The sequence below is a fragment of the Flavobacterium sp. 40-81 genome (assembly GCF_001898245.1).
GTDB lineage: Bacteria > Bacteroidota > Bacteroidia > Flavobacteriales > Flavobacteriaceae > Flavobacterium > Flavobacterium inviolabile.
Map to the genome: position 1 here is coordinate 57672 of NZ_MKTM01000021.1, position 57501 is coordinate 115172.

The following is a 57501-nucleotide window of genomic DNA, read 5'->3' on the forward strand; positions in this document are numbered from 1 at the left end:
TTAATTCATTAAACCGAAAAAAATAAAGTTCCCAATTATTCGAAATGGTTTTTAAATCATTAACAATAATATCTCTCTTTTTTAGGAAAAACGCTATATGAATTTCTGTATTTTGTATAAAACGGACTGATTCTTCCACCTTTATGTTCTGTTTTTATGCTCAGATCTTCTATAATTCCTCCCTGCCGCACGAAGTATTATAAATCAAACATTTTAAGAGCAACAATATTATATAATTTTTTCATTATAATAGTCTAAAGATAATTTTTTGAGAAAGTGATAAAAATGCCACACGATACAATCGTACGGCAGCGAAGGGGAGTTTTATTGAATGTAACAAAGCAAAATTCAAATGAAGTTCCAGAAGTGCGATTTATAATCCTGTCTATCATGAACGACAAAAAAAGCCCTGATAAGGTTATCAAGGCTTTTATAAAGCTGTAGGCTGTGAGGTATCAGTGAGGTATCACAGTCGAACACCTAATGCCGCTTTTGCTGTATTTTGATAGGGGTTGGGTGATGGATATATATAACCGTATTGTTTAGTATTATTATGGCTTACTTATTTATAACGTTCCGCGACTTGGTGATGTGACTGATTTTCAGTACTAAAGTTCAATCGAAAAACAAAATTTGAACTTTGTACAAATTGTTCCATAGAAACATTTCAGCTGCCATATTGCCAAACCGATGTTACCTGCTGTGTTGTTTTGGGTTACACATTTTCTATTATAAATCTAACGATTTTGTCTTTACGTTGCTGTATAAGTTCTTTTGTCCAAGTTGCACTTTCAACCGTCGTCATTTTCTGTATTTCACGTTGTTGTTCCAAATGATTGTAACTATTGCGTTTTTCAGCAAATGGTTTGTTACCAACGGAACAATTATGTGATTTAGAAAGCAACAAATAATTTCCTAAACAATTGATGTATTCATTTATAAATTCCTCGTCATAGCTATCATAACCTGTTTCAGGATTTTCAGTTTTCGGTGCAATGTGTTCCAATTCTGGTTTTTCAATTTTGTCAAAGCGAGTAGGTGAGTAACCGCTTTTCCCTTGTCCTTCCAAATGGTTTTCGTATTTCCAAAGTAAATATTTTGCAGTTGTATGATTTATTCCGCCTTGAATGGAACGCTCCAATTCTTTGTTTCCCCAATATGACCACCACCAATCTTGCGTAGTTTTCATCCAATCAATTCTAACATTTATTGATGTGATGTCTGGATTTTCAGAAGTAAATTTTAGATAAACGTCATTTAGTCGTGATGTGATTTCGGCTCTTGTCCCGATTAGTCTGTGTCGCAAAACCATTGTCTCCAGCTTGTTACAAAGCAAATTAATTTGATTTATTGGTAAACCAAATTTGTAAGCTTTGATTATAAACGGCATTGCGATACCAATTCCACCAAGTGTTACAAGCGAATGAATTTCTAAATTTTCTCTTTCGTCTTTGCTGAAAAAAGTTGTTAAATGCTCAAAACTTATTGCAAGCGATTGAGTAAACGATTTGATAAATGGAATTGGATTTGCTTCCGATAATAACTTATTTATTTTGTCGATTGCATTTGTTTCCCAAAGAGAATTGAAATGAACACGAAGTGTGTAAACCAAAACATCGTCTTCGTTAATTATGTATTCAATTGAAGAAATAGATTTATAAATTTCTTCAAATCGGTCTTTGATTTCTTTTATTAGACTTTCTTTTTCTTCGCCACCATAAAGATGAACGTTGAACATAAATTGAGCTTTGATAATTTCCAAATTTGAAGGTTTCTTACCTCTGTTGTTTTGGAAAATAAACATTTGAATTGCTTCCGATGCGTCTTTTACTGGATGTGTTGTGCAAGATGCGTTCTGAACCGTGTCCAACATTTTCAATAAATAAATTTCGTCTTTATCAGAAAGTTGTGAAGTAAAAAAATCAAACACAATTGCAATACGTTTTGCAGAAACGGTTTTTATACCATTTCTGTCTTTTTTACTTTGGTCGATTACACAATCTTTAAAAAATCTGTCGTCATAATCAACTGTTTCAAAACGATAAGTTGAGTTTCGTTTGATGATGTCTTCAAATGTTTCTTGTTCGGTTTCACTTAAAGTTCGGATTTGTTTTAATCTACTAAATAATGCTGACAAAAAAATAACGATTGTTGTCATTCGTTGTTGTCCGTCAATTATTCCAAATTTTTTGTCGTCTTTTTCTTCAAATAGAAAATGTCCGAAATAATATTTTGATTTGGTTGAACTTTTATTGTAGTTTTCCAAGTCAGATAAAAACATGTTAGTCTGTTTTGGTAAATTTGTTTTTTCAAGTTCAGTATCCCAAGAATATGCTCTTTGGTATGTCGGCACAAAAATTTTGTTGCCTGCCAACATTTGTTTTATAGTTGTAGATGCTTCCATTAAATAAATTTCGGATTAAAAATATCAAAGGTAGTTTCGCCACCTTTGATAAAAGATTTTACATTGCTGGTTGATGCTTTTTTTTTCAGACTTTTTGAGCAAGAAAAGGACGTTAAACTTGATAAAATTGAAGATTTATAACCACAATATTTACAAGTGTATTGAGATTTTTCACTTCCGTCATACAAAGCGTGTTTTTTTCCTTCTGGATTTTTGAGCAAGAAAGAGAAGTTAAAGATAATATTCTTGAAGATTTGTAACCACACCATTTACAGTAATAATTTGCCATTTAATTTTGGTTTTTCATTTGTGCTTACTCTATTCGGTTTTCAACTTTCCCTATTAGTTTTGCTCAGTCGGTCAAACTGTGTCGTTGTGGACAGTCGCTCTTAACATAGCAGGTAACGTCTTGTGGCTTTGCGACTGTTGTGGAAATTGAAGCTGAGTTCTCTCGGCTGGATAAAACGAAATTATGGAAAACCAAACGAACTTTTACAACAAAAACACCAGTTGCGCAAAACCGCTGTTAGCAGCAGGACTTATTTTTTTTCACGCTGTAAAGAAACTATATTATCTTTATCTAATGAATACACAACTCTTCTATGAAGTGAATCTTGGGAATAAAAAATAATATAATTATCATCTATTAGTTCGAAACTTTTACAGTTTTTTTGAGTTAGACTTGGTTCAACTCTTTTTATAGAGGTTTCAATTTTTAAAAGTACTTTATCAATGCTTAATTTTTCTTTTGGCTGAATAAATCCAATACAAAAAATTCCAATAAGCATAATACTTGCGCCTATATTTGAGTGACGAACTGCCCATATTCTTGACGTATCAGTATTTATAGCAGGAATTGCTAACCCAATTCCAAAAAAAGAAAAAATCAATGATATTAAAAGAACTAAAGGACTTATTAAATTTTGGAATGATAAATTATAGTCTTGGAATACCAGATACGATATCAATGCTGCTAATACAGTTGAAGTAATTGTAATAATTGTTTTGTTGAAATCAATAACGGCCGTGTAGGCTTCTTTAATGTTTGCCATATTACATGTCTTTTTCGGGAATGAAACAAAATCTTATTAAAATTCGAGATAATACATTCCAGATTTCCCACGAACTGATGTAAGCTTCTTGTTGGAAAATCAGTCGTTTCTGACGTATTACAATATCTAAAGCTTCAGGAATTCGTGCCATTGCTAAATTTTGCATTGATTCAGAAGCTGTCTTTAATCTCCAGTATTCTGATTGGTCCTCCTGAATATTTTCTATCAATTCGATGATAAATTTTTTTGCTTTTGGACTTAATTGAACATAAATATTACGTTCGACCATTTTAGACTGCCAATTATCGATTTCGTAATTAATCTGTTTAATTATCTGATTCTCATCCATGGTTTTTATCAAGTTATGGGTTTAGTATTGCCGCTAACATTGTTTTATACGAAACTTTCTCCTTATTTATTTCGTAAAAAGCTATATAGCTGTATTTCGTAAACCCGAAAGAAAATAATTTATATGCAATAAAGCAATACGTGTTTTTACCTAATTTATAGCCAAAGGAATTTTAAAGTATTGAAATAGTAATTTCTAATTGATAAATAAAAACATAGCTTTATTTATATGAGGAAGAATAAAGCTAATTGAATGAGGTGATATAGTTTTTATATACAAAAAAATCCGGTAAATTTTAAATTTACCGGATTTCGCGGAGAAAGAGGGAATTGTACTCCTTCTCTAATACGTTTATATATAAGGATTATATATTTTTTTCCTAATTTAGGGTCTCGCTTTTGCCCCTCATTTTTGAGTCGCAAATTTTGAAATCTTACAGAACAAATATAATGAAATAAAATTACAATCAAAAAAGGTTGAAAATTAGATGTTCAATTATTGGAATGGGTATTAAGTTTTATTTTATTTTGAAAATAATGCAAATTTGAAATGTACATGAAAAACCTCAATAAACTTCATGAAGTAACCTTAAAAATAAAATCAATTATTTACAATATTAATTTAAAAGAGAATGATGTTCGTAAAGCTTACTTTGAAAATCTTTATTCAATAATTAATGAATTCTATCACGGAAAGATATTTTATAAAGTTTGCCAAGAAATAAAAAATGGCACAATAAAATTTGACCCTAGTGTAATTGAGCTAAAACCTCATATTACAAGAATCTATGAAATCGCCGATCATAAACTACTTTCTGATGCCTATCATAATGAATTAAATCGAAAATTATTTGTAGATTCATTTACAAACTTTGAAACAACAGTTTCATTTTGTTTTGAAGAAATTATTGATGATATAAATTTGAATAAAATAATTAAGGGCTTAAATAATAAAGTTATTAGGATATGTAATGATTTACCTGATGAAAAGAAAGAAACACTATTGGGTGAACTCCAAAAAAATACATTCATACCCTTATCTCGGAAATTTAGATTTCTTTCTAAGTACAAAGACACCTGCTATTCCTCAGATCCTAAACAAGATTTAGAGTTCATAGAATTCTGTTCAAAACTTAGGAACTGTATTTCACACTCTGCAGGATATTATAAAGGAAAAGATTTTGAGTATGAATTTGAAAACATAAAGTTTATATTTAAAAATGATACTTTTCTAGAAATGGTAGGAGAAAATGATTATGTTTTTTTGAAAATAAATGAGAAATTAACCAATATTATTTATGCACTTATGAATTGTCTGAAAGAAATTGATTTTATTAAATATCCAGATGACGGATTTTGAAGTAATATTAAAGAAGAATTTAAAAATACAATATAACTAAAAGAAGAAACATGAAGATTGCAATCTTAGGTTGGGGTTCATTAATTTGGAATCCTGAAAATTTAAATTATGATACTGATTTTAACTGGTCTGCAAATGGTCCTATTTTACCAATAGAATTTTCAAGAGTTTCAAAAGATGGCAGACTTACATTAGTCATCACTAATCAAGGTGTAGCAGCAGTTCAAACTTTATATTCAATTTCGAATAGCAAAGACTTAGACGAAGCTATTCAAAATTTACGTGAGAGAGAAAATACAATTGCTAAAAATATTGGTTTTTATAATAAAATAGTAAATCAATTTTTTCCAAATGATTTTAACTATAAGCAAAACATTTTAGATTGGATAAATAAAGAAGAAATTGACGCGGTTATATGGACAAATCTTACTGAAAATTGGAAGGATAAAATTGATAATAGGATTGAGTATTTAAAAAGTTTAACAGGAGAATCTCAAATCTTAACTAAAAATTATATTATCAAAGCACCGAAGCAAATTAGAACAAAGTTACGTCAAGAAATAGAAAATGAATTAGGCTGGATGTAGTCTTATATTTCTCATATCTATAAGCTTAAATTAATGAAAAATAGTATAAAAAAAGACGTTCATACAGGAACTCAACCTATTCGAGTATTAAAACATAATCTTACTACGCGTTTAGTAGAGAGAAATCAAGAATATATAAAATCATTACATTCCGATTTCAAACTCAATAAAAAAATTAATTATCATAGTGCAAATTTACCTTTAATCGAAGGACAACTTCCATTTATTGATGAGAATGGAACAATAAATATTCATGAAACCTTTTTGTCATATACTTGGATTATATGTTATTATTTTTTAGTACTTCATGAAGAAGGTTTTGCAATTCCAGACCAAATAAAAAGAAATATTTCAACTCACAAGCTACCAAATAACCAACTGTTAACAGAAGCTGAAATATTATTTGATTATGCTAAACTGTTAATCAGTGTCTTTGAGCCTTGGGATATAGAAAACAATCCGAATCCAGAATATTATGATGAAGAAACTGAAGAGGGATGGTATATATTACGAAATAATGATCTTTTTGTAGAAGTCCTTAATTTTATACTTTATCATGAAACAGCTCATGCTGAATTAGAACATATCAAAAAAATAAAATCTCAAAATCTTACTTACGAAGAAAGGAAACCACTTGAAATTGAAGCTGATTCAAGAGCAATTGAATTAATTTTAAATAATTGTAGAAACAGAAATGTTTTAGAATTGGCTATTATTATAGGTTTAGCTTCAATCTTATTTTTTAAGAATAATTTAAATGGAGGTAAAAAACACCCGAATGTGGATCAACGATTAGAAAATGCAATATCACTTTTTGAACCTGCAGAAGATAGTCCAATATGGACTATGCTTTCTTTATTCTTAAAAGTATGGGATAAACAATTTAATTTAAATTTGAAGAATCAACCAATTTATGATACATACAAGGAATTATTTTATGATTTATTGAACCAAGTTAAATAAAATTTAAGATAAGTATTCAGTGCAAACTATAACACTAATGAATTAATATATCTGATCAAATGAACTATAACCTAAAAGAAATTTCACACTTTGACTTTTTTGAGATACTAGAAAAAAATAATAGAGAAATTGTGGCATTATTAAATTCTGAAGACTCAAATTTGAATGAATTTATTGTGAAAGCTAATGATTTAATTCTAAAAACTGAGACACATGTTAATCAACATATAATTCCAAGTAGCGATGAGATATTAGACTTATTTGATAAACAATATAATTCAATTTTTGATCGTGATTATTCAATATACGGTATTGATAAAGAGCCAGAAATTAAAAAAGAGATAGAAAGACTTGATAGATTTAGAAAAAGTTTAAAGTTAGTAATAGGTTATTTATCAATTATTGAAACCTTGTTTGATAGTCAAAATTTAGTATTGATAGAAACAATATCTGATAAAAATGATTTTATACTATCCAAATTGAATAGTTTATTTGGAGACGAGATGTATTCAATAGAAAGAATACTCGGATTTAATAATATCAAATTTCGGGATAATGAGTCTAGGGAAATTGCAGAAGATCTTCATAGACGTGGCTATGTAATATTAAAAGATCGATATGGAAATTCAGATAAAGTCAAAATCTCAGTTAAAGGTGCAACATATGTTGAAAGAAAAAATAAGCAAAATAAGAGTAATAAAAACAAAACTGAATTAGATAAAAAACTTGACAACATTCTCGATCATTTAACAAAATTGGGATATGGGCAAGAGATAATTTTTAATGAAATTGACGAGATGAGGGAATTACAATATAATCTAACTAAAAAAACTTGGTCTCAATTACTAAAAGGAAAATTGTTAGACTTGGCATTGGATAAGATCATAAGTAATGAAACTGCAACATCTGTATACGAATATCTAATAAATAATAATTTTCAATTACTAAAATAGCTATTGTGGATATGGAATCAGATATCAATTATTCCCTTGTTTTTAATTTCGCTGAAGTAAAAAAAATATTAAAGTTATATATGCAACAACGGAAAAGAAACTTCATGCGAAACTTGAAAAATATTTTTTTGAAAAATAACATTTAAACCTTCATTTTAAATCAATAACATGAAACGATCCAACTTTGATGACTTACATCTTCCTAAAGTAAACCTTAATGAAAACCTTGAAACAATTTCCAGCAATTATTTCAGGCCGCTTTTAGATGTAAACAAATTTGAGGTACGTTCGGAAACTGTTAGAGATAAGGGAATTGACTTTCATGTTGAGCTTAAAAAAGAGCAACCTGACGGCGGTTCGGTGTATACCAATTTTAGATTTGCCGTTCAATTGAAAGCAACAAATTCTATTGAAGCAAATAGTGATGGTAGTTATAGCATACAAATTGAATCATCCAATATCAATTATTTACTTAATAATGGGATGCCATCCTTTTATGTTTTTTACCATAAACCAACACATGCGTTTTATTATGAAAGCGTCAATAATTTTGTTTTAGACCTGCAAAAAAAAAATACTGACTGGGGCAAACAAGAAAAGCATTCACTTAGATTTTTCAAAATGCTTGATGATGTAGCATTAACAGAGATATACCAAGAAACTTTTGACAAAGGAATTTTATTCAGCCAACTGAACCAACACCTTAAATTCGCTACTGCAAATGGAATACCTGGTGGGGTTATCATCGATGCAGATAATGAAATTTACAGTATAGCTGAAAATATTGCTTACATCGATCAATTCGGGCACGAATTAATTAATGGACAACATTTTAATTTTATCATTGAGATTGAACAAAGAACTCATCCGAGACTTGAAGCAACGCCACGATATAATCTAATATGTGGGATAGCTTATTTCCAACATGGGAACCTGTTTAAAGCAATGGAGTTATTAAAACTTGCGCAGCAAAAATCAGAGAGTTTTGAGCCAGACATACAAGCAATGTTAACCTACACTTTGCTTAATGCCAAATTTCTGCTAGGAATTATAAACAAACAGGATTTTGAAGTGGAAACCAGAAAAATTACTGAAAATGAAAATACTGGAACTTTTTTTGAAATTGAAAAGGCATTTAATATACTATCAAGTAATGAAATTAAATCTAGTATAGGCATCCAAACTTTTTACGCAAAGATTGATGACGTTATCAAAAAAGATAAAAATAACAATCATTTGCGTATTACGGCTTACGCCAAAATACTAGAAGCTGAAGCTGTAATCCTATTTCATGATCTAACAATAAATTTCACTTATTTTATTGGACGACTAAAAGAACCATTGCAATCTCAAACTTATGTTGAATGGCTGAAACTTGAAGAAGCTTACCTGCAACGTTTAGAAGATCTGATAAGTTTTGCATTGAAAAACAAATATTTTCTAGGAGTGAGTAATCTTCTTTCAAGCAAGATTATGTGGAACTACAAAAAAATTTTTCACAGTCATCTATTAAACAATTGGAAAGACAGATCTTTTGATATTGAAAAACCCCTGAGTGTAGAAGACCAAGAAACTTTAATAAAAAGCTGTAAAAAACTTGATAAAATATTAGGCACTTATGAAATGCTAGAACATCGAGAAAACATGATTTCCTGCTTAAACAATAAGTATGAAATACAACATTTTTTAGGACAAAATGTTGAAGTTGAACTTACCAAAACCAAAATACTTGAAATTATTGAAGACCATGATTTTGTAGGACTAAAAGCCCGACATAATGAATTGATTACTGGAATGACACCGCATGAAAAGTTTATAAAAGATTACACCTCACATGTCAATCGTATCCAAGATATAGCTATTAAATGTGGATTAGATGTTTACAGCGATTTATCAAAAGAAATATTAGATCTTGTAGGCAAAAAGCCAGAATGGTCAATTGATAGTTTTTTTGAGTTTCAATTTCCTGAAACAGCAAATAATTAATTTTAAAATTTACATATCAACATCATCGAAAATACTTCTTTCAATTTCCTCTTGCTCCTCAGTTTCACCACTTAAATTTTCCATTTCAGAACTTGATTCTTCACTTGTGTTGTCGTTTATCCATTCTTCAATTTCAATAAGTTCCCTATTAACTTCAAAAACTATTGATGCATCCTCGGAAAACTCGTATTCAATAGCTTCTAGATTTTCCTTGAGTGATGACATATGATAACTTGCATCTTCATCTCTATCGTATCTAGATTTCCAAATTTCTTTTAGCTTTGAGATTTTTGGAATTAACTCATTTTTTATCCGTTGCAAAAGCTCATTGTACTCGTTCTCTTGAAATATTTCTTTAATATCCTCATCGCTTAACACATATAGATTTTCACCACTAAGTGCATATTCAGAAATATATGAAACAAAAGTTTTTCGATTTTCTTCTGGGAGCAAACCTATTGAATGCAGGCGTAATGCTAAATTTACTTCAGGAGAATATTCTAAGTTTATACTTGGTTTAGAAACTTGAATTAAAATTTCTGGATTGTCTTGAACAAAAAGTTTTAGGAAGTTGACAGAGCATCTTCTAGCCAAAAAATTAAATAAATTTCTTTTAGCACCCCATTCAGATAAAAATTCAGTCTTATATTTTTTTGTTGATTTATATGAATTTAATTTCTCTAAAATTAAATTGAATAGTTTTTTAGGTATAATAATTGCATTTTTTATACTCATATCTCCACAAGTAATATGGTCAAGCAGTTGATCTACAGAACTGCCGTGAAGGTATATTTCAATCATATCAGGTGAATCAACAATATATTTTGCAAATGCATCACCAATGGTTGGATGTTTATATTTCCAAAGAGATTCATCATCAATATTAATATTTTGAACCATATTACCTTTCATGACTTCAAGAGCATTAATGCATCCGCTAAGTGAACTGCCAATTTTTGAGATTGCGTTATTTTCAATTTCATTAAGTTCTAAGGGGGATTTTAATTTCTCATTATTCATATAAATTAATGCTAAAGCGGCTCGATTATCTTTGTCCAATTCACTAATTAATTCAATTAAAAAACTTTCCTGCTTTTGAATAAAAATATCTAAATAAAATTCAGATAGATAAAGGTTTTTTGTAAAAAAAGGATCGGATAACCTTCTTGCCATTTCTGGAATAAATCTTTTATGATTCGCTACATATTCCAAATATGGTTTAATCTCTTTCTTGTAACTGAGTGATTGTTTACCCATTTTTAGATGGTTATACAGTATTTGACGTTTTTCGGTTAAGGTTAGTTTTTGAACATCAATAACTACTTGACTTTCGTGTAGTAATGGAAACGCTCCTTTCTTTAAATCCTTTTTGGCATCATTAAAAATATAATCACGGGAGGTCATAACTATTTTTGCTCCTTTATCTAACATAGCTACAATCTTTGGCATAGCTTGATTCCAACGATTACTTAACGTTGATTCATATTGAGTTACACCAAATGCATCATCAATCCAAAAAAATTGCATCGGATTATTTGGATTCCAATGATGAACAACCTGTTCTGCAGTCTCTAATTTCATAGTTGGTGCTTGCCACTGATCTAATGAACCCATTGCAAGCAATGATGCTATGGTAGTTTTACCTGCTGCAGCTTCACCAATAAGAAGCACAAAATTGTGCTTTTCAATAGCGTTTGCAGCATTTTTAAAAGAGGAAGTAATAACAACTTTTGAAAGTTCATCTTTAAGATATTCTAATAATGCTTTGCCTTGTTCATAAACACGATCATCTAATATCTCGCTCAAGTCACCAAGACCATAAACTCTTGGAACTAACCTACGTAAATTAGGATTGTCCCTGATCTGATTATTAATCCAGGATGATCCAAATATTAAAACTTGCTTTACACCAATATCTTTTAATGCTTGTTGAATTTTTGCAGCCATCGGAGCCGATATACCTGCGTTAGTCATAAGTATATAAATGTCGCAAAGGTCACTTTCAACAAGCTTTTGCGCTTTTCCAATTTCGTCGTGTATGTCTGCAAATTTTAGATTCTCATTTTGACGTGTCTTGAATTTACACTGGATCACAAACTCTCCATTATAAGTTTCTCCGGAAATGTTATTCCAATTCCCTGAAAAACATCCATCTCGTCCACCGTCAGCGGATTCTAAAAATGTCATTGAAGTTTGTCCTAAAACTTCACGAGCTATAGAATTACATAATTCTTGAAAACCAAACCATCCTAAACGATGCAAATCATACATAAATCCACTTTTTAAAATAACTACCTTCGTCGATCTCTAATTTCTTTAGTGAAAGCTTCTAATACTGTGATGTCAGCTAAAAATTCTGCGGAATTTGGCATCTCTTCAATTAATGTTCCAGCACTGTCATGCCCTAAAAAATAAGTAGAACATTTACCCATATTTTCATCCACTTTGTTATAATCTTCTGTTGTCAAATCGACAATTTTTGCCAAACGTTGAGTTTGGATTTCACGTCCGAATCTTTGTACTGTACCATTTAAAAAAACTTCCTCTACAAACCTTTCCCATGTCTCACGAAGCATACCATACAAAGGTTTGACGCGAGCTCTATAAATCTCTTCGGTTTCTGTTCTCTCAATTTTTTCAATTTTTTGATATTCATTTTTTAGAATCCCTATTCGTTTGTTTACAGGCAAAGCATCCCATGGTGGATTTGTTGCAATAATTCCTGTTTCTTCTTTCTTTCTCGTGAGACTTTTTATATCAAGAGAATAGGATAGATTTTCTGAATGCTCTTGCAACATTAATAGAAAAGTAATATCATGAGTGAATACTACAACTTGTCTTATATTAGATTCTTCGACAATCCTTTTAGCAATTTTGTTTCTCCATTTATGATCAAGAGAAGATACCGGATCATCGAATACAATAGCACTATTATGTTCAGATAATGAGAGTTCAGATAAGAAAGTAGCTAATGCTATACAGCGATGTTCACCTTCACTAAGGATATCCTTTAGCGCTATACCGATGCTATTGGGTTCATTCAGTTTTAAATAATGATATTGTTTCCCTTTTGTACCCTTTGTCTCTGTTTCTATTTTAATATTTTTGAAACCTAATTTTTTAAGCTCTTCTTGAAAATTGTCCTTTAAGTTTTGGGTTATATAGGTTGTAGCTAATAAATTACTTTGAGTCGTTACTGTTCTTGTATTACATTGTCCAGCACACTGATTTAATAAAGCCACTTTTTTTTGCCTGTAGATTTCTCGTGCTAGCTTTGGCATAAAATCAAACATCTTTTTTTGGCTGTTTAATTCAAGTAATTCTTTTTCAAGTGGCTTAAGTTCATCTGTAATAGATTGTGTAGCTAACTTAGTGTTTTCTAGCTGAAGGTTAGTGATAATCCCATCAATTATATTTTTAGAATTATTACTTATCTCTGGTGCGATTAATTCATGGATATCCTTTTTCGCAGCTAGATGATTTGAAAGAAGAGTTCTCTGTGCTGAAAGACTTTCTAAATATGAAGTTTGTCCTGTTCGGTAATCTGCTACCAAAATTTCTAATTCTGCAATTGTTGGTTCCTGATCATCAAAAACAAAAGACAACCCATTTAATAGTTCAGATAGATTCTCATGCTCTTCAACGGCTTTGTCATGCTCTTGTTGTATGTCATGTTTGACAAATTCTTCAAAATTTGTAAACCGTTTTTTTGCCTCGGGACTTAAATCCTGCAAGCATAGTGGGCAATTTGAATTGCCATCAGTGTCAGGAAATAAATCCCCTTCTTTATTTTCATTATAAAATTTGCGTGCGCTTTCCCAAAGTTGTTTCCATGAATTTCCACCAATACCAGTTAGTGGCAAGTTGGCAAAAACTGTTTCAGAAGATGCCTTTAGTGTGTCGAAGGTTGTAGAAAAATCATCACATGTTTTTTTTACAAGTGTTAAGGCCTCCAAAGTTATAAGGTTTTTTTCAAGTGTTTCAAACTTATTTCTGAGAATTTTAAAACGGCTAATTTTCCCGTTATTTGTCACTATTGTTTTCTGTGGATCTGTTGCTTTTAGGTTGGAAATGATTTTATTTAGTTCTGTTACTCTGTCAGCCTTTGTTTTATCCCATTGCGACTGAGCTCTTAATTGGTCTAGGGTTGTATTATGTGTAAGATTTTGTAAAAATAATTTTGCTGTAGATTCTTCATCAACTTGCACAAGGGAATAATCAAATTTTGATAAGTTAAGAGTTTGTACTTCTGATAATAACTCTGTCTCAATCTGTTTAAGTACAGTAGCAAATTTTTCGATAAATGATAGCCCTTGTGGAATAAATGCAATCTCGTCCTCACCATCGATGTAATGATTTGCACTAAAAGAATCAAATACATCCACACCTTTTAACTTTGTGTCGCTAATAGACGAATTTACTAATGCGACAGAAGTAAAAATTGTACCATCTGTGGTAAACTCAACTTCTGCTTTTTTATCTGTGCCACGGCTAGTTGCATCGTATAGATTATCATTTATAGTTGGTTTTTGTCCTCTTGTATTACATGTATGTTTTAGTACAGTTACAAAACTTGATTTACCGGCTCCGTTATCGCCATAAACAGCCGTTAAACCAGATGGTGCAAATTCAAGCACACTTGTTTTTGATAATGCATTTATGTTATTAATATTGTGAATTTTTGAAAGCACAATATTTGTGTTATTAGAAGCGTGGGCAGCAAAAGCTCTTAGCGTAGCAAAATCAACAGGGACAAATGTTACTTTAGATAACCCAAATTCAAATTTACAAATCTCTTTTAAATCTGCTATATCGGAGGGTGTTAAGTCATTATTTCTAATTAATTTATCTATTGCTACTTGCCAAAATTGGGGCTTTTTTTCGACCCAATCAATTATCTCATTTAATATTGCCATCAGTTTTATATTATTAAAAATGTATACGAAGATAGTTTATTTGAAAAAATACATCCTCAAAAATTATCTATAAAAAAGATGCTAAAAGCATCTTTTATTTTTCTTAATCATGGTATTTTAGTTCATACATTTTTTCTGTACAATCTCTGTACACACGTTCGATTTTGCTTCTATAGAAATCTGGCAAGTTATCTTTATATTTATCATCAATATGAATACGTCCTGCAAGCCAATAATATTCAAATTTATTCTCTGAAATATTTTTAATACCATCGTAATATTGGATATCAATTTTCAGACTCCCCGAATCATTTTTGACAAAAGGAATATTAAAATATTCAGATGCATTAATTAAGTCATGTGTTATATTTTCAATACTGAAATCTTTTAATGAAAAGGTAATTTGCATCGTGTGTATCATACTTGAATTGATGGGAAAGTAGTTTGAGAGGTAAGAAACTAAACTGTCTGCAATGGCTGATTTTGAATTTATATAATCATCAAGTAGTCCATCATTAGTTAATGCTTCAATCTTTTCCTTATGACTCATACATGTATAATAAAAATCTTCATCATATAAGTTATCAAACATATTTGTACCCCAACGGCCCATATAATTAGAACCTATTTCACTTTTTAAATCTTCTATTTTTGCAAATGCTTCTATTGGATCAAAGTCATCAACAATTTCTTTTAATTTCAAATAGATTTCCTCAAGTTCGTACATGCTTTTCAAAGCATAATTCTTTATTCGTTGAAACTCATCAGGAATATTTCCCCAATGATTCTCTAAATTTTCTTTATAATATGGAAGAATTGCTGAAGTATCAGAAACAACATTTGGTAACTTCCAAGAAATGAATTCCCTATTTTTTTTAAAGTCAGCAAATACTAAGTTATTTTCTATCCTATTTAATGTATTTGATTTAGATTTAACCAAGTACTTTTCAGAATTCAGAATTTTTGTTCCATAAATTCGGTACTTTTTCATACCATCTACTTCCACAATTTCAAAATCTGAATTTACCACATCTGATGTTAGAAAATATATTTTTGAATTTTCCTCGAAGCCAGTATGAAAAAGTATAAAGAAATCTTCTCTTAATTTACCTTCGCTATCAGTTATATATACGGTTGGGATATATTGTGTTGTTTTATCAGATTCAAAAAACTTAACCTGAACAAAACCCAGTTTTGGAGGTGTTGTATCTAATAGATTTCTATTGGTTAATCTTCTTTGAATTATTAGATCAGCTCCTTCAATATCAACAGATCTTTCTAATATCCAGAACCTATCCATTAAAAAAGCTTTTGCCCGGGCTTCTCCTAATGAACCATTTTGCATTGCTTTTAACCAAGGTGGGGTTAAATCAGACATAATCTCATCCTTTAATTTATTTTTATTTTAGATTTTTATAAAATTCAACGTAGTATTTTTTCATTTTTTATGTTCAATAATTAAACCATTTTCAGAAAAAGAAAATGTCCTTTCATCAAAGATTGATTTCATGAGTAACCACACCTTGTCAACAATATTAAACTGTAATTTACGATCGTGATCGCTTTCACTTATCTGACCCGTAAAAATTATTTCATCTAAATTTAGTTTTTCCTTAGTTTGTCTATTGGATATAGTACTATCTGGAGTTTTATACTTTGCAGTTAATACCCCTAATTTATTAAGACGACTTAATTCCATTCGAAAATCATTTACATAATCATAAAATGGAACCTGATTTCCATTCCCGAGGATCAATATGTAGTCTAAATAATCGAATTCATGTTTAATGTCGATTTTCCTGTTTTCACCAATATCTATGCTTGTTATTTCTGGCCTCGTCCTATGTATTTTAATATTTAAATCGATTGTAGCTATGTCAATTTCATCAGGGCTGTCAGACAAGTCTTTCTCATCATATTCTCTAAGCTGAACCAGACCTATACCTTTAAATTTTGCATATTCTAATCCGTCTCGCGTGAATCCGCTTTTCGAAACGATAATTCCTTTGCTAATACCAGTATCTTCAAGTATCTGCACCAGCTTCATCACAACATCTTTGTTCACCTTTTCCTTTCGGTATTTACATTCAATAGCGGTTTCATAAGTATGGTTACCATCTGTATGCGAGGTATGAACATCGATCTGGTGACTAAGTCCCGATTTACCAACTACTTTACAATTACTCCCATATCCTTTTACCGTAACACCGGCTTGGTGGCCTAACATTTCGTATATATATTTTGTGATTGATTCGTAAATTTTCCAATCTAACTTGTTAGTTTCTTGCATAACACTTTGATCTTGAATAATATATAAATAAGAAGATTATTTTGAATATTTTAATTTTTGGAATTTATATTAAAAGTATAAAAAAATTAACTCTGAAGTATTACAAATCTTGCATTTTGCTTACTTAATAAAAAAACCGCATCACATCTCTGCAACACGGCTTTCCAATCAACCAACCAAATCAAAAACTATTTCTTTGCTTTCGCCTTAACAACTTTACCACCCTTAACGTAACGATACCCTTTTTTCAAAGTTCCATCCTTTTTGACACCTTCTCTTGCAATAACTCTACTACACATTTTTTTAGCGGTAATGCTTTTCTTTTTTTTCGCCTTTGTTTTCTTTGCTACCATGATTTCTGATTTTAAATTAATTTACTGTGAATGATAATTTTTTCTTTTTCGGTTCATTGACCACCTTTTTGTAATACATCGAGTATTTTAAAGTCAGGTCGTTTCCTCTGTTTTTCTCCAGTGTCGCAAACCGCTGTTTCGGATCTTGATGAGAGGAACAATGAATAACCGAAGTTGGATTATGCGCCATTTTGTTACCGCCGTACATTGCCCCATTTTCTTTTACCTGAGAAATAAAACACCAAATGATTTTTGGGTATTTGGTACGCAGATAATTCAATTGGTCAGCTGTGATTTTCAAATCCGTAACCGAATCGGCAATGATGACCTTAACCACCTTGCAGAAATCCTGCAATTCCTGAAAAGGGTTTTCCAAATAGCCTTTAATAGCAATGTACTTTCTGCCTGCTTCAGTAGTATTTCGGTTGATACTGTCTACCGTGTCCTTACTTTCAATTCCGCCCTGCTCATAATCGATATAGGCAACGGGTGTCTGCTGTTCTCCAAAGGCATTTGCAATTTGCATGGCCAACTGTGATTTTGAACTGTGTTTGTTTCCTTTTATCAGAATAAGCGCTTTATGAGGTTGCTGCTTTTGCAAAAACTTCCCAATCTCTCCACCCAATACAAAAACATCTTTAGCTTCCTGTGGAACAGCATTAGCGGAGATAAATCCTAATTTCTCCAACTCGTTTAAACTTTTATTCTGATCTGAAACAATCGGTTTTTTACTTTTTGAAATGGGTCTTTTTGCAACAGCCGGCACAGCTCTTTTTTTTCTTGTTTCCGTATTTTTACGTACCTGAATTTTTTCTACTGAAGCTGAAAGTCCGGTTTTATTAACCACTTTCGTTTTACTGATTACCCTTTTCTTTCCTGGCTTTTTGGCTACTGCTTTTTTTACCGGTACACCAGGTATTTCCTCCGTTTCCTTTTCAGTATTTCTACCTAAAATATGATTAACTGCTTTTTGGGATTGTGCTGAAGCTTTCAGGAAAAAACGATTGTCATTTTCTAGTTCATTCACCAAAACCTTATTCCAGTTCTTCAAATATTTTGCGGAATTGTCTTTGGTGTGAAATAATATCCCTGCCTCTGAACACAAAAAAACAGCTCCCAATTCTGCAATAAGTTCTTCAAAAGCATAACTTTTACTGCCGAATTTCCCTGAAAAATCCCTTTCCAGTCTTTTTTTTGCTCCAGTACTGTGCGTCAATTCGTGGAAATAAGTACAGTAGTAGGATGCCTCACTTTTGAAAGCATTTATTTTAGGCATATTGACCGTATCGCTTGCAGGCTGATAAAAAGCTTTATCGCCGACAAAAGTATAAGCAGGCGGGTTTTTATAGCCATCGATCAGCCTTTGCGCCTCATCAATCGGATTAACCTTTTTGTTGCCTGTTGGCTTGGGAAATTCCAAGCCGGTACAATCATCTGCCCTGAAAACATTATAGTATTTGATTACCGGAATGTGACTGAGATACCTTTTTAAATCTTCTTTTGTAAGCCCATTGGTTTTGATAAATTCATCCAGTTTTGCTTTGTCAGTAGTCTTGAATTTTAAAGTGCCATTGTCAAAATTGAAAATCATCGTGTAATAAATCACACGCCGGGCTTTACTGCCTTCCCTTAAACTGGCACCCGTTTCCTTAATCTGATTGAACGTAAGATAATAAGGCTGTTTAAAGTTAATCGGCACTAAATATCCCTTGCCGTTTTCATCAAATTTTATATCAAAATTCAATATGAAATTTGCGCCCGAATATTCTTTTTTGCTCACATAGTTTTTGGCTGCTCCATCAGCTCCAGAACCGACCCAATCTTTTTGCCAGGGCAAATGCCCAACTTTCTCAATCGTATTTATAATTAAATCCGTGATGTAACTATAAATATCATCGGGAGAAACACCATTTAAACCGGCTTCCTCATCAGCTTCAGAAAAGTATTCCAAAGTGGGTAAAATCATAGTTTGCTCTGCGCCGGTTAGTCCCATTGGTTCAACAAAATCTTTTATTTCAATGGTAAACAGTGCATCATTGTTTTGTTGTAAAACGTTTAAAATCCGTTGTGTTATGATGGAATGTTTTTGCTTTTTGGCTCTTGTCAAAAGACTTTTAAGGGTGCTTCTGTGAACTTCTTTTCCGTGGAGATTATTAAATACTGTTACTAAATCCATACTACTTCACTATTGAGTATTCTTTGCCCAAAACACCAATGATGGTTTCGGTCTGAACGTCTTTTAACCCTGTTATCTGTGACAAACTCTGCCAGTTCGAGAGGTTCTCCAGAATCGGGATTTCTACAAGCAGATCTTTTAGTTCGAATTTACCTTTGGCGGGAATAGAGATAAAAGATTTATTTACCGTTATCGTGGCGATCCTTTTAGCAGTTTTATCTTTAAGCACAATTCTTTTCACTACCGCAATAACACCATCAGGGTTAAAATTGTCGCTGGTAGGATTATAAAGCGTTACATCCAAATTGAATCTTAACCGCTTAAAATTGATGTCGAAATTTCGAATCCCTGTCGGCAATGCTTTTAATTTTGTCATAGTCTCTTTCCACTTGTTGAGTTTACTGCTGTACCACAACACCCCAATTCCTAATAGAGCACCTGTGATTACAATATGTTTTGCTGTTATACCCATACGCTTGTTTTTCTTCTTATAAAACCAACCACCTTAAAGCCTATATAGATAATTGCCAAAATCCCCAATCCAATGAAAAACTTTTCTAGCTTTGAGAGTGGTTTTTTAACTAGTACCGGAATCTTTTTTACCTGGATAATTGTTTTTGTTTTTTGCTCTTTTATCGCAGTATTTTCATTTTTGGTTTGGGCTATTTGTGCATAAAACTCCAGTTGTTTTGTAAGCTTATCGTAAATCAGTTTATAGCTATTATCTCCTGAATTTTTAGAAGTGTTCAGCTTTGATAATATTTCATCCACTTTTGCATTTACCAAACTGTCAAAAACCGCATTTCCGGTATTGCTTTGTACAATTGGGGTAATCAGCTTATCGTTGATTGCCTGATTAACCACCGTGCTTTTTATACTGTCCCTTTTCTGGATTTCAGTTTTGAGTAAAGTGTTTTCCTGCATCATTTTTTTAGTCGAAGAACAACCTGTAAACAAAATGCAGGAAGCGATAAACAGCATCACATATTGAATTGACTTTCTCATGGTTTTGATTTTTTAAAGTGGGTTTTAATGGTAAAGAATAATAGCTCGGAAGCTTCTATTACCTGAAACAGATCAATTGCGTAATACACGCTGACTACTTCTACAATTTTATTAAGGATTTCCTTTTTCATTGTCCTTATTGTTAGCGCATTGGGCGCATCTTTTTTGGTATTCCTGCAGCTGCTCTTTAAGGTTCCGTATTTCAACCGTATTTTCATCAATGATCCGTTGCATTTCCTCAAACTTTTTATCGGTTACTATTGACATTTTGGTGTAAATAGAATCGATAGCTTCGAGTGCTGAGGCTTCGGTCTTTTTTAATTCCGAGTTTCTTGATTTCCATGCAATGTAGATGGAGACTACGGTTGTGGAACCTAAAAAGTAATTCAGTAAGATTTCTATTGGCGGCATTTTTATACTTTATTTAGTTTTAAAACCAAAATCGAGAATCCGAGTAAAAGGGTTGTAGAAGCTATAATTAGTTTTATTCTTCGCTGTGACCGGTCTCGGATTCGCTTTTTTTTTTAATATCCCAAGTGTGTCAATGCTGGTGTAATAATTAAGCTGTTTTACCCTTTCGGAAAAATTGGTAAGCCCACCGTTGATTTTCTTGGTGATGGAAGTAATATTGTTACTATCAGCAATGGGATTAAGGTTGTACTTGATACTCCAAAACCAACCCGCAATATCAATAGCAATGTCTGGTCGGGAAGCTAAATCAGGATTAGTAATAACATCAATTCCTGAATACTCTTTATAAGCCTGATAATTCGCCCTGCCTGTTAACTGGATAAGTCCGCGTCCTCTGAATCGCCAGCCGTCACCAATCTGCGTATTGCCTAAATTGATTTTTCCCCATTTTCCACCGTACACAATATTGGCAATGGCTTCTGGATTGGCTTTGTGCTTTACAGTCCTGCTATAAAGATTGGCTTGGGCAACCGAAATCCTGTCTGCTCCGAAAGTCTCAATTAGTCCTACAGGGCTGTAATTCAGATTCTCAGAAAGTCTTATAAATCCTCCGGTTTCTTCGTGAAGCTGTGCTAAAAAATGAGCAATCCTTTTTGGGGTATTGATGGCATATTTTTTAAAAACCTTCAGGAAAGGTGTGCTGTTTGACAATAAAAATTCCATTATAATTGTACTTTTTTAGGTTCTAATTTTGGTTTCCCGGTTGGTTTGGCAGCTGCTTCTGAATTTGTTCCACTATCTAATGAGGCAATAATCAATGCGCCTAAAACACCTAAGCCAATCCACATTCCTGTACTTGTATTCATTAATTCCAGTCTTTAAGTCTGATTTGTTTTACTCCCTTTTGGTTAAAAAGGGCATTCTCTGTATTCCTTCCAAAATCACCATCAACTGCAACCTTTAACAAGGTTTGCAAGGTTCTTACTTCTTTTCCTTTGCTTCCTTTTTTGAGCAGTCTGGATTTATCAATATCCGGTGTTCCTGATGTGTCAACCGCAGAAACGATGGGCAATATTTTACCAACAGGTTTTATAACACTGTGATCGGCAATCCAGTAAATATCATTGATGAATGCGCCGTTTCTTTGGGCAACATAGCGATAGGTTCCGTCAGGTCTTCTGCCTACCCAAATGATTTTGCCAATTTTATCACCTTTTTTAAAAGTGGCTTTTCGGATTCCCTCACTGGTATAATTTCCGTCTGCCATCTTTCGGGCATCATAGGTATTGGTACCGTTAAAGCCCGTTGCCATGACTTCCTGACCGATGCTGTACCTGAAATTATCAGCATCTCGAACCGGCGTTTGCGGAAGTACTTTAACCGGGACAATTGGACCTGTTGTAAGCTGAGGCTTTTTTATCGGTACCGGAGCAGTGGTATGGGGCAAAGTTTCAGCAGGAGCATAATCCAATTCGGCTTCCTGCATCGCTTGTTTATCTTTACTTTTCTGTACGAAATAATAAATGCCACCACCAATAGCAAGGGCGATACCGCCACCAATCCATACTTTATCTTCTGTGGTCATCGTTATAAATATTTTGGATAATTTGATTTTAATAATTGATAATCGCTGTCACTTAATTCCTCCTTCAGCCACACTTTCAAAGGATGCTTGACAGGGGTCTGCCATAATGCGAAATAAACGTTGCCAGTCAGTGTGTTGTAATACCGGTTGCCAAAAGCTTTGACTATCCATGAAAACTGCGCTTCATTTATTCCGGTCAGCGTGGTCAGTATCGTTTTTCTTTTTTCGGTATTGGTGAAATTGGCTTCCTTCATGGCATTGTACAGTATTGTTGCAATTTCTTTCGCATTAATACTTTCCGAAGCAGAACTGCCATCCTGAAAAGCATTGCCTTTTTTACTTTTTCCTGTTTGGGCTATGGCAATAAGCAGTATCCCTAATCCCGCAAAACCCACGGAAATAGGCAATATTTTTGAACTGTCCATGATTAAAAAAAGTTAGGAATGAGAAAGCGCAATTCCATCAATTCGTTTTGGCTGAACTGATCTGTAAACCACTCAATCAAAGTCATTTTATTTGAAAACGGGTTAATGCCTTTGCGGAGTCCAAACTGGTTGTGGATTCTCACAAAACCATTGGGGTTAACACCTATCAGGTTTTGTTTTACGGATTTAAAACCGTTTCCCACACCATACATAGCACTGAAAATCGCTTCCGCTTTATTTCTTGCCATTCCTGTTGAAATATTACTTGGCTTGTCTCTTTTGTTTTCCCTGAGTGGAGAGAAACCGAGAAAAATCTTCTTATAAGCAAAATAACCAACACCCAGAAACAAACTCATTTTCAAAACTCCTTTGACTATCGAGACTGTGGCATTTACTCCCTGATTGGCATTTTCCAGCGTTTTTGCGATTGCCTTCTGTCCTTCAGGGGAAGAAGCAATTGCAGCAACTACGGCGGGATTATGTAAACCTTGTCTTTTCATATTCGTTTCTTGGCTGTAAGTATTGCTCCCAATTTCATTTTTACTCCGGGATTTCATTTTGCGCCTCTTAACGGGTTGCTCCGGTAATTGGGTCATTTTACTTTACCCTTTTCATCTTTACTCTCTTCATTTGGAGCAATGCTTACAACTGTGCTTTATTGCTTTAATAGCTACATTATAAACTCTTTAATCGTCTGCCAACTCTGCTGATCGGTAACCATTGCAATGGCTTTTTTGGACTTCTTCAATTCCACCAATTTTTCTAAAACGTCATTGTCTAAATCTGCCAGCTCTTGAATCAGTTTTGTCTTTTTCTGTATTTTAAAAGGATTCATTTCCTTCGTCTTTATGCTAATGGTGTTCATGCTATAATCATTTGATGTTTTTGTAATAACCCGAAAAGTTCCTGTGAGAAATGATTGTTTCCTGATTTTTCGTTGATTTTCTGATAAATAACCGTGAGTAACGTAATGCTGTCATCGTCAATGGTTCTGATAATATCCAGGAATGTTTTCTTAGCCTCTGAATAATGCTCATCTTCCAAATCTTCCGGTGCAGCCATAGCCAAACCGCCACTTTCGACAGGTAGATTAAAACCTAATCCTTTTAGGATTAACGGGGCTTGTTTGACCACACCTAAAAGCATATTGTTCAGACTGTCATTGCTTTCCTTGGTGTATTTTCTTTGCAGTTTATCCTCTGTAAGCTCTTCGTTTTTGGCTCTGAGTTCCCGGTTCATCCTTTCAGATTCTTCCAGTTTTCGGGCAAGTTCAGAGCGGTCATGCGCCTGTAATTTCAAATCAAAGATTTCGGCAATTCCCAAACCCATCAAACCGCTTTTTTTCTTTTTCTTCTTTTTTTTAGCGGTCTGCATGGGTTCTGATTCGTTAGTTTTTGATTTCTTTTCCGTCTCTCCAAACGTGACATCGAAAGACTTTCCTTCAACTTTAAAGGCATTCACGCCATTTTTTCGCTTTTCCTGCAGGGTTAGTTTAGTGTAGCCATCGTTGTAAAGCTTTTCAAAAAAACTTTCCGGTGTTCCGTACTCTTTTATGATCTGTTCATGGGTTACATTGCGAAAAATCGGTTTTGAAGTTTCCCTCTCAATAACGGTCACAGCACAAAATTTATCACTACCCAGTCTATCCATCAAATCATCTAATTGCTCCATTTTAAATTAGTTTTTTGTAGATGAGTAAGATTCTGTTCTTCGTTTTTACGTAACCAATTTTCTTTACCAATTTTGGGTCTTGGTAAGGAGTATTTACCACATAACTAACTTGTAATTGTACTTTTGAAAATGTCCCGTCGGGAGGAATTAAAATCTGTTTTTGGGTCGGATAAATTGAAACGCCATTTATAATTGCAATTGTAGTGCCTGTGTTTACAACCGAAAGACAGGTAATTCTCTCTAAAACAGGGAGATGTTCTTCTTTAAATTCTTTTGTCACAAAGGCAGATTCTACAAACATGGTTACTCGATTTTAATGGTATTGTTATATAAAAACACGACATGGAATTTTAATGATTCACTACCCATTAAAGGTGCGTCAAGTGAAAAAATCAAAGAATAATCCTTGTTCCCGGTATCAAAATTCAGCGGTTTGAAACTCTTTTCGTACTCACCGCCATTGGATTGTCTCCAATTGTCAATGTGAACAGCGGGAATAATTGCAATGCTATTGTCATCTTTCATTTCAATACAGATCATTGTGTGTATTGATCTTTCAACTCCATTGGTGTAAACTGCCACACCTGTTGTAAAGCCTATAGGCAGTTTAAAGTTTTCAGAAGTGTTGCTCTCTCCTGGTTTAATTATCGCTTTTACTACATGTTGAATTTGTCGCATAACTTTTAAGATGAAAAGCTGTCACTTTTAAACTTCAGCTTTTTGATTATTGAACTTATTTTTTAGCTTCAGTAACCCTGAATTCAAATCGTAGAAACATTCCGCAACCTCCATTTTTTGACATAGGAACAGTAACCCCTTTTGGAAATTCTAATTCTAATTTGAATTCCTCTTTGGCTCTTAAAAGCGGAGTTGTAGCAATAGGGCGATAATCTTCATTTTTGAAATTCTGAACATCAGTGAGTGGTAAATCAATGAGCATATCATTGGTTTGAATCAATCTCAAATCAGCATTTTGCAATTCAGCTGGAAGTGTATCTCTGCTCTGCCAATCTGCACTTTCAATTTTCTCTCCTCTTGTCGTAAATTGTACACGTATAGCATCAATTACCACGTCTCTTCCAGAGTTCAAAAGATTACCGTCAAAATTGGTAATACCCACGACCTTTTTGGTATTGGCATCAACGAGTTCGTTAATACCGCTCATCCCATCGACTTTGACGTTCAAATAATAGGTTTTATCAACCAGTTTTGTAGCTTGTGGTTTAGCAACTTGTGTATTCTGACGTTGTCTAGCTCCTAAAACTTTAATAGCTCTTTGTAATTGTGGCGTTCTGTTATCCATTTTTTTATAAATTAAATTTTACTTTTTGTTTTAATTACAATATGTAATTCCCATTTTCATCGATATAAGCACCTAAACCATCTCCATCATATCCATTTAAACCGTCTTCTATATAGTTGCCATTTATATCTATGTAACCTCCTAAACCATCTTCATGGTAATTTCCGGCTTCATCAAAATAGCCGTTCAATCCATTATCATCAGAACCGCCTAAGCCATCTTCAATATAGTTGCCATTAGAATCGATATAACCACCTAAACCGCCTTCATCGTAGCCATTCAAACCATCCTCTATATAGTTCCCATTGACATCTATGTAACCACCTAAACCATCTTCATGATAATTCCCATAAGCATCGATATAGCCTTGTAATCCGTTTAAAGCCCCTGACAGACCAGCTGTTTTTTGCACAAATCTTCCCATTGTTGTTCCAGGGTTTAATTTGGAAGCGATCTTTTCAGAAGAGAAAATATTTTTGACCAATTCTAATCCATGTGCAATCGAAACCCCGATTGCCGAACCTCTTAAAAGCGAACTTTTGGTATCGCTCCCGTTTACCTTTACTGCTAAAAATCCCGCACCAACGGCAACGGCACCATTAACAACTCCTTTCACCATGTTAGAAGATGTTTCGGTCATAGTACCTGTAAGCCCTCTTGAAAGTGCGCCTACTACTACAGCAGAACTGATTGTTATTAATTCTTGTCTCATTTTTTTACGTTATTAATTACTTTTTGAACTTGTAGCTAGAAGAATTCCGCCAACAGCTACAACACCAATCACAATTGGAATAGTGTAGTTAGGTTTAGTTATTGGAGTTGTTGGAGTTGCTGAATTTTCAATCTTGGCACTTTCTCTTTGCACCGAAACTTCTTCCTTTAAATTCTCTACGGGAATGTCTTTAACCTGTGACAATGTTTCAATCTGTGCGTCATTTGGAATTCCTTCGCCAGTGGGTGTGCCTGTAGATAAGGATTCCGCCGGAACTCCTTTTACCTCTGCAATGGTTTGTAATTGTGAAGGTGTTGGAGTTGCATTTGACATCACTTCAACTGGCTTTGGAGCTTCAATTTGTGGTGCATTATTGTAAACGGATTGTGGCTGACTGCCTGCAATAGTATTTTTAACGGCTGGCTTCACCACATTGTTTATAGCAAATTTGCCTACTTTGGTCTTACCTAATTTTGTTGCTAATTTTACGGCTTTAGTACTTTTAACTTTAGTAATTAGTTTACCTACTTTACTGTCAAGCACTTTGCTTACTAAACCTCCTCCGGGAATAACGCTCATAGCCATAGAGGCAATCGGAACTACTGCTTTACCAACTTTGACAGCATTCTTAATAGACACGTTTCTTAATCGGACGTTCTTTTTAAGCATTTTGCCAATCTTAAGCCCTTTATTCAGTCCTGCATTTAAGCCTGTTTGTTCTTCTAATATTATCATATTTACATTTTTTAAAAAGGGAATCTTGTTCTACTGGTACTGCTACTTTTTTTAGTTGGGGGAATTTTCTTCTTTGTTCTACTCGATGTCCCTTTTAAACCCTTTCTCGGAGAGGGACAGTTAAGTCCTATGTGAGGTAATTTCTGATTCATAAAAACATCTTTTTTATCGGTATAATCTGGCTCTTTGTTACTCTGTATTGTCCCGTCAATAATGCATTGCCCTTTGTCTAATTTTCCGGTTTCCTGATTAAGAGGCACGACAACATACACGTGTGTAAATTGCTTTGGATTGAACTTAGGCTGTTTGATCTGCCTGATGTAATGCTTAATCCCCAAATTCAGTAACACCGAACTGGCGAATATGGAATAGCTTTTACAGTCAATTCCTTCTCTGCGGTTAAACCAGCTATTGGCAGGGCTTCTTAAATTCTGCGTGATTCCGTCAGCCTGATATTGTATGTCGTAGTACAGGAAATAATGGATCTTCTCACAGGTTTCCTGTATCGTTTCTCCTTTTAGGATTTGTGATAATTTGGCAACCTGTTTGTAAAAAGTCTCTACCCAAACCTTCATCATGGCAACCGAGTAAAAAGTATCACCTTTCTTTAGCTTTACTTTTTCACCTTTGGGCTTTTCAATCAAATGGTTAAATTCATCACCATTTTTTATCCTTCGCTTTAGAATTAAATTGATTGCATCTTTCGTCATTTATCATTGCTGTAACTTTCGAAAGCAAATGTTTGAAATAAAAAAAACTCGCCTTGAAGTATGGCGAGGTATTGTGAGGTATCATAAAGGTTTTTAATGTATGAGAAAGTATGATTAATAAAATTGTAATTCTATTGCAAGTGTTAGCTGCGTTCTAAAATTTTAAAATCTTCTTAATCAAAACTATATCTTCATTATGAATTCCAACTGGAATTTTTTCCAAACCTAGGAAATAAGACAATTTTGCTCTGTGTTGTCCATCACGAAATGATATTGAATTTTGAGTTGAACTAATACAAATTGTTGGTGGATCAACAAATTTGTTGTTATCCCAACGTGACAATATTCTAGTTATTCGCATGTCATTTTTTTCTTTCCCATTAAATAGGGAATCAAATTCAACATCAGCAAATAGTGAATTTTCAATGAGTTTAGATGTGTTTACAATAAATATTCTATATTCTTTGTTTCTGCCCTTTAAAGCGATATCGAGAATTTTGTTTCTATTATCTCCGTAAGCCCATTTCGGATCAATAAACTTAAGTTGTTCTAAAGATTTATTTTGGTAGTATTCAAGTTTCTCTAACATTTTGGTTAAGTGAGGCTGTCAAAAATTGCAGTTAATGTTTTGTCGCTAGGCGTCAGTTCCTGTTTAAGCGGAACGTTTATGTTAGTTACAAGGAATGCAAACATTTTCCTTAATAAAAATGGTCTTTTAAGACAAGTATAGCAATTGTACTTAGCTACTGCCGTCTTCATTCTTTAGTTTTTTGTTTTTTTCAATTATTTCATGTATGAATAAGTCAAAATGTTCTTTGTTTTCAAAATCCTCATAACGATAGTCTACATGAGCGATTTTTTCATGAGCTCTTTCCGATGGAATTGAGGTTTTAAAAACTAGCTTTAAATATGGCATATCTTTATTAATCCAATAATAAGCGCTAGCTAACACTAAATTACTGTAATATTGCATTTTATCTAATATTAATGGTAATATGATTTTTAAAGGTTTCTTTGCAACTTCATTTGAAACGTCATCCCAAGACCAATCAGTAATTCTAGCCCAGTATTCAAAATTAAAAAGATTTTTATTTTCCTCTTCCGTAAGATCATTTTCTGGAATTGTGTCAATTAAAATTTTTGCACACTCTAAAGTTATTTTAAATATGTCTAAAGACTGAACTTCCGTCCAAGCATCATAATGCCATGTATCGGTATATAATTCGTAAATGGATTTAATATTTCTTAAAGTTGTTTTGTGGGCATACAAAATATCAACAAGACCGCTTTCAAAAGCTATCTTTTGAATAAGCAAAGTTGAAATAAAATTTTCAGTTTTTTCTTGTTTTTTTACTTCTTCAATAGTCTTACCTTTAAACTCGGTTGAAAAATCTATTGCTGGGAGAAATTCAATTGTTTTGGTTTTGTCTGAACCGTCTAACAAATTTATTGCTTGCCAAAAAATTGATTTAGTGAAATATATTTTTTCAGTTGTTAAGTCAATAGCGAATACAATTACATGCGTTCGATAGCTTAATTCTGACCAATAGAGCAGCGTTGTCTGTTTAATTCCGCCAACAGTAGGTTTTTTATCAGCTCGTATATATAAATCCTCTGCGCTTTTTACTTGTCCTTTCAAATATCTTCCGATCACTTTATCTTTAATCACTATTTCAATTTCAAAATCGATTCCGTAATCATTTTCGGTAGCGCTCCTGAAAATGCCTAAATCTTTAAGTTTATATAATAAAATAGCGAATGAATCAGATTGAGATTTATGTTGTTTTATTCTTTTGGGAAAGTCCATAGGTGTACAATGTTCTTTTACGGTTACAGCTAACGTTCCGTGGCTTTGCGCAATGGTGGAACTTAAATAATTATTGGAAAGATAAGTAAAATTTGAATTAGCAGATTATTTTCAGAGAAAGATAAACACGCCATTGTGTAAGACCATTATTAATGGTAATACTGTTTTTTTACAGTTTATAATATGCATAACAAATTACCATTTCATTATTTTCCATTTTGTGATAGTTAAGATTTTCTACTAAGAATTTCTCAATGACATTTACTGTCGGCGTATTTTTTGAATTTGTAAAATCATAATTATTGAAATGTTCCTGATTAGCTCTTGCCCAATCTTTTGGTGTTGTCGAACTAATCACACCGTTATTGTTGAACAAAATAAAATGCTTTTTGTTAATTCTACGAGGTTGATTCATTTTTTATATTTATTTATGTTGGATAAAAGCCAAGTGGCATAATAATCGGATGTGCTATTGTGGATAGCAACTATTAGCTGATGTATTTTTTTATCTCTTGCTCAACATATTTAAATTCAAGATTTTTGCTTAGATTCAAAATGCTGAAATGTTTTTTGTCTTTAGCGACTTTATCTAAAAAATTCATAGCGTCTTTCGCACTGATTTTTTTGTTTGTGAGACATGCTAGCATATATAAATCAACTTCTTTTTCTTCGATAAACTTCAATGTTTCAAACTTAGTTTTGGAAATTAAATCTATGATTTGCTTTTTATAAAAAAAAGAAGGCTCAGCTGACCAAATTGCTTTAACATTTTTGGCTATGAATCCAATATTTCTTTTTTGTAAAATGACTTGAAGATATTTTGGGTTTCCAGTATTTAAGTATTCATTTAATAAATCATTCTGTGTTTCTTTTTTAGCATATTCTATATAGTTTAATGCTGTTTTTTTATCATTAGAATATTTTGAGTAAAAGAAAGTACTGAAAAAATCAGATTTATAAAAATCATCTAATCGTAATAATAACATTTCAAGTACTTTTCTTATTCGTTGTGATTTAGAATAATCAACACCATTTTCTAAAATAAATTTTAAATCTTCATAAATACTTTCAGGGTTATCACAATCTTTGATTCTCTTTTCAATATTTGAAAAAATTGAAGTTTTAACTTCAATTAAAATGTCATCTATATAGTCATGAACTAAATCTTTAAAAGGAATTGTGTTTAAAACGGAATGTATTAACACATCAAAAGGATGAACAATTTGATACTCATTTTCTTTTTTTGATTGTAATTCCAGTAATAGTTTTTTCTGTTTGGGCGTCATAAAAATATTTCAGCTAACGTTCCGCCGCTTGGCGTAGCAACGACTTCGTGATTAATTATTGTCTGGCTAAGATAAGATTTGCCAGCGGAAAATCGGTATGATGTTTAAGCAGTATAGCTATTACGCCAAACGGCTGTTAGTGGCTGGCTTTTTATCCACCTATTATACTTTGTGATCGCATTAAATTGTAATCATCTTTTTCCGAGCTTTCAATTTTATATCCTGATTGTGTAACTGTTTGTTCATTTGAAAATAAGAAGTTGCATGCAGACATTAGTTCCTCAAGGCTGTTAGGAATATCTTTGAATCTTTCCAAAAGATCATTTAAGTCTTCTACACCTTCAAAAGGAGTACCTTCTTCTGAAAAAACTTTCCATGTATTTGTTGATTTGTAATATACTACTTCGTGATGACCAGTTAGACCTCCAACTGGAAAAATTCTGGAAGGACGCACAAATTTGGTATGAAGTAGTAAGTTCCTTCTCAAATATATAACCTCAGTTTCAAGATGAAAAATAGGAAAAGCATAATATACTGGAAACCCCATTAAATCTAATACAAATAGTCTCAAATGCTGGTCCTGTTTTGAAGTTCTATTAAGATTAAATATATACTCATTTGTATTTTTTACATGTGCTCTTTTATATTGAATTAGAATTCCTTTGAATCCTGGAAATCCATACTGTACATCATATGCTAATGTGGCTTCTGCCCTTTGAGATGGTGCTAAAATAAATGGTCTAATTCCAGTTTGATGAAATGCTAGGTTTACAAATTCAGTCGTTAAATTTAATTCTACAGTTTTTTCAGAAATCATGTTTTGTCTTATGTTGGGGTTGTTGAAAGCTTGCCACTAACTTGTTTTTATGCGAGACAAACATTCATAAAGCTATTCAAAACGGATGTTTATAATATATGTTTGTCTTCGAATATAAGAAATAATCTATATAAATCACCTAATAGATTTTTTATTTATTGAATCGTTATTAGATATATTATCTTCATCATCAAGATAATATCCTTTCGGTAATCCATAGGTTTCTACAAATTCCATAAACTCTAAATGCGGTATCATTTTAGTATCTTTTGATATATTTTTCTCATTAAGAATCTCATTAATCTGCTTTCTAATTTTTGTTTCACTAAACTGATCACAATACATCTGAATCAATTCCGATTTCGTGACTGAATACGGAAGTGGTTTTTTATTGTTTTTGCTCATCAATAGATCTTTAAGGTTAAATATTCTTTTTTAAATCATTGATTCTAAACAGGGATTTAAATATTTTATCTTCCAAATATTTAAGTATTCGATTTTTGCCCTTGATGATGAAATCAAAAAATTGCAATGGTGCGGTTATAATAATTGCAAAGCAAAGCACAATGGCGAATAAGTTTAGGTATATTATTTTGAAGCGGTTCTTTATTTTCATAGCTTAGGTTTAGATATTAGTTAGTTTTTGATGGATTGTATCTGAAATCATTTGCATTGTAATACGTTGTTCCAGATTTCTTTCTGTTCTTTCCCATTGACAACAATAGAGTAGAATGACTGATTGTGTTGGACTGAGAGATATATTCGTATATGACTTTTTGCTTTCAATCTTCGTTCTGAATATGAAAAACATACTTTGCAGGGTGTCAATTACAATAATATCATTGCAATAATTTTCATAATCCTTGCAATGGGAGATATTATCAACTTTGTTTCGGATGAATTTTAGCAATTCTGATTGTATTATTTCAAGATCTACTATCTTTATTTTCTTCAAGATTATTTTCATTGGTACTTTAGTTAGCGCTTGTCTGCTGTGTTTTTATCAAAGGCAATAAGGTTTAGCATTCCTCTTAACCTTGACCTGATTCTATTTCCATAAGCCAATTCTATTTCTGAAGCAGAAAGATTGGTCGTTAGATGTGTTTGCACTTTTTTAGCAATAAATAGATCATATCTCGAAAGGATGATTTCGGCCATCACATTGCATTCATTGCCATAGTATTTCAAGTTCTGTTCAATTCCTAAATCATCAAAGCAATAATTCCTATATCCGGTTTGAGAGGAACTGCCACGACTGTAACGATGTATTATTTCGTAGCCCTCTTTTATGAATTCAAAACTGATGTCCCTGCAAGTCTTTATGTAAAACTTATTGCCTTGTTTAGTAACATATTTCATCAAAGTCATTAGAGTTGTTTTGCCACAACCTACCGGACCCGATAGTAAAATTCCTTTCGTTAAGTCAATATCATATTGTTTTGTCATCACTTCATCATTCAAAAAATAAGCTGTAAGTTTTGTTATATTAGGCGTATCTTGCTCTGTAAAATGAAACTTATCCCCATAGTCTCGTTTCCCTTTTTGTTCCAACCAAGCTAGAATTTCCGGATAGTTGTACTGTAAATTCATAGTTGATTTGTTTACAATGGTTCTGCATAATCTTTGTCTTCCTGGCTGTGTAAATTATTGGCTCTTGGATGTTCTTTAGTTGAACCATTTTGTGGCAAGTTGATTGAAAATTTAGAGGTAGTCAGCATCCAATTCCGGGCAGCTGCGTTCCAATCAATCATCTTGGTTTTTCCACCAATAAGCCAGCCGTTGCTAGTATAGTAATTAAAAAACCGTTCTGCTTCAATTTCGGAAAACTCCTGAAGTTTGAAATATTCCTTTACCAAATCCAGACTTGGACTTTCTTTTTTTTTCGCGGAACTTTTTTTTTCTTTCTCTTCAGTTTCTAAAAATTCTTCTTCATTTAAACTTTCTAAATTGCTTTCAATAGATATGTTTTTATTGTTTTTAAATGTTTGTTTATTATTATATATATGGGGTTCAATAACCTGTTCAGTAACCTGACCATTAGCTTGTCCAATTATTGGTTTTGTTTGTCCATTCAGTGAACTGCTTTGAGACTTTTTTCCATCAGAGAGATTATGCATAATTACCTCTGTTCCGGAATACGGATTGTAGGATGGTAAATACTCTATAAATCCTAGTAATTGCAATTCTTTGATGCATTTATGGTAAGTTGCCTTTGAAGCTATTCTGCTGGCTTTCATCATTTCTTCCCTAGAAATGGTAATCGGGTTTTTAAACCGATTCACATTCCAACTTTGAAACAATGCCAGATACAAACTGATGTGGGTCGGGTAAATGATTTCTTCAATTGCAATACAGTTAAAAAAACCTGTGAGATGTTTAATGTAATTCATTCATAAGGGATAGATTACTTGAAAAGAGTAGAAACTTTTTTTTGAGTATTACCATTGAGTACTTTTTCAATGTCTGAATAGTTATAATACATTATGCCTCCAATTTTTGTAAAGGTTAATGTCCCATTGATTCGGAGATTTTGTAAAGTACCTGGGGAAATGTTAAGCAATTTTCGGACTTCATTAGATTTGAGCCATTGCTTTACTTGTTGGGTTTGTGGTTGAATAATTTGCTTTAAATCATTCAATAAAAGACTTCTGAATTCGTTTAAATCTTCACGAGTAATAACTTCAATTGCCATAACTTATAATTTAGATTGTTATGGAACAAAATTGTTGTATTTGCGTTGCTTTGATTCACAACGGGGGATATGTTGTGTACGATTTATTTATACTATATCATCCGCATCATCCATACGCTTTATAAGAGTTTCATTTAAAGAATGTATGAATTTAGTTCTATCTCCCTTTCGTGCCCTAATTTCAAGGAAAGTACGTCGATATTGCCCTAGATCAATATCGAAAATGTGTTCAAAATACTCAGCAATATCTTTTAAATCGACACCGCCATTATTATAAACTCCTTCTGAGTGTAATGCATATACTAGTTCCGTCAATGCGACTTTTGAGCCTGTCCACATCAATTTAATGTTCGGATTGCGTTGTGATTTTTCGCTGTTGTCTTTATTCTCAATCATTATTAATTGATTTTCTAAATACAATTGGATTAAATCATTTGCCAAAATTTTGGCAACCTTGAAATCATGCGATGTTGCGAATGTTTTATCAGCCTCAAAGTAGTAACTATCCAATGAAAGTTTAATATCAAACTTACCTCTTAGAAAGTATTTATAATCTAAATAAATATTACCTGAGCGATAATATTTGTAAAAATCTAATTCGTTATCAAAGAATGCTTTCAGCTTAATTAACTCGTTATTGTAATACTTTTTTAAAACCCTCGTTCCTCCATTAGGCTTTTTCATTTCAATATTAAAAATGGTATTGTAATAAATAACTTTAGATGTGAATTGAGGCTTTATTTCTTTGAAGAATTGAATTTCTTCTTCTTCGGACTTAAAATTAGTTTTTTGGATTAAAAGCCTTAATTTCTCTTTTGACTTTATACTTATGTCGATAGCTTTTTCGCATTTTTTAATTGGGTTGTCAATTTCTAAATCTATAAAGTTTAATTGTTCGTTAAGGTCTGAAAGGAGTAAGGTTATTTTTGGGTTCAAGTTTTGTCTTTTAAATTATAGGGCTTGCCAAAATGGAAACTTAGAAGTTCTAAGAATTCCATTTTGACAAGCCCCCCTAAAAAAGTTTTTGTTTTTCCTTAAAGCTTTTACTTATTGTTCATAATGAAAGAGATTCTTGGGAATAGTCCACGTATAACAGCGAGCATTTCTTCGTGACTAGGTGGAGTATCTCTACTCATAAGTTTATCGGTTGTCAAGTCTCTGAGATAGGCTGCTTTTGATTTAAATAAATCTGCGTCTTTTAGAGCTTGTGTCAGTTCAATGCTATTCAATTCAGTACAATAGGCGGGTGTGCCTGGCTGATGCCGCCATGATTCTAATAAGCTTCCTGTATTCAGAGTATCAAAACCTAAGTCGTCTATTAGTTTAGAAACAATTTCCTTTGCTTTTTCATCATCGCCTGAAATAGCCATAGCAACCCGATTTTCATTTCCTTTCGATAATCCTTTATGCTCAAGGGTATAAGACAATAAATTATTGAAAGCTTTAATTACTGGTCTTCCTAATTGTTCGGAAACCCAAACGCTCTCAAGTTTTCCGTTAACTAATTCATCCATCAAACCATCACGATAAGGATAATAATTGGTTGTATCAATAACTATCACTTCTTTTGGAAGCTTTTTAAATAAATCTTTAGGTAGATTTGGAATTGCAATGGTTGGAATAGATATTATGACAACATCCACATCTTTGACTACTTCTTGGATAGTTGCGGCTTCTGCCCCCAACTTAATAGCTGTTTCTTGCATTACACTCATAGGACTAGTATCAGTCACTTTAACTTTATATCCTACTGCTGATAGTTTTTTTGCTATAGCACCACCAAGAGCACCTGTTCCGATTATTGCTATTTTCATGTTTTTTTGCTTTTTGATTAATAATAAAATGAGCCATCTCAACTTGTGAAACGGCTCATTTTACTATGTGTTAAATTTTATTTAAATCCTCCGGAAACTCCAATTTCTTGCCCAGTTACCATACTTGCTTCATCTGATGAAAGAAATACTGCCATGTTACCAAAGTCTTCAGCTGTAGCCAATCGTCCTAAAGGAGTGCGGTCTATCATTTGGTTTATATATGGATTATCAGTATTAGCAACTAATCCAAGGCTTGCTAAACCTTCTGTCAAAACCATAGTAGGAAGCAACGAATTTACGCGAATGTTTTTAGGACCTAATTCTTGTGAAAGTGACCTTGTTATTAAACTCATGGCTGCTTTAGTAGCTCCATATGTGGATAATGTAACTTCTGGGTCTTTAGCCGCAACAGAACTGATATTGATAATACTACCGCCTTTACCATCAAATAGTTTGAGTGCAGCTTGTGATGCTAATAATGTCCCAAGCACATTGACATCAAACATTTTACGATAATCATCTTCAATGAAATTTTCTAAAGGCGTTACCCAGTAAATTCCGGCGTTATTTACTAGAATATCTAAGCCACCGAAAGCATTTTTTGTTTCTTCAAAAAGTCTAGTTACATCATTTGATTTTGAAACATCACCTTGAATAGCGATTGCAGTTCCACCATTGCTAGTGATTTCAGTAACCACTTTATCTGCATCTGCTTTACTTGATGCATAATTTACGACTACTTTGGCACCTGCGGCACCTAATTGTTTTGCAATTCCTGCACCAATTCCTTTTGATGCTCCGGTCACTAATGCTACTTTGTTTACTAATTTTTTACTCATTTTTTTATTACTTTCTATTAATATAGTTAATTGTATCGCAAAGTTACCTACATTTGTATCCAAATGATACTAATGCTAAAAATTAACTAGTTACTTTTTAGTAACAAATAAAATAACAGTAATATGAAGGATGCAAGATTTAGCTTTTCAAAATGTTCATTAACTCGGTCTATGGGTATTATTGGCAATAAGTGGAAACCAATTATTATTTATGTATTGCAAAATCGTAAAGTAAGATTTGGTCAATTAGATGCCATTATTCCATTAATTACAAGGAAAGTTTTAACGGAACAGTTGAAGGAATTGGAAGATGATGGTATTGTGATAAGAGAATCTTTCGGTGAAATACCTCCAAGAGTAGAATATTCATTGACGGAAAAAGGATTGGAGCTTTTGCCAATTTTGAACTCAATAATTGTTTGGAATGAAAAATACGAAACAATGCCACCTGAAGAAAGTTATTGCACAACCAAAGATTATTTTAAAGATTGATATATTTAAAGATTTAAGATGTACCATTGAAATTGGTGTTTTCGTTGGTTTGTATCATAGCTAAAACAATTTCAATTCTGTTCGCTATAAGACAGTCGTATTTACTTCTTCTAAATTCTGTCATAATACCTATTAAGAATGCCTCAGATATAATTTCGTCTTTATCTTCATCGTAGTCCATAATTATATACCATAAACCGCCACCACTAAGACCATAATGTTCGGTCTTTATTTTTTCAAGCTGTTCAGTTTTAATATTCATTGCTTTTCCTTGAAATTCAAGAACGTAATGGGTAAGAGGATTTAACGAGTAATATTCAAAAACTTTGTCTTGGCTTGGTAGCATATAATAAGCTGAACCAAATGTCTTTATGCCGGAAGGTTCTTTTCTTTTATTGATTACTGGATATCCAAAAGCGCAATAAGCAGGTTCATGGAATATCTTTTCATCAAATAAGAATCTTTCATAGGGAAGAAATCTATACCATTGTACCAAAAGATGTACTAATTGAGGTTTGAGTTTTATGTATGCGGCATCTATTTTTTCTTCTTTCTCCATTTCTGTACCACAACCTTTTCCCGCAATTGAAACATAATCGTCTTTGACTTTGACAAAAAGACGGTTTGAATCAGACCAATCTTCAATAACATGTGAAGCGGTAAGCAAATAAAAATCATCTCCAAGAAAGACAAAAACACCAGATGCAAATGGAACCGCTCCTTTAGTTAAATCATGTTTAAAAAGTTGACAGGTGCAAAGACCAATATCACCTTCGATTAGTTTGACATATTCAGCGGTAATTAAGGAATCGATGTAAGCATCCAATTCTTCATTTTCTATTTCTTCATCCATAATAAAATAAATAAGGAGTCTAAAGATAATAGAATTAACTGCCCACTTTCAAGTTTTCGATTTTGATTGCTTGTAATTTATCTTTTAGTGACTTCATATCCTCACTGACTTTTCTATCTAAAACTTTTGCATAATGTTGAGTAGTTCTCAAATTTTTATGCCCAAGCATTTTACTAACACTTTCAATAGGAACACCATTGGTAAGTGTTACCGTTGTTGCGAATGAATGCCTAGCAATATGGAAGGTCAATTCTTTATCAATTTTACAGATCCCTGCAATTTCTTTTAGATAGGCATTCATTTTTTGATTGGATAGAATAGGAAGTAATTTATCTTCTCCAACACATTGTGGATGATTTTCATATTTATCAATTACCATTTGAGTAACTGGCAGGATAGGAATTTTTGAAGCACTTTCCGTTTTCTGACGATGTGTAAAAATCCATTTATCGCCATCAATACCAATGCTAACATGCGACTTAGTCAAGTTCTTTACATCGATATAAGCCAAGCCTGTAAAACAGCTAAATAAGAAAATATCACGAACAAGGGAAAGCCTATCATTTTTTAAATCCTTTTCAATTATGGTTTGAATTTCTTCTTCAGTCAAATAAACCCGCTCAACTTCTTTAACTTTTGCCTTATAGTTTGCAAATGGATTTTTCTCCAACCAATCATTTGCCAAACAAATCTTGATTATTTTGCTGAAATTCTTAATGTATTTGACAGCGGTATTATTGGAGCAATTTCTAACGCTTCTTAAATAAAACTCATAGTCTGTAATGAAAGCGTGATTTATTTTGGAAATCTCAATATCTGAAATATTGTATTTCCATTCCAAAAATTCGACTGTATGCTTTAAAGAGGTCGTGTAGCGTTCTAATGTGCCGGGCGCATATTCTTTGCCCACTAATTCCTTTATCTTATTGTTATGGTCATGAAAAATCGGTATAAGCATACGCTGTTTTTCATCAGAGCCAAAAAGCAATTCCTTAAAATTCTCAATACTTAGATTTTCATTTTTATGAATTAACTCCATTTGAATATCCAATACTTTAGATTTTATTACATCAAGGTAACTATTTATTGAACGGGCTTCTTCTGTTGTACCTTTTACTTTGGATGCTTCTGACGACCATCGGGTAGGGTCGATAAATTTCTTGGTACTGAATTCGGTTCTGTTTCCATCTACCGTAAGTCGGACATAAATTGGAAATTGCCCTTTGGCATTAACCTTGGTTGATTTTGCATAGAAATGCAGGTTTACTTTCGCTTTCATTTTACTGAGTGATTAATTAGTTATCAATTTAAATTCCTAATCCAAGCCAAACAAGATGTTTACTGAATGAACAAGCTATTTAATTCATTCGAAAGCCCAATGTTTGCAAGGGTTAAAGAGATTTAGCGAGACCCTAGATTTCTAGTTTTTGTCAGGGTCTCGATTTAGTCCCTTTAGCGATAAGATTTGATGATAAATTTTGAAAGTCTGCAAAAGCAAAAACCCCCGAAAATCATAGGATTTCGGGGGTTTTGATACCGTTTAGGATTTTTATCAGCGGAGAAAGAGGGAATAACACCTTTTGGGTTTCAAGCCCGTTTAATGGGGTTCCCAGCTCTCGATATAACGATGTGCCACGAATGTGCCACAAAAAAACTTCTATACGCAAAAATGCCATCAATTATGACGGCATTTCCTTTGCAAAATAAATTTTGTTTTTTTGGCGGAGAGCGAGGGATTCGAACCTCACCCATATTTATTAGTTTTAGGCACTGTTAGGGGAGTTCAAATGAACCGACGCCATGAACTTGCCATAAACTTTTAACCATCTTTTATTATATGCAAAGGCTCCTGCACGAAGCCATGATTTGAAAGAACTTTATAATCTTATCATAAAGATAAACAATTGATTAGAAAGTTAATATTATATCTGATAAATAATCTCCTCTTTCCAAAATTACTTTTTACTATTGTTCACTTAATGAAAACTTTCATTAAGTGAACAATAGTAAAAGAAAGCATAGTGTTGACTAATTTGTGTTTGATAAGGTCATTAATCAAAAAGGCATTATCACTCAATATCGTATAGTTTCATTATGAACTTGTTAGTTTTTTTAATGTTTTTTTCGTTTACAATATAGTCTTTCTGTTCTTCTGTAAAATCATAGACGCCAAAGTTTTTGATATAGTTCTTACTCAACGAGTAATATCCTGATCCATAAGGTCTACTAGAATTTTTGATATAAAGCCAAAATATATCTGAGGCCATCAATTTTTGCAAGAATAGTAATTCTTTTTCCTCGTCTACAACTACAGCTAATCCGTTTCTGAAAAGCAAATTTTCATCAGTATTAATTACAAAATTTGGCGTATGTGGAGTGATATGTGGAAAGAATAGCTTATTCCTCATCTTCTCTAATGACTGGTTTCGTCCAAATGCAAACCAATTTTCATACGTTGCATTTCCTTTGTCTCTACCAGCTAAAATTTCTTTTTTTACTGATAGATAATGATAGGCCTGTGGATAGTTGGTCTTAAAATACTCCTCAGTAATTAAATTAACTCTATCTCCTTTATACTTATAAGGAAATATGACCTTTTCTGTAATGTCATCAACATTATTAATTTTAGTGAATTTATTTGGATTGATAATATCTACACAGATTTCCTTTTCAATAGGAAAGATAATTCCGTTCTTTAAATAGTAGAAATTATCATCTTCTTTAATTGGATTAAAAATGTAAATATTATTTTTTAAAGTTGCTATACCATTTCTCGTTTTATAAATATCTCCAAATGGCCTGCCAGTTTTTTCAATCTTATTTATTACTTCTGCAATTTCAAGATTCCAACCCTTTACCGAATCAAAAGTGTCATAATATAATTTACTGTAATTCATATTATTACTCAATTCTTTGTTCTGGTTTTTATAGTACTGCAGAAATTCACAGGATTGTTTTTCAATAAAACAAAGACAGGTATAGGTTGATTTGCTTTTGAATATCTGCTGGTTTCCGAAATCAATAATCTTAAAACTATATTTTTTCTGCTGAAAATAAGATCGTAATGCTCTTCCATTTAAGCTTTTAAAGAAGGAATTCATTGTAATATATCCTAAAACACCGTTATTGATTAAGTTTTCCAATGCAATTTGAAAAAAAGGAATATATAAATCGGGATGACCTGTTGAGCAAACTTCCCAATTTTTAAGATATTGTTTCGTAACTTGGGGAATATTTCGAGAGCATACATAAGGTGGATTGCCAATTATGCTCTGGAATCCCTCAAAATTTGCTATAACATCAGACCATTTAAAATTAAGTGCATCTCCTACAAACAGATTAAATTCTAAAATTGGGATATCTTCACCATTTTGAATTGCAAGTAACGACAAAAGAATCTTAGTTCTAATAATAGAATATTCTTGAATGTCAAGGCCGAATAAATTGTTTTTAAATATTTGTGTGTATGTATGCCCGCTTATATTATGTATGTAAATAGCTAGATCATATAAAAAACTTCCGCATCCACATGCAATGTCTGCAATTCTTGCGGAATCAGTGAAATTTATATTTTTAAAGACCTGATTTATTATAAAGGTACGGATGTTTATAGGGGTGTATATTGCGCCAGTAACAACTTTCTCATCTGGTGAGATTACAAATTCAAACAATTCAATTAGTGCCTCAAAATCAAATTTAAAGCCATTGATATTGATTATTTCAATAAATTTTTTTAACGACTCGACTTCTGTTTTGTCCTCTGAAATTATAAAACTTTTTATAAAAACATTTTCATTTACGAGAATGTCGTTGATTTTTAAGAATGACGACACAATCAATCTATCCACTAGCTGTGGGTCTGTAAAATTCTTGTCTTTTAAGTATCTATTTATCTCCTTATTCATTTCAAAAAACTAGGGCAAAGATGTTCTTTATCCCAAATAATATTATTTCTGTCATACGTCCAAGTACTCGCTAAAGTATGAAAATATGGTTGTAAAATTTTTTCCTGATATCTTCTATACAGTCCTGCGAAATAACCATCACTCATCATATCTTCAAATGCCGTTGGAAAAAAATTTGAAGTCAAAAAACCGATTCCTAAAATAAAATCGATTGGATGGTGAATTATTCTTGGTGTATCGAGAGCCATTGTTTCTCCGTAATTAAATTCATCATTACCTTCAGGATTACTAGAAAACTGCAAGTGATATACAGGGTGCGGCTCTTCGGTAGCAGCCATTTTTGCATGATCATGCTTATCTATATGAAAGCAAAAAAAGTGTGGAGTTATACCTATGCCCTTAATTGTTACATTAAAATTTAGTTCAATTAAAGGATCATTTAAATTATCCCAATTATTTTTATCTGCAACTAATTTCATGTTCAGTATTAACTCAACTTTTTTATTATCAATTGACTTTGGACGTAGATGTTTAACTGTATCCACAGGAATCTTGAAATCTTCAATTTCGTACCCCCAATAGTCTTGATGCACTGATTTGTCTTTTAAAGGAGGGTGTCCATTTTTTAAAGCCTCAGCTGCTAATCTGATTGGAGTCGTATTTACACTTCTTGAAAAGACACTATCTAACCTATCAGCAGCTGAAATTAACTCACTAGCTCTTGTTTGGCGAAATTGTTCAATTTTCATTTTTTTAGATTTTCTTTCATATATTGAATTCTTTCTTTTTCACCAAATTGTTCACGTAATCCTTTCTTTTTAATACCAACTTCAGCAATTGCATAAAATGATAAATATTTTGGTTCTTGCCAAGATTTCAATTCTACTGTTTCAAATACTTTAAATCCTTCCAAAGGATCTAAAGGTCGTTTAGTTTCTTCACAAATAGTCCAAAAAGATTTGCTTGTGCAATATTTGATTGGTTCAGCAGCTTTTAAGTTTTTCAATTCATAAGTTTCAGATAATATTGCTACACGTTGTTCCGCATTTGTATTTGAAAGGCGCTTTCCTTTAGAAATATCCTTAAAAAGTCCATTGATTTTATCCATCCACCAACGATTCCACCCATCACTAAATAAACCTTTGTATTTGCATTCGTCTAGCTTTTCCAAAAGTATCAGCCAGTCCTTTCCAGATTCTTCAATATCGACACCTAATCTCGCAGCAAGAACTCTTTCCTTAATCATTGCACCAGGATGATTAAATAAATTTTTTATTATGAAATTCGCAAAATCATAACTTATTTTTTTTTCATCAGGATCTTTAAAGCGTTCACTAATACGTGGATCTAAATTATTTATGTCATTGCGTCGGATAACATCCTCAAATGAACGATTTTCAGAATTTAACCAATTATATCCATCAGCAAGAGAATTTAGCTTTCTAGAGAATCGTCCCCAATCTGGCTCATCACCTTTTAAAAATTTGTAGTCAAACAGGTCGTGACTTGTCATGTCTGCGTCATACGTAGCACGCATACGCTCATCAGTTGAGCATAGAATTATCGGAATTGATTTAGCGTTTATTTCAGGTTCTGCAACACTCATTCTCAATTCTTGTGCAATCGCAGGGGCATTATAGGCCACATCCAACTTCATATTCTGATTAAGTCTAAAATCCAATATCAAACCATCATAATCATTGAGTTTTACAATTAAATCTTTGATTTGTGCTTTAAAGTCCTGTGGTTGTTCAACAGAAACTTCAATTAAATTTTCATCATTAAATCCATCACGAACCGCTGCAACTGATGCGTCATCTTCATCGTCGATATATAAAAATTTTGGTTTCATCATTTTATTTGTTTTCAGGTAATTCGATTCTTATTGTTGTATTAAACTTTTTTTCTGGGGAACTTACATAGATTGAACCATTATAACTTTCAATAATATCTTTTAATATTTTTAGTCCCAGTCCAGTGCCGGAAAGTGATTCCGAATCTGAATCTCTATGTCCAGAAACGCCAGATGTTGTATAGAAAGCATTGAAAATTTGTTCTTCGTGATCTTTATTTATCCCATCGCCATTGTCTGAAAATTCTAAATATACATTATCTTTATTTCGCCCACATTTAATGAAAATTTCTCCTTTAACACCTTTTCTTCTAATTGCTTTTTTTGAGTTTGTGTAAAAATTAAATAGAATGGATGCCCATTCCGAAGGGTGCATTGGAATTGTAAACAAGTCAAAATCTTCATACATGGGTTGATGAAAAACTATGCCAGACCGTTCGATATCTTTCTTTACAATATCCCAGAAATCATTCACTGCATTCCTCAATTCAATAGGTTCAAGCTCTCGAAAAACGTTTCTAGATATAGCTCTATCGAAATATGAGGTATAAGCTGTGAAGGATTTTATATTTACTTCAAGGCGTTCCACACGATTCAATGCTTCAGAGTAGTCCTTAACTGCTTTTTTTAAAAATTTTGTATCAGTATCAAAACCAGGGAGAAATCTTTTAACTTCATGTACAAATTCACCAATTACAAGTCCTAGCCCAGCAAGTACACGGAGCATATTTAGTTCTTCAATTAACTTTTGCTTTTCAAATACCTCTTCTTGTCGAGCTTGTTTAAATTCTTCAAAAGCTTCTTCAAATTTCTGTTTTTTATCAGATGGATCACCGGAACTGGAATGATTATTTGTTTTATTATCTTCATCAAAAATTTGCTTTATTTTTTCGATAGCACTATCGACTTTTTCTGAGGTCTTTTCGGGCTTGAGCCAGTTTTTCTGACCAGTTGTTGCCTTCCTTCCTCGTAAATCAGCTATTTTAAGAACAGCATTTAAAATTGATCGTTGAACAAAACCTACTAACTCTTGAAAGGCTTCGTTATCAAATAAACCCTCCCTGCTAGAAGTTTCATCAAATAATAAGCCTGATTCATCTGTAATCTCTACAAAACCAAAAAAATTTATGTTTCTATGCGACGATAAAATAACCCTCCTTGCTGTAGAATCATCTAATCCAAGCCAGTCATTAAGCTTTTCGCCATAAGGTAATACGCGGAAACCATTTCTATAGATTCTGATTCCTCCACGTTCATTAGCTACTTCTCTAATAAATGTCATTGTTTGAGTAGGAATGAGAGAACTATCATATAAAAAGTAATAACATTTAAAATGGATGCCTTTTATGAATTGAAATTTTGATTCTGGTAAATCCTTATTTTTTCCAATCAAAAAAACTTCCTGAGAAAATTCTAATTTTTCACTTTCTAAAGACCAGCAACCTTGTCCATCTTCAAGTACATATCCTTCGATTTCTGCAAGTGCATATTTTAAAAAGGCCTCTTCTTCATCAATGATTAAGTTTTCTTCGCTTTCTATATCCCGGTAATAAGAACTTTTAAACCCTGGATCTAGTTTGTTTTCAATTTTCTCTTTACGTTCTTTAGACAAAGGAAATGGTTGCAGCAAATCAGACGTATATCTATATACCCTTTTTATAGTTGGATCTGACCATCCTTCCCTAAGATCTTCTATGATTAAAGTTGTGCCTTCTTCTTTTTTTTTAGGAATAATTTCGATTGAATTTGATATAGAAGCTAAATCTCTATCTGTTTCAAATCTATTCCAATCAATAGTTATCTTTAAAGCACTATCAAGATTCTCTTTTTGTGTTATAATTGTGAGTTTATTTCCTAATCGCTGTGTAGCAAAACGTCCAATACCTTTTCGTCCTGCTCTTGTACGATTATATTTTGGAGACTCAGGATTATGAATTTTATCTGATGATGATAATCTCATAAATCCATTGATTAATTCTTCTCGATTCATTCCAATGCCGTCATCATCAATAATTAGTGTTCCACCCGGATTCCAGGCATCCTTAAAAATTAAATTGACAGTTTTTGCATCAGCATCATAAGCATTTTTGACAAGTTCAGATACTGCCGTTTCGTGGCGTCCAACTAGCTCTTTACCAAGTCTATTAATAATACCTGCATCAACTGAAAACCTTACTTCGGTAGTAGCTAATCTGGCTATTCTATTGGAAAGTGATAAAATCAGGGAATTGTCTGAATGTTCTTTTTGAACTTCCGCAGTCAATTGTTGCTTTAAAATTTTAATTTCTTTCTGATTGTCCACGTTTTTTTATAGCAAAGATATTCTTTTTATAGTGATTTTTTTCGAAATTAAGGTGTCTTCATATTGAGTAAGATTTTTCAGCAGCTTTGGATTATAATATTCTAATTTACATTTATAGTATTAAATTTCTGATTCAAAATAGTTTTATCCTAAGTTTATATTTTTAGGGTTCTTAAAAAAGAAAAAATCATTTTGTTAATTCGAGAAAGTGAAATAGGCAGTGTTTTTCTCGCTAAATTTTAATTTAAGGAGCTTTTTATTACTCCTGCATTAAGTCGTCCAATATGGATTTTATTTGTTTAACATATCTGCCATAAAAGAAATTAACCCACGCGTTGATTGTGAACATGATTAATCCTATTATAACCACTGATGCAAAAGTGATTGTGAATATGTTCTTATCAGTAAGAAAGTCTAATGATTTACCTTTTATCAGGAGTTTGTTGTAGACATGTAACCCAACTATTATTAGTCCCAATGGTAAAAACAAAAAACCAAAGGATTTATATTTTTCTATATTGACCTGTAGTTCGTAGTAGATTTTTAAAAGACTATTTTTAGTATCTGTTTCATAGTGATTTAGACTGTTGTAAAACTTGTGAAAGCCGTAAACATAATATGCAGATATGACGAAAAACATTGAATAGCAGATGTAATAAACAGGAATTAATTGAGGCTTGAATTTTAGCATATAAGGATAAGCCGCGAAAATAAGAATTCCCAACGCGTGTAAATACGATTCCCATTTCATGTTTTTCTTTAACTTATCTATTGGGTGAGAAGAAGATTTCAAATTTTTTATGCTTATGGGAATTTGGAGATCATTGCTATCATCTTTATCCCATTCGTCTTTCAATTTATCAAAATTCATAACCGTGCTTTTTAATTATCTTTTGTAGCTTGTCTTTTGTACGATTTAATCTCACCCTTACGTTTATATCACTAATTCCTAACTGTAACGCTGTTTCTTTATGTGTCATCCCCTCCATGAAGTAAAAGATTATCGCCTTTTCAATTTGGTTTAATTCCTGAACAGCCCGGTAAAAAATCTGCAATTGGTTATCTTTTTCATTTTTATACTCTTCAAAGACAAGTTCCGGAAAATTTTCTTTGTATTGAAACTGGATGGATCTTTTTTCCTTTTTTAAATAAGTTATTGCGGTGTTGACCCCAACACGGTACATCCAGGTAGAGAATTTACTTTCACCTCGAAAGGTATTGTAAGATTTCCAAAGCTGGACAATAATATCCTGTTGCAGATCTTGTCTGTCTTCGTTATTGTAAGCATACATTTTAGTGATACGCTTTAATATGCCTTTATGCTTTTCAATGTATTCAAGAAAGGATTGCTCGTCGTTAATTTGCAAAACAGTTTCGGCTTGTAATTGAGTAACATCAGTATTTTTAGATCAGGAGTAGGTCTAATTGTTACGCGCTAAATCATTTATTTTTAGCGTTAAACTTTTTGGATAATAAAAAAGCCCTGATTTTGACTCAGGGCTCTTGTTTAGTTATTTGGTTAAGGGTTATCTTAACCTCCGTTTGTCATATTTCTCTAGTATTGATTTTTCTTTATCGAAAACCATAATATACTGAGATGTATATCCAACATAATATCTGTTTTCATCATTTTTATCCAATATGACCTCACCTCTATCAGAAATAATACTATACTTTCCAATATTATGATGGGCATGTTGGGCATCCGTTTTTGCGGACAAAAACAGGAATAGACCAAAAACTAATGAATATCCATAAATGGCTCCTTTATCGTACAAAATAAAGATAATCGTTACCGCAGTTGTCAATCCAAGCAGAACTGCGAGATAGCTATACGAAAATGACTCGCTTTTACAAACTCCGCACATGATTGAAACACCAATCAGGATCATGATTATCCGGCGAATCTCCCGGAGGGTGTTTCTAAACAAGAATATCCAGGCAATAAATAAATTTATCAGGATGGCAAAACCAAACTTTACGGATTTCTTAAACAAGATTAAGAAAATGTCATCCAAGTTGTAAGCTATTGCGAAGTAATCGGAATGAAAATTCATAAAGAAAACCCACCAGTACATCATTGCAATAATTGGTATCCATATCGAATAGATAGCTAAAACAGTTTGCCAATTTAATGATGTTTGTACGGGCTCTTTTATTTTTAGATATAACCTGATGGCTCTAACTAAGTTTGCGATTTTATCGCTCATCTCTCTCTATATAAGTTGGTTGTAAAACTATTAAAATTTACATTTCGTCTTTTCAGTATTTATACTGATTTTTTTTTGGAACCAGTGCTCTAAATTTGCACAAAAAAATAAGGCAAAATGTACGAGGTATCATTTCATACCATAGATCCAAGAAAAACTTTTCAGGAGAATAAACGGATACTTGGTTTGTTTAATAATTTGGAAGAATTGAGAAAGAACTATCTTAACTTTTTTGATGACGAATTTTATCCCATATCGGATTGGGAGGTTTTCGATTTTAATAATTGTATAGCTATATTTGAAAGAGAAAAGGAAGCTATTCTAGCCACCAATGAAGTTGCGAAAAATGCATTGTTCATGAAAAATGTTGGTGATAGATCACTGGTTCCGGATGTATTGCCACCCATGCTTTTAATGGTTGAAGTAATTGAATAAAAAAAGAGTAAACTTTATTCATCGTAGTAAGCTACAGTTTTCTTTTGCTTCTTTTCTTTTGCCGATAAAAGAAAAGAAGTCCCCGCCCGGTTTTTTATACGCGGGCGGGGAACCTGGTTTAGTTTGATTAGGCTAATTTTTTTATATTGATCTAAATCATTTATATCCTGTTCTGTAAGTGTTGTGGTATATAGGTAGCTACCTGGTATCAGAATTAGATCACTATCGCGAACTTTGAAGAAATTTATTTTTCGATTTTCTATAGTGTTGTATAATATAGTATATTCTTCTTCCATTGGGGTTGACCAATCGGGCTCATATTTCGAATACTCTCAAAACTTTTATGCGGTATTGCAATCAAATTTTCAATTGTTACTTTTTTATACTGAGGGGGGTACTACCCTTAATTTTAAGACGGTATGTTTTCATCATTTTTATTGTTTATCGTATTTTTTAGCATTAATAGCTTGTTATAAATGTCTGTCCAGTATTCTTGACGTTGTTTGTCAGAATCTACAGGGGGAATGTGATGAGCATCTTTAAAATAGTCTGCTTGGTCTATCGCTTTTTCAAGGTCGGTTACCTTAATTTCTAAACCGTTTAAATCTGTTATTTTCATATCCGTTCAATATATTTTTCCAGTGATAGCCTTGCTCGTTTTTTAAGCATATCGGCATATCCATGAGCATGTTTTTTGTTCTTGCAAACTCCACTATTTACAGTCCATGTGGTTTTATATTTGCATTTGGTTGACGGAGTCATATATGCATTATAAATGCTACCGATCAATTCCATATCTTTTTTTATGATTGGTAGATTGAGGTATCCTGCACCCTGCTGGGTATCTCTATAATCTGTTGATAGTACTATTTTTCCTTTATTATCCTCTATTTTAAAGGCTCGGTAGCTTACATCATTTTGCACAATGTAAAAGAGGTCGTCGATTACGAAATGGTGATCCATGAGTACCCTTTCGTCGTAATTGCTGTATGTGATAATTCCAATGTTCATAATATTAGATTTTAAAGCAACAGCCTGTAAGCGGTTGCCGTTGGGGTTTAAGAGTTATAAAATATATGTCCGTCTTCGCTCCAATATTCTCCGCAAAAAAGGTCTGCTGTATATCCTTCATAATCGAAATATTGCTTTGCAAATGCACTTAAATCGCTTCGCTCTTCAATCAGTTCCCGCACATAATCTTCTTCACTGTCGTAATGACCGATGTAATCATTTTCAAAATCGCTAATCAAGTCATCTATATCTTCCTGTGATAAATCACGATGCCCGTTATTGCACCATATTAGAAACGGCTTTTGCTTTTCTATTATATTTTCGATTGCATCCCTCACCTCAAAAAATCTTTCGCTTAACCAACTTTCACCGATAAGACTTCGCGGTATATCTTCAAAATCCTGAAACATATACTCCGGCTCTTGTTCGTCTTTATGTAACTTTCTGCAAGCTTTGTAGAAATCTTCTTTGCTTGCATAATCAGATAGTTTTAAGTAGTCACCATATAAGGAACCCTCATTGTATTTTTTGTACGTTCCTACGTAAATTGTTGCATCGGCTATATTTATATCTTGTATCATTGGTTTAAGTTTTAGATTTGAAAAAATGCAGATGGTTCTTTGGTCATTCATCGAGCAGTTGCTTTAATTTGGCCTTTACTGCTCTAGCGGTATCGCCACGCCAACTAGTTGCATTTGCAAGAAAATACCGGACAATGCTGGCTGCTGGTTCCTCATAGTAATTTTGGCGGATGCTGTCTAATTCTCTCATTGCATCCAAGTAAGGGGTGGCGGCGTAGTAGATTTTTTTCCAGTCCTGACGAATAATTTTTTCAATGGCCGAGATTTGATTTGGAATTTCCATAATTCGATTTTTTAGGTTAAAAATTTTGTTTGTTTTTCCTTTTTTTTCAGCCGTTTGCTCTAAAGCTATTTTTCAAAAGAAAAAAACGGAAAAAAAAGAAAGCAAGTCAAAAGCGGTTGCGCCAATGCACTGTGGGCTATAAGTCCCAATGGGTGAGACTGAGAGGGACGATCAGGCACATTATGCGCCCACAGAAGTGGCAAACGCTTACTTCGCTTCCCTTTTTGTGCCGTTCGAATTGAAAAATTGTCATTACAGCTAATCATCTTTCATTTCCCCAAGTAAAAAAGTACTTAGGATATGCTAATTAGTAGAAGAATAAAAACTGTAGGAAAATAACTCGCTTCTGTTTAGCTACGTATTTTTTTGTCCGTATTTTTACGTAATATCTTGATTATCAGAAGGGGAAAAAGCCCCATTTTGACTCAATAATTTGGTGAGAGAAAAAAAAGGGTATACGTTTGACCCGATAATCAATTAATTAATCTAAACCATGTCGAACGTAATTAAGGAAAGTGGGCTTTTCAGCCTGCTCATGGCACTGCTTTGCCCTATGGTTATTTATTCCCAGGATATCATCTGGGAAAAATCGTATGGTGGCAAACACGCCGAATTTTTAGCAGATGTACTGCCCACACCCGATTATGGGTTCCTCTTAGCGGGCAGTTCCCTATCCGACAAAAACGGAAACAAAGAAATGGTTTCAAGCGGTAATTTCGATTACTGGCTCTGGAAAATGGATGAATATGGTATGGCTGAGTGGCAAAAAAGCTTTGGAGGAAGTGGCCTCGATTTTCTTCAAAGTGCTCAGCTCACCATTGATGGAGGTTTTATATTGGCAGGCGTTTCCGGTTCACCGAAAGGCGGTCAGAAAAAAGAAGATTCCCGTGGTCAGGAAGACTATTGGATCATCAAGCTGGATGCCAAAGGCAATGAGCAATGGCAGCGCACCATTGGTGGCAGCGGTCAGGAACACTTAGCCTGCATCAGCCGTACGCTGGATGGCGGGTATATCGTTGGCGGATCTTCTTCTTCGGGAAAATCCGGTGATAAAACAGAAGGTAATTTCGGTAATCTGGACTACTGGATTGTGAAATTGAATGCTTCCGGAACGATCGAATGGCAAAAGACCTATGGTGGTAAAAGTTTCGACCAATTAAAAACAGTGGAACAAACCAAAGACGGCGGCTATATCCTGGGTGGCTATTCCAACTCTCCGGCTTCGGGCAACAAGCAAAGCGACAACATTGGTACAGGGGATTACTGGATCATCAAAACCGACAAAGCCGGTGCTATCGAATGGCAACGAACTTTAGGCGGTGATGGTGATGATAACCTGACTTCCTTGATTCAAAGTCGTAATGGCGGTTATGTACTTGGTGGAAGCTCCAGTTCCAATCCTTCACATGATAAAAGCAGAGCCAATACCAAAGGAACTGATTTCTGGATTGTCCGTCTGGATGATGAAGGACAAACGCTTTGGCAGGAAACTTATAACTACGGAGCAGTAGACTTGCTGACCTCGATAGTTGAAAATGAAGACGGTACGCTGCTCATTGGCGGTTATGCCCAGACAGAGGTATCGGACGGAAAGAAAGATAAAAAAGACATCAACGATTATATTGCACTAAAGATCAATGCCAAAGGCGAAGAGCTCTGGAGTAAGACCGTTGGTAGCGACGATTCCGATATTTTATCTAAACTGATAGAAACTCGTGACGGTGGTTACCTGCTGGCCGGGACTTCGAAAGGCAAACCATCCCGTGATAAAAACAGTGGAAATGGTAGCAGCGACTTCTGGGTGGTAAAACTCAAAGACCGTTATAAAAAGGAAGTGGAGAAATCAGCTATTGAAGCCTTGCCGAATCCGGCACAAAACTTTACCAATATCGTGGTGGGCTATGAATTTCAAACGGGTACTGCTTCGGTATTTGACCTGTCCGGGAGACAGCTTCAACAATTCAACATTGACAGCCGTACTGTTCCGGTAGATTTAAGCCGTTATCCCGAAGGGATTTATATCGTAGAAATCCGTACCAATCTGCAAACGGATTCTATAAAAGTAATTAAGGGTATCAACCCTGATAAAAATTAAGAAATTATCATGAAAAATATATTACTCACCTTACTTTTAATCGGTGTTTATGGCACAGCTATGGCGCAGGAGCAACAACCCGCCGCAGCACTGGATTTAAAGATGCCGGATTATACGCCAGCATCACCAAACGCTTTTGCACTGACCAAATACGGAGATATTCCAATCAATGAGTTTACCGGGATGGTCACGGCAAACATTCCTGTATATACCTATAAAGCAGGGAAATTAGAAGTTCCGATTACGCTTAATTATACCGGTGCAGGGGTTAAAGTGAACCAGACTGCAAGCTGGACAGGAATTAACTGGACTTTGAATGCGGGAGGTGTAATTACCAGAACAATTCACGATAAACCCGATGAATCGGAGTACTTAGACGGAAGAATTACCGGCGACATGATCGATCCGGCAGGATTTCTGAACGGATCGCAATATGGAGCCTGGCTGAACATGATCTTTGCCAAATTAAGACGTGTTTACGATGTTAAGCCGGATGAGTATAGCTTCTCTTTTCCGGGCTATAGCGGTAATTTCTTTATGGATGATAATTTTATACCGCGGTTGGTTAAGGCCGACAGTAATCTTAAAATTGAAATCGTCGGAACAGAAACCGATCTTAAAGCACGATTGCGCCAAAGCAAAGAATTTTGCATTACCACACCCGATGGCGTAAAGCATTATTTCGGTGGGGAAAATGCCACAGAAACCACCTTTCCGGGAACAACACACGACAACCCGTATTCGCCCACAGGTCTTTATCTGACAAGAATGGAACATCCCGATTATGGAACTGTTTATTTTGATTATGAAACCGATCCTGTAAACAGACATATCCGGTTGGATCAGGGCGAACGGGTTACCATTATCGAATATGAGTTGACGGAACCAAATATGGAGTGTGTGAGACCGCCAACCGATGAAGGACATTCCTATTTTGCAAATGGGGTAATTGTTTCCAACGGGAAGCACCTGTCAAAGATCAGAAGCGCCAATAATTATATAGAGGTATCTTTTGGTACAAGTGCAGGTTCGCCTTTTAACTATACTAAGGTACTGAACAATATTGTGGTAAAGAACGGCTCTAACATCCTGCATAAAGTTGATCTGAGTTATTTGTTCCCACAGACTGCCACAACCTCCGAACGTTTCTTTTTGAATAAAGTTGAGTTTAATAAGGATAAGAACTATGGCTCAGGCGGTAGAAAATATGAACAATACGTAATGGACTATAATGATCCATTGGCATTACCTAACAGCAGAATGAGCCAGGCAACAGATACTTACGGCTACTACAATGGAAAGATTAGTAATACCACAGCTTTACCGCAAAACAACGATATCCTATTTCATAATTATTATCCGAATTTAGCCGACAGAAGTTCCGATTTCACGTATGCTGTAAAGGGTTCACTGAAGAAAATCACTTTTCCTACCGGTGGATATACAGAGTTTGAGTATGAAGCCCCAAAAGCAAAAGATTACGTAAAAGGAGCTGTTAATATAAATATATGGCGGAACAGCCCAAGTCGTATACCGGCTACCAGAACAACTGCATCAGCACCATTGGGCGATCTTGTTTTTGATCCCAATGGGACGGGGACAACCTCCAAGGCTTTTATTGATGAAGAAATAGCTGTGAAAATTGATGTTACCGCCAATGCCCAGATGGGACATACGGACAGAATCGTTTTTAAGCTGATTGACGAAACAGCCAATACAACAGAAACTACCAATATTGTAATGCCCGACGGTACGATCGAAATCGGTACCGGCAACTTTGCTTTCACACGTGACTTTACCATTAATACGATAAAAGGACATGCTTATCGCGTTGAAATATCAAATGCTTATTCATCTGCAATTCAGTATGAAGCAATGATGTACTTTAATTATACAAAAGGATTCAAAACAGTTGACGAACCGGGTATGAGGGTGATACGAACAACCGATTATACAGCACCAACCCAGAATGCATTTGTTAAACGGTATTATTACAATAAGGTACAGGATTTGCTAAAAGACCCGTTCGAGTTATTGAATTTCCCTTCGAAACCGCAATATACAATAGATTACCAGTTAATCAAATGTTGCAACATGAGTGGTGGCGCTCCGATTTTACAGCCAAAATCAAGTGAAATTCGTTTTAGAAGCCTGTCCTCTCAAACCACTTTTCCGTTACGGGTTTTAGATAAAAAATATGAATATGTGACCATCAGCTATGGAGGTGATGATTTCGAATTGGGCGGAAAGCAAAAACACTTTAACAATCAGTTCATGGATTATCAGGTGGGAATCCAACCGTTTTCCCGCAGCATTTTCCAATATGAAAAAGCGATGTATAATGGCAATGCCGAACAGATATTCAGCGGCACACTGCTTGATGAAATTGATTTAATCAAGAGAAACAATACGCTCTACAAAACCAAAGAGCAAACTTATAAATATCAGTATGACGATATTGCTCATACGAGTGGTGTAATTGGCGGGTATGCCTTTTATAACTGTTTATTTATTAATAGCGGCGTCGATAATTTTGATTTAAGCAAATATTATCTGAATGCCAGACGAGTAGAGTTGGTCGAACAAAACAGCAAAGAGTTTATAGAACCGGTTCCGATGACCATTCAGGATGTAAACGACGATAATTACAAGTCTATTGCTGTCAAACAGGAGTTCATCTACAATGCGTTGATCGGATTGCCAACAAGAACCGTTACCTATACCAGTGAAGACAATGGAGTGTTCTGGCATAATAGAATCTATGCCAACCAGCCGCATTTGCTGACCGGAATTACTGCGGCACAGACTGCAGCGGTAAGCAAGCTTTTAGAGTTGAACAAGGTTTCTGCACCCGTTGAAGAACGCACGTTCAAAGGTGTGGGTGCTGTTTTGCCTACCCTGACCGGCGCGCAAAGAACACTTTACAAGAGCTGGAATAATAAACCGAATCTGATATTACCGGAAATTATCCAATCGTCCAAAGGAACGGCAGGAGCTTTGGAAGATCGTGTTTTAATTGAAGAATATGACAGCCAGGCCAACGCGACTTTGGTTTCAATGAAAAATGGCCCAAAGACGATGTACGTCTACAATGCTTTCGGACAGGTATTAATGAAAATTGAAAATTATACCGGAGCAGCAAGTGGATCAGGTACTGGCGAACCGATAACCTTTCCTGAAATAGTTCCGGGCACGCCTTGCAACATGGCGCAGAACTATCCGGGCGGTCAGGTAACTTTCTATCATTATGATCCGGTAACACAACTTTTGATTAAATCTATTGATAGCAATTGTCGTATCACGACTTATGAATATGATGTGTTGAACCGTTTAAAACAGGTGAAGGATCACGAAGGGAATATCATCGGGGACTATGACAATAATTATAAACTCAACTAATAATGAGATTGGTTATGAAGAAATTAATATTAATACTATTGCTAAGTCTGCCGCTATGGATGCAAGCGCAGACCCCTTCACAAAATTATACGAAGAAAACCACTTATCGGGAAGCAAACGCAGGACGTCCAATAACAGAAGTTATTTATTATGATGGACTTGGACGCCCTGTTCAACATGTTGCTAGCAAACAATCGGCAACAGGCAAGGACATTATTACTCATATTGAATATGATAAGGGGCAGCAGTTAAAGGACTATCTTCCTTACCCGGCTACCACGGCAGATATGAGTTACCAAAGCAGCGCACAACAGGCTACGCTGAATTATGCTCAATATGCCGGGCAATACCCTTTCAGTGAAAAAATACTGGAAACATCACCATCAGCGCGACTTTTGAAGCAAGGTGCTCAAGGAGCCGACTGGCAGATCAATCCAAACTCAGATACAGACCATACCGTTAAGTATGAATATCAGACCAATGTTGCGGGTGAAGTAAAAAATTACTTTGCGATCACAGCATGGGATGCTGCACAAGGACTTTATTCCATTCAATTGCAGGATAAAGGGAATTATACTCCTAACCAATTGTATAAAACGGTAACCAAGGACGAAAACTGGACTTCGGGAACCAATAACACTACCGAAGAATTTAAGGACAAGGAAGGTCGTGTCATATTAAAACGTAGTTATAATAATGGTGCGCACGATACCTACTACGTGTATGATCTTTATGATAATCTGACTTATGTAATTCCACCCTTGGTCAACAATCCCGTAAACCAGTTGGATGATTTATGCTATCAGTACCGATATGACCACCGTAACCGCTTAGTCGAGAAAAAACTGCCTGGAAAACAATGGGAGTATACGGTTTATGACAA

Annotated in this window: 64 protein-coding genes (2 of these 64 running past the window's edge); 10 read left to right on the forward strand and 54 right to left on the reverse strand. The window is 33.7% G+C overall.

Features of this window, described 5'->3' with window-relative positions:
* The 5 genes from BGO42_RS07490 to BGO42_RS07510 all read right to left on the reverse strand — a co-directional run.
* Positions 1–139, reverse strand: partial view of a hypothetical protein gene (locus BGO42_RS07490; RefSeq protein WP_273246740.1) — the beginning only. It extends 398 nt beyond the left edge of the window; 139 of the gene's 537 nt are visible here — the first part of the coding sequence; it begins with the start codon at positions 137–139; the stop codon falls past the left edge of the window.
* 576 nt (positions 140–715) lie between these two features.
* Positions 716–2404, reverse strand: coding sequence for a DUF262 domain-containing protein (locus tag BGO42_RS07495; RefSeq protein WP_273246739.1), 1689 nt, complete (start codon positions 2402–2404; stop codon positions 716–718).
* Positions 2404–2673, reverse strand: coding sequence for a hypothetical protein (locus BGO42_RS07500; RefSeq protein WP_286749014.1), 270 nt, complete (start codon positions 2671–2673; stop codon positions 2404–2406). Before BGO42_RS07500 ends, BGO42_RS07495 begins: the two co-directional genes overlap by 1 nt.
* Before the next feature lie 270 nt (positions 2674–2943).
* Complete coding sequence (locus tag BGO42_RS07505; protein WP_273246738.1) at positions 2944–3456, reverse strand: hypothetical protein; 513 nt, start codon at positions 3454–3456, stop codon at positions 2944–2946.
* 1 nt (position 3457) lies between these two features.
* Positions 3458–3805, reverse strand: a complete 348-nt coding sequence (locus tag BGO42_RS07510; RefSeq protein WP_273246737.1) for a hypothetical protein — start codon at positions 3803–3805, stop codon at positions 3458–3460.
* Between the two features lie 555 nt (positions 3806–4360).
* Here BGO42_RS07510 and BGO42_RS07515 point away from each other — a divergent pair.
* The 5 genes from BGO42_RS07515 to BGO42_RS07535 all read left to right on the forward strand — a co-directional run bounded on the left by BGO42_RS07515 (position 4361) and on the right by BGO42_RS07535 (position 9653).
* Positions 4361–5164, forward strand: a complete 804-nt coding sequence (locus BGO42_RS07515; protein WP_273246736.1) for a hypothetical protein — start codon at positions 4361–4363, stop codon at positions 5162–5164.
* A gap of 50 nt (positions 5165–5214) precedes the next feature.
* The gene (locus tag BGO42_RS07520; protein WP_273246735.1) at positions 5215–5751 is read left to right on the forward strand and encodes a transcription antitermination NusB family protein; all 537 of its coding nucleotides are present in this window, start codon (positions 5215–5217) and stop codon (positions 5749–5751) included.
* A gap of 33 nt (positions 5752–5784) precedes the next feature.
* Complete coding sequence (locus BGO42_RS07525) at positions 5785–6714, forward strand: phage exclusion protein Lit family protein (RefSeq protein ID WP_273246734.1); 930 nt, start codon at positions 5785–5787, stop codon at positions 6712–6714.
* A gap of 59 nt (positions 6715–6773) precedes the next feature.
* Entirely contained in the window at positions 6774–7667 is an 894-nt protein-coding gene (locus BGO42_RS07530) for a hypothetical protein (RefSeq protein WP_273246733.1), read from the forward strand.
* 168 nt (positions 7668–7835) lie between these two features.
* A complete protein-coding gene (locus BGO42_RS07535) occupies positions 7836–9653 on the forward strand; it encodes a DUF4365 domain-containing protein (protein ID WP_273246732.1) in 1818 nt (605 codons plus the stop codon).
* 9 nt (positions 9654–9662) lie between these two features.
* Here BGO42_RS07535 and BGO42_RS07540 read toward each other — a convergent pair whose 3' ends face one another.
* From BGO42_RS07540 to BGO42_RS07710, 35 genes are all read right to left on the reverse strand, one after another.
* Positions 9663–11924, reverse strand: coding sequence for an nSTAND3 domain-containing NTPase (locus tag BGO42_RS07540; RefSeq protein WP_273246731.1), 2262 nt, complete (start codon positions 11922–11924; stop codon positions 9663–9665).
* A 20-nt stretch (positions 11925–11944) separates the two neighbouring features.
* A complete protein-coding gene (locus BGO42_RS07545) occupies positions 11945–14569 on the reverse strand; it encodes an AAA family ATPase (protein ID WP_273246730.1) in 2625 nt (874 codons plus the stop codon).
* Positions 14570–14672: 103 nt separating this feature from the next.
* A complete protein-coding gene (locus BGO42_RS07550; protein ID WP_273246729.1) occupies positions 14673–15947 on the reverse strand; it encodes a hypothetical protein in 1275 nt (424 codons plus the stop codon).
* A gap of 60 nt (positions 15948–16007) precedes the next feature.
* Positions 16008–16859, reverse strand: a complete 852-nt coding sequence (locus BGO42_RS07555) for a restriction endonuclease (protein WP_273246728.1) — start codon at positions 16857–16859, stop codon at positions 16008–16010.
* A gap of 188 nt (positions 16860–17047) precedes the next feature.
* Positions 17048–17212 carry a hypothetical protein gene (locus tag BGO42_RS07560; RefSeq protein WP_273246727.1) on the reverse strand — a complete coding sequence of 55 codons (165 nt, stop codon included), beginning with the start codon at positions 17210–17212 and terminating at the stop codon, positions 17048–17050.
* Between the two features lie 16 nt (positions 17213–17228).
* A complete protein-coding gene (locus BGO42_RS07565) occupies positions 17229–19388 on the reverse strand; it encodes a zincin-like metallopeptidase domain-containing protein (protein ID WP_273246726.1) in 2160 nt (719 codons plus the stop codon).
* A 1-nt stretch (position 19389) separates the two neighbouring features.
* On the reverse strand, positions 19390–19860 hold the full coding sequence (locus BGO42_RS07570; RefSeq protein WP_273246725.1) for a hypothetical protein: 471 nt from the start codon (positions 19858–19860) through the stop codon (positions 19390–19392).
* Entirely contained in the window at positions 19851–20393 is a 543-nt protein-coding gene (locus BGO42_RS07575; protein WP_273246724.1) for a hypothetical protein, read from the reverse strand. Before BGO42_RS07575 ends, BGO42_RS07570 begins: the two co-directional genes overlap by 10 nt.
* Positions 20390–20524: a hypothetical protein gene (locus BGO42_RS07580; RefSeq protein ID WP_273246723.1), complete on the reverse strand. Its 135-nt coding sequence runs from the start codon at positions 20522–20524 to the stop codon at positions 20390–20392. Before BGO42_RS07580 ends, BGO42_RS07575 begins: the two co-directional genes overlap by 4 nt.
* Positions 20505–20804 carry a hypothetical protein gene (locus tag BGO42_RS07585; RefSeq protein WP_273246722.1) on the reverse strand — a complete coding sequence of 100 codons (300 nt, stop codon included), beginning with the start codon at positions 20802–20804 and terminating at the stop codon, positions 20505–20507. The genes BGO42_RS07580 and BGO42_RS07585 overlap by 20 nt, the downstream gene beginning before the upstream one ends.
* A gap of 9 nt (positions 20805–20813) precedes the next feature.
* Complete coding sequence (locus tag BGO42_RS07590) at positions 20814–21527, reverse strand: glycoside hydrolase family 19 protein (protein ID WP_273246721.1); 714 nt, start codon at positions 21525–21527, stop codon at positions 20814–20816.
* Complete coding sequence (locus BGO42_RS07595) at positions 21527–21670, reverse strand: hypothetical protein (RefSeq protein WP_273246720.1); 144 nt, start codon at positions 21668–21670, stop codon at positions 21527–21529. Before BGO42_RS07595 ends, BGO42_RS07590 begins: the two co-directional genes overlap by 1 nt.
* Positions 21670–22389: a peptidoglycan-binding domain-containing protein gene (locus tag BGO42_RS07600; protein ID WP_273246719.1), complete on the reverse strand. Its 720-nt coding sequence runs from the start codon at positions 22387–22389 to the stop codon at positions 21670–21672. The genes BGO42_RS07595 and BGO42_RS07600 overlap by 1 nt, the downstream gene beginning before the upstream one ends.
* Positions 22390–22391: 2 nt before the next feature.
* Positions 22392–22814 carry a hypothetical protein gene (locus tag BGO42_RS07605; protein ID WP_273246718.1) on the reverse strand — a complete coding sequence of 141 codons (423 nt, stop codon included), beginning with the start codon at positions 22812–22814 and terminating at the stop codon, positions 22392–22394.
* Positions 22815–22816: 2 nt separating this feature from the next.
* Complete coding sequence (locus BGO42_RS07610) at positions 22817–23410, reverse strand: hypothetical protein (protein ID WP_273246717.1); 594 nt, start codon at positions 23408–23410, stop codon at positions 22817–22819.
* A 74-nt stretch (positions 23411–23484) separates the two neighbouring features.
* A complete protein-coding gene (locus BGO42_RS07615; RefSeq protein WP_273246716.1) occupies positions 23485–23679 on the reverse strand; it encodes a hypothetical protein in 195 nt (64 codons plus the stop codon).
* The gene (locus tag BGO42_RS07620) at positions 23676–24485 is read right to left on the reverse strand and encodes a hypothetical protein (protein ID WP_273246715.1); all 810 of its coding nucleotides are present in this window, start codon (positions 24483–24485) and stop codon (positions 23676–23678) included. Before BGO42_RS07620 ends, BGO42_RS07615 begins: the two co-directional genes overlap by 4 nt.
* Position 24486: 1 nt before the next feature.
* Positions 24487–24786 carry a hypothetical protein gene (locus BGO42_RS07625; RefSeq protein WP_273246714.1) on the reverse strand — a complete coding sequence of 100 codons (300 nt, stop codon included), beginning with the start codon at positions 24784–24786 and terminating at the stop codon, positions 24487–24489.
* A gap of 2 nt (positions 24787–24788) precedes the next feature.
* Entirely contained in the window at positions 24789–25163 is a 375-nt protein-coding gene (locus BGO42_RS07630) for a hypothetical protein (RefSeq protein WP_273246713.1), read from the reverse strand.
* A gap of 55 nt (positions 25164–25218) precedes the next feature.
* The gene (locus tag BGO42_RS07635; RefSeq protein WP_273246712.1) at positions 25219–25788 is read right to left on the reverse strand and encodes a hypothetical protein; all 570 of its coding nucleotides are present in this window, start codon (positions 25786–25788) and stop codon (positions 25219–25221) included.
* A gap of 34 nt (positions 25789–25822) precedes the next feature.
* On the reverse strand, positions 25823–26500 hold the full coding sequence (locus BGO42_RS07640) for a hypothetical protein (protein ID WP_273246711.1): 678 nt from the start codon (positions 26498–26500) through the stop codon (positions 25823–25825).
* Positions 26501–26512: 12 nt separating this feature from the next.
* Positions 26513–27235, reverse strand: coding sequence for a hypothetical protein (locus BGO42_RS07645; RefSeq protein WP_273246710.1), 723 nt, complete (start codon positions 27233–27235; stop codon positions 26513–26515).
* 11 nt (positions 27236–27246) lie between these two features.
* A complete protein-coding gene (locus tag BGO42_RS07650) occupies positions 27247–27945 on the reverse strand; it encodes a transglutaminase-like domain-containing protein (RefSeq protein WP_273246709.1) in 699 nt (232 codons plus the stop codon).
* A 154-nt stretch (positions 27946–28099) separates the two neighbouring features.
* A complete protein-coding gene (locus tag BGO42_RS07655; protein ID WP_273246708.1) occupies positions 28100–28534 on the reverse strand; it encodes a hypothetical protein in 435 nt (144 codons plus the stop codon).
* A 150-nt stretch (positions 28535–28684) separates the two neighbouring features.
* Positions 28685–29752, reverse strand: a complete 1068-nt coding sequence (locus BGO42_RS07660) for a DUF4365 domain-containing protein (protein ID WP_273246707.1) — start codon at positions 29750–29752, stop codon at positions 28685–28687.
* 169 nt (positions 29753–29921) lie between these two features.
* Entirely contained in the window at positions 29922–30167 is a 246-nt protein-coding gene (locus BGO42_RS07665; RefSeq protein ID WP_273246706.1) for a hypothetical protein, read from the reverse strand.
* A 73-nt stretch (positions 30168–30240) separates the two neighbouring features.
* The gene (locus BGO42_RS07670; protein WP_273246705.1) at positions 30241–31038 is read right to left on the reverse strand and encodes a hypothetical protein; all 798 of its coding nucleotides are present in this window, start codon (positions 31036–31038) and stop codon (positions 30241–30243) included.
* A 151-nt stretch (positions 31039–31189) separates the two neighbouring features.
* The gene (locus BGO42_RS07675; protein ID WP_273246704.1) at positions 31190–31855 is read right to left on the reverse strand and encodes a hypothetical protein; all 666 of its coding nucleotides are present in this window, start codon (positions 31853–31855) and stop codon (positions 31190–31192) included.
* A gap of 135 nt (positions 31856–31990) precedes the next feature.
* On the reverse strand, positions 31991–32260 hold the full coding sequence (locus tag BGO42_RS07680; protein ID WP_273246703.1) for a hypothetical protein: 270 nt from the start codon (positions 32258–32260) through the stop codon (positions 31991–31993).
* A gap of 573 nt (positions 32261–32833) precedes the next feature.
* Positions 32834–33445 carry an ATP-binding protein gene (locus BGO42_RS07685; RefSeq protein ID WP_273246702.1) on the reverse strand — a complete coding sequence of 204 codons (612 nt, stop codon included), beginning with the start codon at positions 33443–33445 and terminating at the stop codon, positions 32834–32836.
* 11 nt (positions 33446–33456) lie between these two features.
* On the reverse strand, positions 33457–34245 hold the full coding sequence (locus BGO42_RS07690; RefSeq protein WP_273246701.1) for a transcriptional regulator: 789 nt from the start codon (positions 34243–34245) through the stop codon (positions 33457–33459).
* A 14-nt stretch (positions 34246–34259) separates the two neighbouring features.
* Positions 34260–34547: a helix-turn-helix domain-containing protein gene (locus tag BGO42_RS07695; protein WP_273246700.1), complete on the reverse strand. Its 288-nt coding sequence runs from the start codon at positions 34545–34547 to the stop codon at positions 34260–34262.
* An 87-nt stretch (positions 34548–34634) separates the two neighbouring features.
* On the reverse strand, positions 34635–35483 hold the full coding sequence (locus BGO42_RS07700) for an RteC domain-containing protein (protein ID WP_273246699.1): 849 nt from the start codon (positions 35481–35483) through the stop codon (positions 34635–34637).
* Positions 35484–35590: 107 nt separating this feature from the next.
* Positions 35591–36403 (reverse strand): NADPH-dependent F420 reductase, encoded by an 813-nt coding sequence (locus tag BGO42_RS07705; RefSeq protein ID WP_273246698.1) that lies wholly within the window; start codon positions 36401–36403, stop codon positions 35591–35593.
* A gap of 35 nt (positions 36404–36438) precedes the next feature.
* The gene (locus BGO42_RS07710) at positions 36439–37200 is read right to left on the reverse strand and encodes an SDR family NAD(P)-dependent oxidoreductase (protein ID WP_273246697.1); all 762 of its coding nucleotides are present in this window, start codon (positions 37198–37200) and stop codon (positions 36439–36441) included.
* A 123-nt stretch (positions 37201–37323) separates the two neighbouring features.
* On the opposite strand from BGO42_RS07710, the gene BGO42_RS07715 reads away from it, so the two are divergent.
* Complete coding sequence (locus BGO42_RS07715; RefSeq protein WP_273246696.1) at positions 37324–37692, forward strand: winged helix-turn-helix transcriptional regulator; 369 nt, start codon at positions 37324–37326, stop codon at positions 37690–37692.
* A 13-nt stretch (positions 37693–37705) separates the two neighbouring features.
* Here BGO42_RS07715 and BGO42_RS07720 read toward each other — a convergent pair whose 3' ends face one another.
* The 9 genes from BGO42_RS07720 to BGO42_RS07760 form a co-directional block, all read right to left on the reverse strand.
* Positions 37706–38545, reverse strand: a complete 840-nt coding sequence (locus BGO42_RS07720; protein WP_273246695.1) for a hypothetical protein — start codon at positions 38543–38545, stop codon at positions 37706–37708.
* Between the two features lie 34 nt (positions 38546–38579).
* The gene (locus BGO42_RS07725; protein ID WP_273246694.1) at positions 38580–39824 is read right to left on the reverse strand and encodes a site-specific integrase; all 1245 of its coding nucleotides are present in this window, start codon (positions 39822–39824) and stop codon (positions 38580–38582) included.
* 790 nt (positions 39825–40614) lie between these two features.
* Positions 40615–42450, reverse strand: coding sequence for an Eco57I restriction-modification methylase domain-containing protein (locus BGO42_RS07730; protein ID WP_273246693.1), 1836 nt, complete (start codon positions 42448–42450; stop codon positions 40615–40617).
* On the reverse strand, positions 42447–43199 hold the full coding sequence (locus BGO42_RS07735) for a hypothetical protein (RefSeq protein WP_273246692.1): 753 nt from the start codon (positions 43197–43199) through the stop codon (positions 42447–42449). Before BGO42_RS07735 ends, BGO42_RS07730 begins: the two co-directional genes overlap by 4 nt.
* Positions 43196–44305, reverse strand: coding sequence for a hypothetical protein (locus tag BGO42_RS07740; protein WP_273246691.1), 1110 nt, complete (start codon positions 44303–44305; stop codon positions 43196–43198). The genes BGO42_RS07735 and BGO42_RS07740 overlap by 4 nt, the downstream gene beginning before the upstream one ends.
* Position 44306: 1 nt before the next feature.
* Complete coding sequence (locus BGO42_RS07745; protein WP_273246690.1) at positions 44307–46604, reverse strand: sensor histidine kinase; 2298 nt, start codon at positions 46602–46604, stop codon at positions 44307–44309.
* A gap of 259 nt (positions 46605–46863) precedes the next feature.
* A complete protein-coding gene (locus BGO42_RS07750; RefSeq protein ID WP_273246689.1) occupies positions 46864–47475 on the reverse strand; it encodes a hypothetical protein in 612 nt (203 codons plus the stop codon).
* Positions 47465–47971 carry an RNA polymerase sigma factor gene (locus tag BGO42_RS07755; RefSeq protein WP_273246688.1) on the reverse strand — a complete coding sequence of 169 codons (507 nt, stop codon included), beginning with the start codon at positions 47969–47971 and terminating at the stop codon, positions 47465–47467. The genes BGO42_RS07750 and BGO42_RS07755 overlap by 11 nt, the downstream gene beginning before the upstream one ends.
* A gap of 159 nt (positions 47972–48130) precedes the next feature.
* Positions 48131–48814, reverse strand: a complete 684-nt coding sequence (locus BGO42_RS07760; protein WP_273246687.1) for a hypothetical protein — start codon at positions 48812–48814, stop codon at positions 48131–48133.
* Positions 48815–48931: 117 nt separating this feature from the next.
* Here BGO42_RS07760 and BGO42_RS07765 point away from each other — a divergent pair, with 117 nt between their 5' ends.
* Positions 48932–49249 carry a hypothetical protein gene (locus tag BGO42_RS07765; protein WP_273246686.1) on the forward strand — a complete coding sequence of 106 codons (318 nt, stop codon included), beginning with the start codon at positions 48932–48934 and terminating at the stop codon, positions 49247–49249.
* A gap of 14 nt (positions 49250–49263) precedes the next feature.
* Here BGO42_RS07765 and BGO42_RS07770 read toward each other — a convergent pair whose 3' ends face one another.
* The 5 genes from BGO42_RS07770 to BGO42_RS07790 form a co-directional block, all read right to left on the reverse strand.
* Entirely contained in the window at positions 49264–49545 is a 282-nt protein-coding gene (locus BGO42_RS07770) for a hypothetical protein (protein ID WP_273246685.1), read from the reverse strand.
* 113 nt (positions 49546–49658) lie between these two features.
* Positions 49659–49868 carry a 3-isopropylmalate dehydratase gene (locus BGO42_RS07775; protein WP_273246684.1) on the reverse strand — a complete coding sequence of 70 codons (210 nt, stop codon included), beginning with the start codon at positions 49866–49868 and terminating at the stop codon, positions 49659–49661.
* A complete protein-coding gene (locus tag BGO42_RS07780) occupies positions 49865–50260 on the reverse strand; it encodes a hypothetical protein (RefSeq protein WP_273246683.1) in 396 nt (131 codons plus the stop codon). The genes BGO42_RS07775 and BGO42_RS07780 overlap by 4 nt, the downstream gene beginning before the upstream one ends.
* Positions 50261–50307: 47 nt before the next feature.
* A complete protein-coding gene (locus tag BGO42_RS07785) occupies positions 50308–50841 on the reverse strand; it encodes an antirestriction protein ArdA (RefSeq protein WP_286749027.1) in 534 nt (177 codons plus the stop codon).
* Positions 50842–50884: 43 nt separating this feature from the next.
* Positions 50885–51124 carry a hypothetical protein gene (locus tag BGO42_RS07790; protein ID WP_273246681.1) on the reverse strand — a complete coding sequence of 80 codons (240 nt, stop codon included), beginning with the start codon at positions 51122–51124 and terminating at the stop codon, positions 50885–50887.
* A 493-nt stretch (positions 51125–51617) separates the two neighbouring features.
* Between BGO42_RS07790 and BGO42_RS07795 the strand changes: the two genes are divergently transcribed.
* The 3 genes in view from BGO42_RS07795 to BGO42_RS07805 are tightly spaced (at most 14 nt apart) and all read left to right on the forward strand, a layout consistent with a single transcriptional unit that may run on beyond the window.
* Positions 51618–53219, forward strand: a complete 1602-nt coding sequence (locus BGO42_RS07795) for a T9SS type A sorting domain-containing protein (protein WP_273246680.1) — start codon at positions 51618–51620, stop codon at positions 53217–53219.
* Positions 53220–53228: 9 nt separating this feature from the next.
* The gene (locus tag BGO42_RS07800) at positions 53229–56618 is read left to right on the forward strand and encodes a hypothetical protein (protein ID WP_286749028.1); all 3390 of its coding nucleotides are present in this window, start codon (positions 53229–53231) and stop codon (positions 56616–56618) included.
* 14 nt (positions 56619–56632) lie between these two features.
* On the forward strand, positions 56633–57501 hold the 5' portion of the coding sequence (locus BGO42_RS07805) for a DUF6443 domain-containing protein (RefSeq protein WP_273245184.1). 2683 nt of this gene lie beyond the right edge of the window; only the first 869 of its 3552 coding nucleotides appear in the window; it begins with the start codon at positions 56633–56635; its stop codon lies beyond the right edge, outside the window.

Excerpts from the sequence above, each read along its gene's own strand:
- BGO42_RS07495 (WP_273246739.1), bottom strand. The coding sequence starts at position 2,404 with ATGGAAGCATCTACAACTATAAAACAAATGTTGGCAGGCAACAAAATT.
- BGO42_RS07500 (WP_286749014.1), bottom strand. The coding sequence starts at position 2,673 with ATGGTGTGGTTACAAATCTTCAAGAATATTATCTTTAACTTCTCTTTC.
- BGO42_RS07505 (WP_273246738.1), bottom strand. The coding sequence starts at position 3,456 with ATGGCAAACATTAAAGAAGCCTACACGGCCGTTATTGATTTCAACAAA.
- BGO42_RS07510 (WP_273246737.1), bottom strand. The coding sequence starts at position 3,805 with ATGGATGAGAATCAGATAATTAAACAGATTAATTACGAAATCGATAAT.
- BGO42_RS07515 (WP_273246736.1), top strand. The coding sequence starts at position 4,361 with ATGAAAAACCTCAATAAACTTCATGAAGTAACCTTAAAAATAAAATCA.
- BGO42_RS07520 (WP_273246735.1), top strand. The coding sequence starts at position 5,215 with ATGAAGATTGCAATCTTAGGTTGGGGTTCATTAATTTGGAATCCTGAA.
- BGO42_RS07525 (WP_273246734.1), top strand. The coding sequence starts at position 5,785 with ATGAAAAATAGTATAAAAAAAGACGTTCATACAGGAACTCAACCTATT.
- BGO42_RS07530 (WP_273246733.1), top strand. The coding sequence starts at position 6,774 with ATGAACTATAACCTAAAAGAAATTTCACACTTTGACTTTTTTGAGATA.
- BGO42_RS07535 (WP_273246732.1), top strand. The coding sequence starts at position 7,836 with ATGAAACGATCCAACTTTGATGACTTACATCTTCCTAAAGTAAACCTT.
- BGO42_RS07540 (WP_273246731.1), bottom strand. The coding sequence starts at position 11,924 with ATGTATGATTTGCATCGTTTAGGATGGTTTGGTTTTCAAGAATTATGT.
- BGO42_RS07545 (WP_273246730.1), bottom strand. The coding sequence starts at position 14,569 with ATGGCAATATTAAATGAGATAATTGATTGGGTCGAAAAAAAGCCCCAA.
- BGO42_RS07550 (WP_273246729.1), bottom strand. The coding sequence starts at position 15,947 with ATGTCTGATTTAACCCCACCTTGGTTAAAAGCAATGCAAAATGGTTCA.
- BGO42_RS07555 (WP_273246728.1), bottom strand. The coding sequence starts at position 16,859 with ATGCAAGAAACTAACAAGTTAGATTGGAAAATTTACGAATCAATCACA.
- BGO42_RS07560 (WP_273246727.1), bottom strand. The coding sequence starts at position 17,212 with ATGGTAGCAAAGAAAACAAAGGCGAAAAAAAAGAAAAGCATTACCGCT.
- BGO42_RS07565 (WP_273246726.1), bottom strand. The coding sequence starts at position 19,388 with ATGGATTTAGTAACAGTATTTAATAATCTCCACGGAAAAGAAGTTCAC.
- BGO42_RS07570 (WP_273246725.1), bottom strand. The coding sequence starts at position 19,860 with ATGGGTATAACAGCAAAACATATTGTAATCACAGGTGCTCTATTAGGA.
- BGO42_RS07575 (WP_273246724.1), bottom strand. The coding sequence starts at position 20,393 with ATGAGAAAGTCAATTCAATATGTGATGCTGTTTATCGCTTCCTGCATT.
- BGO42_RS07580 (WP_273246723.1), bottom strand. The coding sequence starts at position 20,524 with ATGAAAAAGGAAATCCTTAATAAAATTGTAGAAGTAGTCAGCGTGTAT.
- BGO42_RS07585 (WP_273246722.1), bottom strand. The coding sequence starts at position 20,804 with ATGCCGCCAATAGAAATCTTACTGAATTACTTTTTAGGTTCCACAACC.
- BGO42_RS07590 (WP_273246721.1), bottom strand. The coding sequence starts at position 21,527 with ATGGAATTTTTATTGTCAAACAGCACACCTTTCCTGAAGGTTTTTAAA.
- BGO42_RS07595 (WP_273246720.1), bottom strand. The coding sequence starts at position 21,670 with ATGAATACAAGTACAGGAATGTGGATTGGCTTAGGTGTTTTAGGCGCA.
- BGO42_RS07600 (WP_273246719.1), bottom strand. The coding sequence starts at position 22,389 with ATGACCACAGAAGATAAAGTATGGATTGGTGGCGGTATCGCCCTTGCT.
- BGO42_RS07605 (WP_273246718.1), bottom strand. The coding sequence starts at position 22,814 with ATGGACAGTTCAAAAATATTGCCTATTTCCGTGGGTTTTGCGGGATTA.
- BGO42_RS07610 (WP_273246717.1), bottom strand. The coding sequence starts at position 23,410 with ATGACCCAATTACCGGAGCAACCCGTTAAGAGGCGCAAAATGAAATCC.
- BGO42_RS07615 (WP_273246716.1), bottom strand. The coding sequence starts at position 23,679 with ATGAACACCATTAGCATAAAGACGAAGGAAATGAATCCTTTTAAAATA.
- BGO42_RS07620 (WP_273246715.1), bottom strand. The coding sequence starts at position 24,485 with ATGGAGCAATTAGATGATTTGATGGATAGACTGGGTAGTGATAAATTT.
- BGO42_RS07625 (WP_273246714.1), bottom strand. The coding sequence starts at position 24,786 with ATGTTTGTAGAATCTGCCTTTGTGACAAAAGAATTTAAAGAAGAACAT.
- BGO42_RS07630 (WP_273246713.1), bottom strand. The coding sequence starts at position 25,163 with ATGCGACAAATTCAACATGTAGTAAAAGCGATAATTAAACCAGGAGAG.
- BGO42_RS07635 (WP_273246712.1), bottom strand. The coding sequence starts at position 25,788 with ATGGATAACAGAACGCCACAATTACAAAGAGCTATTAAAGTTTTAGGA.
- BGO42_RS07640 (WP_273246711.1), bottom strand. The coding sequence starts at position 26,500 with ATGAGACAAGAATTAATAACAATCAGTTCTGCTGTAGTAGTAGGCGCA.
- BGO42_RS07645 (WP_273246710.1), bottom strand. The coding sequence starts at position 27,235 with ATGATAATATTAGAAGAACAAACAGGCTTAAATGCAGGACTGAATAAA.
- BGO42_RS07650 (WP_273246709.1), bottom strand. The coding sequence starts at position 27,945 with ATGACGAAAGATGCAATCAATTTAATTCTAAAGCGAAGGATAAAAAAT.
- BGO42_RS07655 (WP_273246708.1), bottom strand. The coding sequence starts at position 28,534 with ATGTTAGAGAAACTTGAATACTACCAAAATAAATCTTTAGAACAACTT.
- BGO42_RS07660 (WP_273246707.1), bottom strand. The coding sequence starts at position 29,752 with ATGGACTTTCCCAAAAGAATAAAACAACATAAATCTCAATCTGATTCA.
- BGO42_RS07665 (WP_273246706.1), bottom strand. The coding sequence starts at position 30,167 with ATGAATCAACCTCGTAGAATTAACAAAAAGCATTTTATTTTGTTCAAC.
- BGO42_RS07670 (WP_273246705.1), bottom strand. The coding sequence starts at position 31,038 with ATGACGCCCAAACAGAAAAAACTATTACTGGAATTACAATCAAAAAAA.
- BGO42_RS07675 (WP_273246704.1), bottom strand. The coding sequence starts at position 31,855 with ATGATTTCTGAAAAAACTGTAGAATTAAATTTAACGACTGAATTTGTA.
- BGO42_RS07680 (WP_273246703.1), bottom strand. The coding sequence starts at position 32,260 with ATGAGCAAAAACAATAAAAAACCACTTCCGTATTCAGTCACGAAATCG.
- BGO42_RS07685 (WP_273246702.1), bottom strand. The coding sequence starts at position 33,445 with ATGAATTTACAGTACAACTATCCGGAAATTCTAGCTTGGTTGGAACAA.
- BGO42_RS07690 (WP_273246701.1), bottom strand. The coding sequence starts at position 34,245 with ATGAATTACATTAAACATCTCACAGGTTTTTTTAACTGTATTGCAATT.
- BGO42_RS07695 (WP_273246700.1), bottom strand. The coding sequence starts at position 34,547 with ATGGCAATTGAAGTTATTACTCGTGAAGATTTAAACGAATTCAGAAGT.
- BGO42_RS07710 (WP_273246697.1), bottom strand. The coding sequence starts at position 37,200 with ATGAGTAAAAAATTAGTAAACAAAGTAGCATTAGTGACCGGAGCATCA.
- BGO42_RS07715 (WP_273246696.1), top strand. The coding sequence starts at position 37,324 with ATGAAGGATGCAAGATTTAGCTTTTCAAAATGTTCATTAACTCGGTCT.
- BGO42_RS07720 (WP_273246695.1), bottom strand. The coding sequence starts at position 38,545 with ATGGATGAAGAAATAGAAAATGAAGAATTGGATGCTTACATCGATTCC.
- BGO42_RS07725 (WP_273246694.1), bottom strand. The coding sequence starts at position 39,824 with ATGAAAGCGAAAGTAAACCTGCATTTCTATGCAAAATCAACCAAGGTT.
- BGO42_RS07730 (WP_273246693.1), bottom strand. The coding sequence starts at position 42,450 with ATGAATAAGGAGATAAATAGATACTTAAAAGACAAGAATTTTACAGAC.
- BGO42_RS07735 (WP_273246692.1), bottom strand. The coding sequence starts at position 43,199 with ATGAAAATTGAACAATTTCGCCAAACAAGAGCTAGTGAGTTAATTTCA.
- BGO42_RS07740 (WP_273246691.1), bottom strand. The coding sequence starts at position 44,305 with ATGATGAAACCAAAATTTTTATATATCGACGATGAAGATGACGCATCA.
- BGO42_RS07750 (WP_273246689.1), bottom strand. The coding sequence starts at position 47,475 with ATGAATTTTGATAAATTGAAAGACGAATGGGATAAAGATGATAGCAAT.
- BGO42_RS07760 (WP_273246687.1), bottom strand. The coding sequence starts at position 48,814 with ATGAGCGATAAAATCGCAAACTTAGTTAGAGCCATCAGGTTATATCTA.
- BGO42_RS07765 (WP_273246686.1), top strand. The coding sequence starts at position 48,932 with ATGTACGAGGTATCATTTCATACCATAGATCCAAGAAAAACTTTTCAG.
- BGO42_RS07770 (WP_273246685.1), bottom strand. The coding sequence starts at position 49,545 with ATGGAAGAAGAATATACTATATTATACAACACTATAGAAAATCGAAAA.
- BGO42_RS07775 (WP_273246684.1), bottom strand. The coding sequence starts at position 49,868 with ATGAAAATAACAGATTTAAACGGTTTAGAAATTAAGGTAACCGACCTT.
- BGO42_RS07780 (WP_273246683.1), bottom strand. The coding sequence starts at position 50,260 with ATGAACATTGGAATTATCACATACAGCAATTACGACGAAAGGGTACTC.
- BGO42_RS07785 (WP_286749027.1), bottom strand. The coding sequence starts at position 50,841 with ATGATACAAGATATAAATATAGCCGATGCAACAATTTACGTAGGAACG.
- BGO42_RS07790 (WP_273246681.1), bottom strand. The coding sequence starts at position 51,124 with ATGGAAATTCCAAATCAAATCTCGGCCATTGAAAAAATTATTCGTCAG.
- BGO42_RS07795 (WP_273246680.1), top strand. The coding sequence starts at position 51,618 with ATGTCGAACGTAATTAAGGAAAGTGGGCTTTTCAGCCTGCTCATGGCA.
- BGO42_RS07800 (WP_286749028.1), top strand. The coding sequence starts at position 53,229 with ATGAAAAATATATTACTCACCTTACTTTTAATCGGTGTTTATGGCACA.